Below are 55,798 nucleotides of genomic sequence, written 5' to 3'. Positions count from 1 at the left end.
CATCGGTCAGAACGCCGTCATCCAGCACCTGCAGCAGCACGTTGAACACATCCGGATGCGCCTTTTCGACCTCATCGAACAGCACCACCTGATAGGGGCGGCGGCGCACGGCCTCGGTCAGCACCCCGCCCTCGTCATAGCCGACATAGCCCGGAGGCGCGCCGATCAGTCGGGCCACCGAATGCTTCTCCATGAACTCCGACATGTCGATCCGAACCATCGCGTGCTCATCGTCGAACAGGAAGCCCGCCACCGCCTTGGTCAGCTCCGTCTTGCCGACACCGGTGGGCCCAAGGAACAGGAAAGAGCCCAGCGGCCGGTTCTCGTCATTCAGACCTGCCCGCGCCCGGCGCACCGCATTGGCCACCGCGGTTACAGCCGCGTTCTGCCCAATCACCCGGCGGTGGAGCTCATCTTCCATGCGCAACAGTTTCTCGCGCTCACCCTCCAGCATCTTGGAGGTCGGGATACCGGTCCAGCGTTCGACAACAGCGGCGATCTGCTCGGGCCGCACGGCCTCCTCGACCATCAGCCCCTGCTCTTCCTTCCTCTCGGCATCCGCCAGCTGCTTCTCCAGCCCCGGAATGACGCCATAAGACAGCTCCCCCGCCTTGGCGAGGTTGCCTTCCCGCTTGGCAATGTCCAGTTCCGCGCGGGCCCGGTCCAGCTGCTCCTTCAGGTCACGGGCAGAAGCCAGCTTGTCCCGCTCAGACTGCCACTGGGCGGTCATCTCGGCGGACTGCTCCTGCAGCTCGGCCAGTTCCTTCTGCAGTTTTTCCAGCCGGTCTCTGGAGGCGGCATCGTCTTCCAGCTTCAGCGCCTCTTCCTCGATCTGCATCTGCAGGATCTGCCGGTCCAGCGCATCCAGCTCCTCCGGCTTCGAATCCACCTGCATCCGCAGGCGGCTGGCCGCCTCGTCCATCAGGTCGATTGCCTTGTCCGGCAGGAAGCGGTCGGTGATATAACGGTTCGACAGCGTTGCCGCCGCCACCAGCGCCGCATCGGCAATGCGCACACCGTGGTGCAGCTCATACTTTTCCTTGATGCCACGCAGGATCGAGACGGTGTCCTCCACCGTCGGCTCCGTCACCATCACCGGCTGGAACCGGCGGGCCAGCGCCGCGTCCTTCTCCACATACTTGCGGTATTCATTCAACGTGGTCGCACCAACGCAATGCAACTCCCCGCGCGCCAAAGCCGGCTTGATCAGGTTGGCCGCATCCATCGCACCGTCAGATTTACCGGCACCGACCAGCGTGTGCATCTCGTCGATGAACAGGATGATCTCGCCCGCAGCCTCAGTGACCTCGGTCAGCACCGCCTTCAGCCGCTCCTCGAATTCGCCGCGGTATTTCGCACCGGCAATCAGCGCCCCCATGTCCAGCGACAGCAGTTTCTTGTCGCGCAAGCTCTCCGGCACATCGCCGTTGATGATGCGCAGCGCCATGCCCTCGGCAATTGCGGTCTTACCCACGCCCGGCTCACCGATCAGGACGGGATTGTTCTTGGTCCGGCGAGACAGCACCTGCATCGAGCGGCGGATTTCCTCGTCGCGTCCGATGATCGGGTCGATCTTGCCCTCGCGCGCCGCCTCAGTCAGGTCGCGGGCGTATTTCTTCAGCGCGTCATAGCCTTCCTCAGCTGTTGCCGAGTCAGCCGTGCGCCCCTTGCGGATATCGTTGATGGCTTCATTCAGCTTTTGCGCGGAGACCGCACCAGCCTCCAGCGCGTCCTTCGCCTTGGACTTCACCATGCACAGCGCCATCAGAAGACGCTCGACCGGCACAAAACTGTCGCCCGCCTTCTCGGCAATCTTTGCGGCCTCATCCAGCACCTTGGCGGTCTGCCCGTCCAGATAGATCTGGGCCGCGTCACCGCTCACCTTGGGCAGCTTGGCAACGGCGGCCTCCACCGCCTCCACGACACGGGCAGGCGCACCGCCCGCGCGGGAAATCAGGTTGCTCGCCAACCCCTGGTCATCATCCATCAAAGCTTTCAGAATATGCTCCGGCACCAGCCGCTGGTGCCCCTCGCGCATTGCAATGGTCTGCGCTGCCTGCACGAATCCCCGTGCACGCTCCGTGAACTTGTTCAAGTCCATCTTGCTCTCCTTTTTCAAGCGCCCTGTCTTTGGCAGCGCCCGCTAGGCGGCACGCCCCGGTCCGGGCCTCAAGGTTCAATTTGGGAAGCGATCCTGCCGCTTCAACCCATACTCGCCGGAAAAGGTGAGCAAATCCCTGACCTGCGTCAACTTTATACCCGGACGCCCCCCCAGGCGCAGCCGCGCCGCGCACCAGCGCGGCGCCATGCCCAAAACTGTAATCTGTCCCGCCGGGACAGCTTCAGTTGCGGGAGCACCCCGCTGCGCCTTGCCGAACCGCCGCCCCTTGCGTATGAAACGCCAGTTTCACGCCGAACCGCCACCAAAGGACCCCGCCATGACCCAAGCCCCGCGCGCCGACGACCGCCTGATTGTTGCCATGGATGTCCCCAATGCGCTGGACGGTCTGAAACTCGCCGAACAGCTCGGCGATGCGGTCTCCTTCTACAAAATCGGCCTTGGCATGCTCACCGGCGGCGGCCTGGCGCTGGCCAATGAGCTCAAGCAGGAGCACGGCAAGCGCATCTTCCTCGACATGAAACTGTTCGACATCGGCGCCACCGTGGAAAGCGCAGTGCGGGGCTTGGCGCAGTTCGACCTCGACTTCCTCACCGTGCATGGCGACCCCTATGTGGTGCGCGCGGCCAAGGAAGGCGCGGCCGGCAAGGACCTCAAGATCCTCGCCGTCACCATCCTGACCTCGCTCGACCGTCAGGACCTGGACGGGGCGCTGATCAAGGACGGCGCAGTGCAGGACCTGGTGCTGGAACGCGCAGGCAATGCCTTTGCCGCGGGCGCCGACGGCGTCATCGCCAGCCCGCAGGAGGCCGCCCTGATCCGCGCCCTGCCCGAGGCTGAAGGCAAGCTGATCGTCACCCCAGGCGTGCGCCCGGCCGGTGCGGACCTGGGCGACCAGAAGCGCGTCGCCACCCCGGCCAGCGCCATTGCAGACGGCGCTGACCATATCGTGGTGGGCCGTCCGATCTGGAAAGCGGACAGCCCGCGCGCCGCAGCCGAAGCCATCCTGGCGGAGCTGGCACGCGTAAAAGCGTAACAAGCCATACCGCTTCCGGCACAGACAGCAACGGGTGTATCGCCTTGCTGCAAGCTCTCCTCCCATCAGATTGCCTAAAAATTAGGCAGAAAGAAAAATGTGCGGCAGGTGCACCATTTCCCGGCCAGGCGCCTTACCGCCCGCCGGTGACGTAACGTCAAGTTGCTCTTTTCGCTGACGAAACCCGCAGTCAGGTCTATTTCTGCGCCAAATCGTCCTGTGCCTCAAAAAGCACACCCGCCAAACCCGCAGCCAATGCTCAGGCCCGCAAACTTTGCGAAACAGCGCCATGTAGGAGATTCTCATATTGAGACACTCCCCAGACGGGCTTTTCTTCCTGAGACCCGTCACCTTTCCCCCCGCACACCAGCGGGGGATCTTTCTTTTCAGCCGCAGTCACACTGGCCGCACCGCAAGATATTCCCGCAGCCGGTCCGCAAAATGCGGTACTGCCATCGGGTGTGCGCAATAGGTCTCTGGCGCCATCAGCGCCCAGCCCTGCCCCTCATCCCCGAACCGAACCGCGCTGACTGTCTCAGCAGGCAGATGCGCAGCAAAGAACCAGACCCGCCCGTGCGGCCGCTGGTACGCTCTGGACCAGATCAGCAGATCAGGCTTCAGCACCAACCCCACCTCTTCATAGGTCTCGCGCAGCGCGCAGGCTGCCGGGCTTTCACCCGACTCACGCCCCCCGCCCGGCAGATCCCAATGCCCGGGATAGGGAATATCCGGCTTGTCATCGCGCTGGATGACCAGCAGATCCTGCCCCAGAAACACCGCCAGCTTTGCGCCGGCAAAATCTTCGCCTGCTGTTGTCATGATCTGTCACTTGGCAACCGGCCGCGCTAAAGACAAGCCTTCCGCCGCAAGTTAAACTTGCCCATCCAAGACCACAGCCCGCCATACCCATGCACGCCCTTTGCCGAGACTGCCTCAGCCAGATCGCCCCTGCCCGGCGCTGCCCCCATTGCGGCAGCCCGCGGATCAAGGCGCATGCGGAGCTGTTTGCCCTCACCATCGCCCACATGGATTGCGACGCCTTCTATGCCAGCGTCGAAAAACGCGACAATCCGGAGCTCGCCACCAAGCCGGTGATCATCGGCGGCGGCAAGCGCGGCGTGGTTTCCACCGCCTGCTATGTCGCCCGTATCCGAGGCGTGCGCTCTGCCATGCCGATGTTCCAGGCGCTGAAGCTCTGCCCTGACGCCGTGGTGATCAAGCCGCGGATGAGCGTCTACGTCGAGGTCAGCCGCGAGATTCGCAAGATGATGAACGAACTGACCCCGGACGTGGAGCCGCTGTCGCTGGACGAGGCCTTCATGGACCTCACCGGCACCGAAAAGCTGCACGGCGCGCCGCCCGCAGTGATGCTGGCCCGGCTGGTCAAGCGCATGAAGGATGAGCTGGGTGTCACCGGCTCCATCGGCCTTTCCCACAACAAGTTCCTGGCCAAGGTTGCCTCCGACCTCGACAAGCCGCGCGGCTTTTCGGTGATCGGCAAGGCCGAGACGGGTGATTTCCTGCGTGAAAAACCGGTGCGGCTGATCTGGGGCATCGGCCCTGCCGCCCAGGAAAGCCTGGACAAGGCCGGCATCCGCACCTTCTCCGACCTCTTGCGCTGGGACCGCGAGGCCCTGCACGTCCGCTTCGGTTCCATGGGCGACCGGCTCTGGCATCTGGCCCGCGGCCAGGACCGGCGCCGGGTCTCGGCGCATGAGCCGATCAAGTCGATCTCCAATGAGACCACCTTCTTTGAGGATACCGCCAGTCTGGAGGTGCTCGACGGCCACCTGTGGCGGCTGGCTGAGAAAGTGTCGGACCGGGCCAAGGCGCGGGAGCTGGCGGGCCGGGTGGTGACGCTCAAGCTGAAACGCGCCAACCATTCGGCACTGACCCGGCGCGTGACCCTGCGCAGCCCGACCCAGATTGCAGACCGCATCTACCGCACCGCCCGCGGCCTGCTGGATCAGGTCGGCGACGAAGGCCCCTACCGGCTACTGGGCTGCGGGATATCAGACCTGGTTCCCGAATCGCACGCTGATGAAACCGGCGACCTCTTGGACCCGAATGCGGGCAAACGGGCAGAGGCCGAACGCGCCACGGATGCCATCCGCAAGAGATTCGGCGACAGCGCCATCCTGAAAGGCCGTGCCCTGCGCTGAAGGCGGCGACGCTATTCCGCCGCCAGCGGCAGCTCCTCCCGCCCGATTGCCGCAATTTCGGCCACCACCTGTCGCAGCAGTTGCTGCAGCGCATCGAAATTTGCATTGGGCCGGATATTGGCCTCATCCATATAAAGCGCCCGGTCGATCTCGATCTGCACCGCGTGCTGGCGCCGCGAAGGGCGGCCATAGGTCTGGGCAATATAAGCCCCGGCAAAGGGCGTGTTGCGCGCCACCTTCAGCCCGGCTGCGGCAAAAGCCGCCTCAATCCGGTCAACAACTCTGCTGTCCGCGGCTGCCCCGAACCGGTCGCCCAGCACGATCTCCGGCCTGCCCGTTCCTTGCGGCGCCATCGCCTCCACCGCTTCATGCGGCATCGAATGGCAATCCACCAGAATCGCCTGCCCGAACTGCCGGTGCGACTGATCCAGCAGCCCCTTCAGCGCCTTGTGGTATGGATGCCAGCAGTCCTTGATCCGCCGCTCCGCCTCCGCCCGCGGCAGCTTGCCGCTGTAGATCGCCCGGCCATTGGCCACCACCCGCGGAATCACCCCAAGTCCAGAGGCCACCCGCGGATTCTGGCCGCGCCGCTGCACCCCTTCGATCACCGCCGGGTCCAGCTCATCCGGCGCGCGGTTCAGATCCAGATAGGCCCTTGGCTTCAGGGCCCGCAGCAGCGGCGCCCCAAACTCCGGCGCTGCCCGGAACAGCTGGTCCACAAAGGCATCTTCTGAGCTGCGGATCTCTTTCCGCCCCAGAATCGACTGTGACAGAAAGGAATCGGAATAGTCCGCGCCGCTGTGTGGAGAGGCAAAAACCACTGCCGAGGCCAGTTTCTGCGGGGAAATCACGGAAAACGCTGTATCAGGCATCCTTGCTCCGGTGCTTCTTGTGCAAGAAACAGCATATCGCGGAAATTTCTGCGGTCAAAAGCTCTTGCGCACGCCGGCGACTCTATTTATAGACCCCCTCACCGGCGCGGCACCCCGCGCCCCTTTCACTTCTAAGGGGCAGGAACGCAGCGCAGGCCAGAGTGGGCGATTAGCTCAGCGGTAGAGCACTTCGTTGACATCGAAGGGGTCACAAGTTCGATCCTTGTATCGCCCACCATTCAATTCACTGCTTCGGCTCCGGCCCAAGCACCCGCTAACCCAGGCGCTGGTTCGCGCCGCAGACAAGGAGAGAGACCATGAAGGTCAAGAACTCGCTCCGTTCGCTGAAGAACCGGCACCGCGATTGCCGGGTTGTGCGCCGTAAAGGCCGCGTGTATGTGATCAACAAGACCCAGCGCAAGTTCAAAGCGCGCCAGGGCTAAGATCCACCACAGCGACATGCAGAAAACCGCATCATCCGATGCGGTTTTTTTGCGTTTGGGGGTCAGTCTGGACAAGTGCTGTAAAGACAGAGCGCGTTCCAGGCCGGGCAAGGCAACAGCTGATTGCGACTTTCTGACTGTTTCAGTCGGAAATTCATTGCATCTGCCGTCAGATGCTTTAATCGACTGTTTCAGTCGGAAAACTGATCTAACCAAGAACGGGACATCCAATGCTGAAAGCCACAACCGTACTGGCCGGGGCGCTGAGCGCCGCCATTGCCACCGCCGCTGCTGCCGAGGGCGAGCTGAACATCTACTCCTCGCGCCACTATGACACCGACGAGCAGCTCTATTCGGATTTCGAACAGGCCACCGGCATCACCATCAACCGCATCGAAGGCAACGCCGATGAGCTGATTGCCCGGATGAATGCCGAAGGCGAAAACTCCCCTGCTGACATCCTGATAACCGTCGACACCTCGCGCCTGACCCGCGCCAAGGAGGCGGGTGTCCTGCAAAGCATCGACAGCGACGTGCTGGAAGCCCGCGTCCCCGCCTACCTGCAGGATCAGGACAACCAATGGTTCGGCTTCAGCCAGCGCGCGCGCATCATTTTCTACGACAAGAATGAGGTGGCAAACCCGCCGCAGACCTATTTGGATCTGGCCGACCCTGCCTACAAAGGCAAGGTTTGCATCCGGTCGTCCAAGAACACCTACAACCAGACCCTGCTGGCCTCGATCGTGACCCACCACGGCGCTGAAAAAGCCCGCGGCTGGGCCGAGGGCGTGGTCGCCAACATGGCCCGCGATCCGCAGGGCGGCGACACAGACCAGATGCGCGGCATCATCTCCGGCGAATGCGATATTGCCGTTGCAAACAGCTATTACTTTGCCCGCTCGATCCGCAAAGACGTCAAGGGCATCTCCGAAAACCGCGATCAGATCGGCTGGCTGTTCCCCTCCCAGAACGCGGAAGGCGCACATATGAACCTGTCGGGCGGTGGCGTGGCCGTACATGCTCCGAACAAGGAGAACGCCATCAAGTTCCTGGAATACCTTTCCAGCGATTCCGCCCAGGCGTATTTCTCGGCCGGCAATGACGAATACCCGGCGGTGTCCGGTGTCGGCCTGGCCCCGTCGATCGCGGCCCTTGGCCATTTCAAACCGGATGACGTGAACCTATCCGAGGTCGCCAAGAACCTGCCCGAGGCACAGAAGATCTTCAACGACGTCGGCTGGAAGTAACGCCAGCCTTCAAAGAAACTGGAAAAGCGCGGCTCTGGCCGCGCTTTTTTTGCCTGTACGTTTCCCAAATGGCACAGCAGCCGCCAGTTTGGCGAAAGTTCGAAGCAATCCCAGCTTTTCCTAGACCCGCCACCACCACATGCCTATAGGTTCGCGCATCTTGAAATTAGGGGGGAAACATGCAGTCGGGAGCACGCCGCGCTCTGGAGGAACAGAGCCTATGAACCGGTTGCCAGTAACGATTATCAGCGGCTATCTGGGCGCGGGCAAGACAACGCTGATCAACCGCCTCCTGGCAGAGGATCACGGGTTGAAACTGGCCGTGATCGTCAATGACTTCGGCGCGGTCAACATTGATGACGCCCTGATCCAGGACACTGAAGGCGGCAAGATCGCCCTGACCGACGGCTGCGTCTGCTGCACCATGGGGGATGACCTGTCTCTGGCGCTGCGCACCGTACTAAACCGCCCGGAACAGCCCGACCACCTGGTGATCGAGGCCAGCGGTATCTCCGATCCCGTTGCCATCGCCAATTCCGTCCTGAATGAATCCGGCCTCAGCTACGGCGGCATCGTCTCCCTGGTGGATGCGGAAAACGCCGCGACCCTGCTGAACGATCCGCTGGTAGCCCCGCAGGCAGAACAGCAGATCCGCACGGCCGATCTGGTGATCGCTACCAAATGCGATGACCTGAATGCAGAGCTTTCAGCACTTCTGGCCAAGGCCGGCGCCCGCACCCCCACCGTGCTCAACACCTCTCCGGTGGCAGAACTTCTGTTTGACGTGGTGCCGCTGCCCAAGGGCCGCGCGGTCGCGGCGCACCCCTCCTATACCACCTGGCAGCACCGCAGCAGCACCGTTCTGGACCGCCGCACGCTGGGGGACAAACTGGCAGAGCGGCCAGCCGGGCTTTACCGGATGAAAGGTTTCGTGCTGACCACCGGCGGCGCCTATGAGCTGCACGTCGTGGGCCGCCATGTGGAGGCCAAACGCTGCGAGGCGGAGGAGACGCTGCTGGTCGGCCTCGGCCCGGCAGACCGGATTACCCGCGACGAAATCGAGGCCTGGTGGGCGGCATAAGCCGTCCCCTTTGCAGAGACGCGCCAGGAAAATTCGAATTTTCCTGGCAAGAATTTTCCAAAATTCTTGCGCCTACCGCCGCCGTCCAACCTGGCGGCAGATCAGGATCACCGGCAGCAGCCCCACCGCCATGATCACCAGCGACGGCACTGCCGCACCTTCCAGCCGCTCATCCGCGGCCAGCCGGTGCGCCTGCACCGCCAGCGTGTCGAAATTGAACGGCCGCATGATCAGCGTTGCCGGCAGCTCCTTCATCACATCGACAAAGACAATCAGCAGCGCCGTTAGCAGGCTGGGTGTCAGGATCGGCAGATGCACCCGCCGCAGCATCCCCATCGGCCCCTGCCCCAGCGACCGCGCCGCGGCATCCATGTTCGAATGCATCGTCGCCTGGCCGCCCTCATAGGCGCCAAGCGCCGCCGCCATGAACCGTACCCCATAAGCCGCCACCAGCAGCCAGATTGAACCTGTCACCAAAAGCCCGGTACGGATCCCGAAGGCTTCGCGCATCCAGGCGTCCAGCGCGTTGTCAAAGGCGGCGAAAGGCACGATCAGCCCCACCGCAATCACCCCGCCCGGCACCGCATATCCCAGCCGAGCGAAATAGGCCGCGGTCGCGGACAGCCGCCCGGGCCGCAGCCGCTGGTAAAAGCCCAGGCACACCGCCGCCGCCACGGTCAGCACCGCCGCCGCCGTGGCCAGGGTGATCGAATTGGTTGTGAAATCGATGTAACGGCGGCTGAACAGGTTTTGTTCGGAGTCAAAACTCATCGCGAACAGCACCGCCACCGGCAGCAGGAAGCCCAGCACCACCGGCACGGCGCAAAAGAACACGGCAATCGCCGCCTTGATGCCGCCCAGCTCGGCTGGCGCCATCTGGCTGTGATGCTTGCCCGCGTGATGGTATTTCGCCCGCCCGCGCGTCGCCCGCTCCACCACCGCCAGCGTCAGCGCAAACCCCAGCAGGCACAGTGCCAGCTGCGCCGCGCCGCCGCGGTCGCCCAGCGAGAACCAGCTGGTGTAGATGCCGGTGGCAAAGGTCTGCACCCCGAAATAACTGACCGTGCCAAAGTCCGCGATGGTCTCCATCACCGCCAGCAAAACGCCCGAGGCAATGGCCGGCCGCGCCATCGGCAGGCTGACCAGCCAGAACGCTTGCCAGGAATTCTTGCCAAGCGCCCGCGCCGCCAGAAAGGCGCCTGCGCTCTGCTGCATGAAGGCCGCCCGCGCCAGCAAGTAGACATAGGGGTAAAGCACCAGCACCAGCATCGCCGCCGCCCCGCCGGTGGAACGGATCTCCGGGAACCAGTAGTCCCGCGGCCCCCAGCCGGTCACCTCGCGCAACGTGGACTGCACAATGCCGGGATGATCCAGGATATGGGTATAGGCATAGGCCAGAACATAGGCCGGAAAGGCCAGCGGCAGCACCAGCGCGACTTCCAGCAGCCGGGCACCGGGGAACCGGGTCATCGTCACCAGCCAGGCGGCGCCTGTGCCGATTGCAAAGGTGCCAAGCGCCACCAGCGCCACCAGCGCCAGCGTCGTCAGCGAATAGCCCGGCAGCACAGTCCCGGCCAGGTGGCTGATCGTCTCCGTGCCGCCAAAGGCCGCCGCCAGCGCCACTGCCACCATCGGCAGCAGGCAGGACAGCGCCACCGCCCAGGCCAGCACAGCAAAGACACTGCCCCCGGTTCTGCCGCCGCGGCGGCGCCCGTGCGGCGCGTATTCTATGGGATCATTGGCAGCGGTCATGTGCGGCAGTCTGGGTCCAGCTGATAGGTCTCACCGCCCTATTTCGACTATTCCAGTCAGAAATTCCAGCCGAAAGCGCGGCACGGACCGGCCCTTCCAAAACAGCAAACGGGCGCCGGATAACGGCGCCCGCATCAACTGCTTCCATGACGGTCTCAGTCGTAGGTCCGCTGATCCTCAATCACCAGACCGTCCTTGGGCAGAGCATCCGGCGCCACCACTTCGACCTTGCCCTTGAGCTTCAGAACCTCGATCACCGACCGGGCAAAGACCGCCTCGTCGCCGCCCTTGGCTTCGATCTGCACAGTCATCGCATCCATCTCGCCGTCGCGGCTGGCAATCACCCGCGCCTTGACGATCTCGTCATGCTTCTCAACCAGCGCAGCCACCTGCTCCGGGCGCACGAACATGCCCTTGATCTTGGTGGTCTGATCTGCCCGGCCCATCCAGCCCTTGATCCGCATGTTGGTGCGGCCGCAGGGCGAGACACCCGGCATCACCGCCGACAGATCACCAGTGGCAAAGCGGATCAGCGGGTAATCGGGATTAAGCGTTGTCACCACAACCTCGCCGACCTCACCCGCCGCCACCGGGTTGCCGGTGCCGGGGGTGACGATCTCGACGATCACATGCTCGTCGACAATCATCCCCTCCATTGCCGGGCTTTCATAGGCGATATTGCCCAGATCGGCAGTGGCATAGCACTGCAGGCAGGAAATCCCGCGGTCGAGGTACTCCTGGCGCAAGCTGGGGAACAGCGCACCGCCCCCCACTGCGGCCTTGGAGAACATCAGCTCCACGCCCATGGCATCGGCCTTGTCCAGGATCACCTTCAGGTAATCCGGCGTCCCTGCATAGGCGGTGGCACCTACATCATGCGCCGCCGTCACCTGCAGCTCGGTCTGGCCGGTTCCGGCCGGCAGCACCGCGGCGCCAACCGCCCGCGCACCGTTTTCAAAGATCATGCCGGCAGGCGTCAGATGATAGCCGAAACAGTTCTGCACCACATCGCCCTGGCCGATGCCAGCTGCATGCAGGAACCGTCCCATGCGCCACCAGTCGCCATCCACGCCGCCCGGCTCATAGATCGGGCCCGGACTCTGGAAGATATGGGCAAAGCCGGTTGCGGGCTTGACGGTGAAGCCGCCAAAGGGCGGATGCGCCGCCTGTGCGCGGCTCAGTTCGGATTTGCGCAGCACCGGCAGCGCGGCCAGCGCCTCCACCGAGGTCACGGCTGCGGGGTCCACCCCGTCCAGCAGGCTGGCGTAGCCGGGGGCGGATTTGGCGCGGGCGATCTGCTCCGGCAGCGCCTGGGCCAGGCCGGCGGCGCGTTCATCTGCGCTGCGGGTTTCAAGCGTGTCAAAAAAGCTCATCACATCATCTCCCCGCATCAGCTCAGCCACCTCTTGCGGCGGCGGTAGGACCGCACGTCGCGGAAGCTCTTGCGCCCTTCGTCCGACATGCCGAGGTAGAATTCCTTCACGTCCGGGTTCTCCCGCAGCTCTGCTGCAGGCCCGTCCATCACCACCCGGCCGGATTCCAGGATGTATCCGTAATGGGCATAACGCAGAGCGACGTTGGTGTTCTGCTCCGCCAGCAGGAAGGTCACGCCTTCCTGTTCGTTGATCGACTTCACGATCTCAAAAATCTGCTCCACCAGCTGCGGCGCCAGCCCCATCGAGGGTTCGTCCAGCAGGATTGTCTCCGGCCGCGACATCAGCGCGCGGCCCATCGCCACCATCTGCTGCTCGCCGCCCGAGGTATACCCAGCTTGCGACTTGCGGCGCTCCTTCAGGCGCGGGAAATAGTGATAGACCATCTCCAGGTCTTTCTGAATGTCGGCACCGCTGTCACGGCGGGTATAGGCGCCGGTCAGCAGGTTTTCCTCCACCGTCAGGTGCTCAAAGCAGTGGCGGCCTTCCATTACCTGAATGACGCCCTTTTTCACCAGTTCCGCCGGGTCCTGCTCATGCACATGCGCACCGCGGTACTTGATCGACCCCTTGGTCACTTCCCCGCGTTCCGAATGCAGCAGGTTTGAGATTGCCTTCAGCGTCGTGGTCTTGCCGGCCCCGTTGCCGCCCAGCAGCGCCGTGATGCCGCCCTTGGGCACATTCAGGCTCACGCCCTTCAGGACGAGGATCACGTGATTGTAGATCACCTCGATATTGTTGACCTCCAGCAGGGTCTCGGCCTGCACATCGGAAGTATCGGCGGCGGTGTTCGCTGCATCCAGCATCAAAGCGTGTCCTCATACCTGTCCCGGTTCTTCTCCGGGACCCTGTTTGCGTGGCGCGGCGGCTCCCCGCCGCACCGTTTCTTCCCGGCCCCGCCAAGGCAGGGCCGGACAGAGCCCTTAGCTGCAGCCGGGCTCGATGTTGTTCTCAGACGCGTAGGCGGCGGAGTCTTCTTCGATCAGCTTGCCGATCACTTCGGTGTCGGACGGTTTGAAGTCCGAGATCAGCGACCAGGTCTTGCTCTCCGCATCCCACTGGGTCACGCCCACCAGGCCCGGGCCGCCGTGGTTCTCGCAGGAGACGTTGAAGGTCGGGCCGAAGTTCGGCATCCCCAGCGCTTCCATCTTGGCCTCATCGATCACGAGCGCTTCCATGCCGTCGCGCATCATCGCCGCGGTGATGTCCGCAGTGCCGTGAATCTCCTGCGCGGTCTTGGCGGCCTCTGCTGCCAGCATCGCCGCGTACATGCCGCGGTTATAGAGCACGTTGCCCACCTGATCGCCGGCGCCCGCGGCCTTGCCCGCATCAACAACGTACTTCTGGATGTCGTCAAACACCGGGAAGTCACGGCCCACGTTGTGGAAGGTCACCGCCTTGTAGCCGTCGGCCTTGGCGCCTGCCGGCATCACGTCATGCTCGGCACCGGACCACCACACGCCGATGAAGTTCTCCATCGGAAAGCGGATGTTGGCGGCTTCCTGGATCGCCACCTGGTTCATCACGCCCCAGCCCCACATCACGACGTTGTCGGGACGGTCACGGCGGATCTGCAGCCACTGCGATTTCTGCTCCTGGCCGGGATGGTCGACCGGCAGAGCAATCAGCTCAAAGCCGTGCTTCTTGGACAGCTCTTCCAGGGTGCGGATCGGCTCCTTGCCATAGGCGGAATTGTGGTAGATCAGCGCAATCTTCTTGCCGCTGATGTCGCCGCCATTGGATTCCAGCAGGTAGTTCACCACGCCCGAGGCGCCGTTCCAGTAGTTGGCCGGGTAGTTGAACACGTGGCTGAACACTTCACCGTTGGCAGCCGAGGTCCGGCCATAGCCCATGGTGTGCAGCGGGATGTTGTCCGCGGTCACTTTGGGGATCAGCTGATAGGTGATGCCGGTGGACAGCGGCTGATAGATCAGCGCGCCCTGGCCCTTGGTGGACTCGTAGCATTCCACACCCTTTTCGGTGTTATAGCCGGTCTCGCATTCGATCACCTTGGCCTTGACGCCGCCGATGCCGCCATCGCGCTCATTCAGCAGGGTGAAATAGTCGTTGTAGCCGTCCGAGAACGGGATGCCGCCCGCCGCATAAGGCCCGGTCCGGTAGCTGAGGTCCGGGAACACCAGGTCCGCCATTGCCGGACCGGCTGCCATCGCGGCGCCCAGCGCCAGTGTGGTCAGTGTCTTTTTCATCGGCTTAAATCCTCCCTTTGGTCTTATCCGATGGTTTCCAAAAACGGGGGTGGTCTTGCTTTTCTCCCCGCCAGCTCTCGAGGCCGCCCGCATCAGTGCGGGAAAGGCCACAGTCTCAGTTTCTCCTTGGCAACGCGCCACAGCTGCGCCATGCCGTGCGGTTCCGCGATCAGGAAGACGATGATCAGCGCCCCCACAATCACCAGCTGGAAATGCGCCACGATATCGGTGGGCCAATTCAGAAGATCGACGCCAACCACCTTGAGGATCACCGGCAGCAGCACCAGGAAGGCCGCACCTGCAAAGGATCCGAAGATCGACCCCAGCCCGCCCAGGATGACCATGAACAGCACCAGGAACGATTTCTGGATGCCGAAGGCTTCGCCAACCTCGACCGCGCCCAGGTACACCGCAAAGAACAGCGCGCCGGAGATGCCGATGAAGAAGCCGGAGACCGCAAAGGCCGTCAGTTTCGCTTTCAGCGGGTTCACCCCGATGATTTCGGCAGCGATATCCATGTCGCGGATCGCCATCCAGGTCCGGCCCACGGTGCCGCGGGTCAGGTTGCGGGCAATCAGCGCGCAAACGGCCAGGAAGATCAGGCAGAACAGATAGGTGGCCCAGGCCGGCGCGTTGGGGCCGGTGATGATGATGCCGAAGGTATCACGCTCCGGCGCGTTGATCTGGCCCGAGGCGGAATAGTTGTAGAACCACGGCACCCGGTTGAACAGCCACACCAGGAAGAACTGCGCCGCCAGCGTTGCCACCGCCAGGTAGAACCCCTTGATGCGCAGGGACGGCAGGCCGAACAGCACACAGACCAATGCGGTGATGCCGCCCGCCAGGATCACATGGATGAACATGCTGACTTCCGGGAAGGCGGTCATCAGCTTGTAGCAGGCATAGGCGCCCACCGCCATGAACCCGCCAGTGCCAAGGCTGACCTGCCCGCAGTAGCCGACCAGGATGTTCAGCCCGATGGCCGCGATCGAATAGATCAGGAAGGGCAGCAGGATCGCATTGGCCCAGTAGTCATTGATCAGGAAGGGGATAAGGCCAAAGGCCACCGCCAGCACCACATAGTACCGGTAACGGTCGAACTTGATCGGAAACGTCTGGCTGTCATCGGCATAGGAGACTTTGAAATCCCCGGCTTCACGGTAGAACATGTCTCAGATGCTCCCTTTCTGTTGCGCGTTGGCACTCTTGCCTGCGCGGATACTGTTGCTGGTTGCTGCGGCGCTCATTCGATTTGCCCCCACTGGGCCTGCGCCGCGTCGCGCTGATCGCGCGTCATCCGGTTCGAAGGTTTGGCATAGCCGCTGCGCTCGCTTCCGCGCACCAGCCGCAAATAGGCGATGATGCCGGTAATCAGCCCGGCCGAGGCCAAGAGCGCCGCAGTCACCATCTGGGTTTCGCTGTAGCTTTCCGCCGTCAGCGCCAGGTAGCCGAAGGCCCAGAAACCGGCCCAGGCAATCACGTTGATGACGGCGATCAGCTTGGTCATACCGCACCCCCGGCGTTAACCACTTTGTCAGATTTCCCGGCTTGGACACATTTTGCCCACTTCTTTGTGGAACCCTGTTCGCGGGTAGAGTGAGTGGAACAAATGACCGTGATTTTCGAGGAAATCCGGCGGCTGGAGGCCGCGCGGAAGAAGGGTGACATATCCGAGGCCGAATTTGCCAAGGCCAAGGGCCGGCTGCTGGAAACGGTGGAGGATGCAACCGTGCTGCCGCCCTTTGAGTTCGAACCGCCGCGGCGGCAGGCTGCCAATACCGGGCCTGGCCCCTGGGGGACGGTGCTGATCGGGCTCTTGATGGCCGCCCTGCTGACCTTTGTGGCCGGGCAGCTGATCGGCAACATCACCATCGCCTTCACTCTGGTCGCCACGGTCTGCGCCGCCATCGTTGTCGCCGCCTTCCGCCGGCTCGAGGGCTGAGTGTTCCCGGAGCAGATCATATGAGCCTCAGACCCGTTCAATGATCTTCTCCCCGAACAGACCCTGCGGACGGAACACCAGGAACAAGAGCGCCAGCACATAGGCAAACCAGTTCTCAGTCGCGCCGCCCACCAGCGGGCCAACCGCGAATTCGAACAGTTTCTCGCCCACACCGATGATCAGGCCGCCAACGATGGCGCCGGGGATCGAGGTGAAGCCGCCCAGCATCAGAACCGGCAGCGCCTTCAGCGCGATCAGCGACAGCGAGAACTGCACGCCGGACTTGGTGCCCCAGACGATGCCCGCAACCAGCGCCACGAACCCTGCAACCGACCACACCAGAACCCAGATGAAGTTCAGCGAGATACCGACCGACAGCGCCGCCTGGTGGTCATCCGCAACCGCGCGCATCGCCCGGCCCTGCTTGGTGTACTGGCTGAAGGCCACCAGCCCCGCCACCAAGAGCGCCGCAATCACCGTCGCAACGATATCCAGATTGTCGATAAAGAAGCCGTAGCCGAAGATGTTGAAGGTGGTCTCGTCGATCCACAGGTTGATGCCCTGCGGCAGACCGACGTCCAGCGTCTTGATCTCGGAGCCCCACATCAGGTCGGCAACGCCTTCCAGGAAGTAGGCCAGCCCGATGGTAGCCATGAACAGTATGATCGGCTCCTGCCCGACCAGATGCTTCATCACCAGCACTTGCACCAGCCAGGCCAGCAGCACCATCACCGCGACCGTCAGGGCAATCGCAACGACGCCGGGAACATTCCATCCGAAGTGGGTGACATGGCCGCCAAAGACCGCATTGATCAGATGCGAAAACGGCACCTGCCCCTGCATGATGCCCACCAGCGTCATCGCCGCAAACAGCGCCAGAACGCCTTGGGCATAGTTGAAGATGCCGGAAGCCTTGTAGATCAGGACAAACCCCAGCGCGACCAGCGCATAGAGAACGCCCGCCATCAGGCCATTGAGCGTCACTTCCATCGCAAAGACGAGTTGTTCGGGCATTAGAGGCTCTCCTCGGAATTCTGCGCTGCGGCGGTGCACAGGAGGTGCACAGGGGGTGTACGGGTGTCACCCTGCCGGAGCCGGGTGTTGCTGCGGTGCAACTCAGTCATGGCTGACCCCCAGATAGGCGTCGATCACATCCTGATTGTTGCGCACCTCATCCGGGGTGCCGTCGCCGATTTTCTTGCCGTAATCCATCACCACGACCCGGTCGCTGAGGTCCATCACAACGCCCATGTCGTGCTCGATCAGCGCGATGGTGGTGCCGAACTCATCGTTCACATCCAGGATGAAGCGGGACATGTCCTCCTTCTCCTCGACGTTCATGCCGGCCATCGGTTCGTCCAGCAGCAAAAGCTTCGGTTCCGCCGCCAGCGCCCGCGCCAGTTCGACCCGTTTCTTCAGGCCATAGGGCAGCCGCGCAACAGGGGTCTTGCGGATGTGCTGGATCTCCAGAAAGTCGATGATCCGCTCCACCACTTCGCGGTTCTCGGTCTCTTCGGCCTCGGCCTTCCCCTTCCACAGGGCCTGCGAAAACAGGCCTGTTTTCATATAGTTAAGGCGGCCCGTCATAACGTTGTCCAGAACGCTCATACCTTCGAACAACGCGATGTTCTGGAAGGTGCGGGCGATGCCCTGGCGCGCCACCTCATAGGGGCGCATCGGCGGGCGTTTCTTGCCGTGGAACAGCACTTCGCCTTCCTGCGGCACATAGAAGCCGGAGATCACATTAAGCATCGACGACTTGCCAGCGCCGTTGGGCCCGATGATTGCGCGGATCTCGCCCTCGCGGATGTCAAAGGAGATGTCCTGGATCGCCACCACACCGCCAAAGCGCAGGGTGATGTTCTTCATCTCCATCACCACACCGCCGATGGTGCGGCCGTCGTCAGTCACATAGCTTAAGGAATTGTCAAGCATAACAACGGCCTCCATATTTCTGCCGCATAGAAATTTTAAGATTTCCATGCGATACTTGTTCAAAACGAGCAGCAAGGAGATCGACGTTATGTTCGGCGAACTTGAGCATTCCTGCCTTCTGAAGATGGCACTTGAATGCAAGCAGATGGGCCTCAGCCAATCCGAAAGCCTGGCCTCCATCATGGAGCAGACTCACGGGTTCAGCTCCCCCTTCAAGATCCAGCAGGTGGTCAACACGGCCTACAATCCCGGCCTCAACCCCGACCTGATCTGAGGGTGACCCGGCCTGCCCGGCACGGGGCGGGAAATTATCCGGTGAAACGTGCATCATTCCGCGGCCACCTTGTGAACCGCCCCAGGCTTCACGTCCGCATCGACAATTGTCAGCGTCGCCTTGATGGAGCCCTTGCGGCCGTCCTCATAGGTCACTTCCGTCACTGTCGAGACCTTTTCCGAGCCGTCGTACAGCGCGGTAATGATGTCGTCGAACTTCTCTTCCACGATGCGGCGGCGCACCTTGCGGGTACGGGTCATTTCACCGTCATCGGCATCCAGTTCCTTGTGCAGCACCACAAAGCGGTGCACTTGGCAGCCCGACAGCATCGGGTCCTCCGCCACTGACTTATTCACCGCCGTGACATGCGACCGGATGGTCTCCAGCACCTTCGGATGACCTGCCAGCTCCTGATAGGAGGCATAGGCGATATTGTTGCGTTCCGCCCAGTTACCCACGGCCGTCAGGTCGATGTTGATGAAAGCCACACAGCGGTCGCGGCCATTGCCAAACAGCACCGCTTCCAGAATGTCCGGATAGAACTTCAGCTTGTTTTCCACATACTTGGGCGCAAACATGCTGCCGTCGGCCATCTTGCCCACGTCCTTGGCGCGGTCGATGATCCGCAGATGGCCGGAGCCTTCCTCGAAGAAGCCCGCATCGCCGGTGGCAACCCAGCCCTCAGCATCCTTGGTTGAGGCGGTGGAGTCCGGGTTGTTGAAGTATTCAACAAAGGTGCCGGGCGAGCGGTAGTGGATCTCGCCGCTGTCGTCGATCTTGATCTCGACCTCCGGCGCCGGCACGCCAACGGTGTCGGCCCGCACCTCGCCATCCGGCTGGACGGTGATGAACACGGTGGCCTCGGTCTGGCCGTAAAGCTGTTTCAGGTTGATGCCCAGCGAGCGGTAGAAATCAAAGATCTCCGGCCCGATCGCCTCGCCGGCGGTGTAGCCCACACGGATGCGGCCATAGCCCAGCGTGTCCTTCAGCGGGCCATAGACCAGCACATTGCCCAGCGCGTATTTCAGCCGGTCCATCAGGCCCACAGGGCGGCCATCCAGAATGTCGCCGCCGACTTTCTTGGCGTGCGCCAGGAAGTGGTGGAACATCTTGCGCTTCAGGGCGCCTGCGTCCTCCATCCGGATCATCACATTGGTCAGCTGGCCTTCGAACACCCGCGGCGGCGCAAAGAAATAGGTCGGCCCGATCTCGCGCAGGTCGGTCATCATAGTGTCCTGGCTTTCCGGGCAGTTCACGCAGAAGCCGCACCAGTAGGCCTGGCCGATCGAGAAGATGAAGTCGCCCACCCAGGCCATCGGAAGGTAGGAGAGAATGTTTTCGCCTTGGGTCAGATGATCGAACTCTGAAGAGTTCTTGGCGCTTTGGATCACGTTGCGGTTCGACAGCACCACGCCCTTGGGCTTGCCGGTGGTGCCGGAGGTATAGAGCATCACGCAAGTGCTGTCATAATCCAGCTTGGCCTGGCGCGACTGCAGCTCACCGATCAGCTCATCATGGGCGGCGCGGCCCTGATCCTGAATGTGGCTGAACTGGTGCAGCTGGGTGTGGTCGTATTTCCGCATGCCGCGCGGATCGAGATAGATCATATGCTCGAACTGGTGCAGCTGATCCTGGATCTCGATCACCTTGTCGGCCTGCTCCTGATCGCCAACGATCACGAAGCGCGCGCCGCAGTGACCCAGCACATAGGCCATCTCCTCGGCTACCGCGTCCTGATAGAGCGGCACCGGCACGGCACCCACCGCCTGCGCAGCAACCATCGACCAGTAGAGATAGGGACGGTTGCGGCCGATGATGGCGACGAAATCGCCCTCCCTCACGCCAAGGTTGATAAGGCCCAGCGCCAGCGCCTCGATTTCCTTTGCCGTTTCGGACCAGGTCCAGCATTGCCAAATGCCGAATTCCTTTTCCCGGTAGGCCGGCGCATCCCCGAATTGCGCCGCATTGCGTTGAAGCAGCGCCGGCAGGGATTGCATACCCTGGGCGCCCGTCTGCATCTGAGCCAACTTTCTCTCCTCCCTTTCCGGCGTTACTGCCGGACTGGCCGCTGCCCGCGGCTCTGGCCCCGATTAGGGACAGCGGTAGAGTAGCCCGTCAACTTTTTCCTGATGTTTTCCCAAATCTTACGAATTGTAACAGCCCGTTTCGCCTTATTTTAAAGGCTGTTACGCTAGCCTTCGTAAGGTTGCATGAGCGAAACCTTGCAGCGCAAGGTAACAGTCCGCCCGCATTCGCGCGGGATACGAACGAATGGACAGTGTTTCGAATCAAGCTTTACTGGTGGATTTATGAAACTTTTGATCAGCCTGCCTACCGCTGAGAAACGGCACCCACAGACTTTCAACAACCATAAGGGGATCATTGTCTTAACGCCGCGGCACCGGGACACCCCGCGGCCGAATGGCAATTTGCCCTGAACCTGCCCCGGTGCTAGCCATGATCCGGGGAGAGCCATGAACCGGACAAGCAAACAACACGCCGCAATGACCACCGCCGGGCTGAACCTGATCGCCCAGGCGCTGTCGATCTATGATAACGACCTGCGGCTGTCGGTCAGCAACCGGCGCTTTCAGGAAATGTTCAACCTGCCGGACCACCTGGTGCAGCCCGGTGCCTCCTTTGCCGAGACAATCCGTTTTCTCGCTGAAGCCGGGGAATATGCGCCGGAAAGTGACATTGAGGAGATCGTTCAAAGCCGGGTTGAGCAGGCGCTGGATTTCGTGCCGCATTACCTGGAACGCGAGCGGCCCAACGGGCAGATGATCTCGATCGAAGGCTCGCCGCTGCCGCAGGGCGGCTGGGTTACGGTCTATACGGATATCACCCGCGCCAAGCGCGCCGAGCAGCTGCTGCGCTCCCGCTCCGAAGAACTGTCGGAGAAACTGATTACCCATACTGAGGAACTGTCCGCCGCCAACCGGCAGCTTGAGGCCGCCAACACCGCACTGGAAGAGACCAAGCGCCAGCTGACGGAAATTGAGGGCCGCACCCGCCTGACAACGGAAATGATGCCTGCCCATATCGCCCATGTGGATGCGGACGGTTATTACACCTATACCAACCGCCGCCTCAGTGCAGTGTTTCCGGGGCGCCCGTCGGATATCCTGGGCATGCATATTTCGGATGCATTGGGGGAGGCCGCATTCGAGCGGATCGAGCCGCATCTGCTGGCTGCCTACAAGGGCGGCAGCCCGGTTTTCGAGTTCACCGAAAGCCACGGCAGCCGCCGCATCAGGGTCGCTTTCACCCCTGACCAGCAGGGCGGCGTCTATATCCTGTCGATGGATGTGACCGAGGAAACCCAGGCCCGCGTGGCGCTGCAGCAGGCACGGCGCCGCGAGATGGCGGCGCAGATGACCAGCGGTCTGGCACATGATTTCTCCAACCTTCTAACCATCATTCTGGGCATGCAGGGCAAGCTGGAGAAGATGGGGCTGGGCGGTGAAGCCAGCGATCTGGTGCAAGGCACCCTATCTGCAGCGCGGCGTGGCGGGCGGCTTTTGAACCGGATTGCCGAGATGACCAGCCAGCGCACCCTGCGCCCGCAAGCGACGGATATGCACGCACTGCTGGACGAACTGAAAGTGCTGGCATCACCTTCGCTGCCGCAAGGACTGGGGCTCAGCATTCTCGACAACCTGCCGGATCAGGCGCTGCTGTTGGACGCGGGCAAGCTGCAGGACGCGCTGTTGAACCTTATCCTGAACGCCCGGGACGCTTGCGGCACTTCCGGCCAAATCACGGTCAGCGCCCACTCGGTCGGCCAGACGTGGGTTGAAATCACCGTCACCGATACTGGCCCTGGTTTTTCGCCGGAAGCACTGGAAAAAGCTCTGAACCCGTTCTTCACCACCAAGGGCAGCGAGGGCTCCGGCCTAGGCCTGCCGATGGTCTATGACATGGCAAAACTCGCGGGCGGCGACATGCGGATTGGCAACGGCATCAGCGGTGCCGCGATCACCTTGCGCCTGCCCTACCGCCCGGCCCCGGATGCCGGCGGCGGCATGGCGCTGCTGGTTGAGGACAGCGAGGAACTGCGGGCCGCCTTCCGCGATATGCTGATCGACCTCGGCTATTCGGTGATTGAGGCTGCCAGCGTGGACGAGGCCTGCGCACTGACCGCCGACCTGCCGGACATCGCGCTGGTGCTATCGGATATCATGCTGGAGGGCAGCGCAACCGGCGTTGATTTGGCCGTCCGGCTCGACGGCTCCGGCCTGCCCTGCATCCTGATGACGTCCTTGCCCGTCAGCGATCCGCTGTTCCGCAAGGCATTGAAATGCGGTCCGGTTTTGCGCAAACCTTTCACCATCCACCAGCTCTCTGAGCTGATCCAACCGGAGCCCGCCGTATGACATCGCCCCTGGTCACCATATTGGATGATGAGCCGGAAATCCGGCAGATCCTGACCGACACGCTGGAGGATGCAGGCTTCCGCACCCAAAGCTTTGCACGCGCGCGGGAATTCGAGGCCGCGCTGAACCGGGTGACGCCGGACGTCTGCCTGGTGGACCTGTCGCTGCCTGATACCGACGGGTTGGCGCTGGTGCACCGGCTGGCGCTGGAACAGGGAGCGGCAGTCATCATCATTTCCGGCCGGGCGCAGGTGCAGGACCGGGTGACCGGCCTGGAACTGGGCGCTGACGATTATATCACCAAGCCCTTCGATCCGGCAGAGGTGGTGGCCCGCGTCCGGGCCCGCCTGCGTGCTGGCCCGCGAACCGCAGCGCCCGCCAGCAACACCGCAAGGTTTGCCGGCTGGACCGCCCATTTCGACCGCTACGTGCTGGAGGATTCCGAGGGCACCGAGACCCCGTTCTCCCATGCCGAAGGTGAGGTGCTGCGGCTGTTCCTGGACAGCCCCAAACGGCTGATCTCCCGCGCACAGATGCAGGAGATGCTGGGCGGCGCGGCCGGTGACAGCTTTGACCGGGCGATGGACGTGCGCATTTCGCGCCTGCGCACCAAGCTGCGCGAAGATCCTAAGAACCCGCGGCTGATCAAGACGATTTACGGCGCAGGCTATATCTTTTTGGGCGATGTCGACTGGGCCTGACCCCGCTCAGGTAGAAAAGCACCCAGACCGCACTACGCTCCTGTTGATAGACAAAAGGAGCGAAAGATGACGCAGTTGCAGTATTTTACCGCCCTTTCGGGGCTTTGGGTGGCGCTGGCCTGGCTGCCCTATATCCTTGACCGGGTCATGGTCCGCGGGCTGATGGGAGCAATGGCCAATCCCGGCCCCAGCGACCTGCCGCAATCGCTGTGGGCGCAGCGCGCGCACCGGGCGCATATCGTTGGAGTAGAACTATTTGCCGCCTTTGCGCCGCTTTCCGTTCTGGCGATGCTGGTGCTGCCGCCAGAGGATCAGCCCGGCACCTTGGGCCTCAGCTTCTTCCTCGGCATGGCAGCGCATAATGTCGTCTACGCCATCGGCATTCCGGTGCTGCGCACGCTGGCCTTTGCGGTGGCGGCGCTGTCTTCCGCGCTGCTGGGGCTTACGCTGCTGGGCACTGCATAGAGATTCTTGCCCGGGCGAATCACTTGGCATAGAATCACCCCATGGCCACCTGTCTGCTCTACCGCCAAGCCCCCTCGCGCCCGTCGCGGTTCTACCGCATTGAGCTGGCGATGAATCTGTTCTCCGAAGTCTCCGTGCTGCGGGAATGGGGCGTGGCCGGCGGCAACGGGCAAAGCGTGATCAATATCTACGCCAACCTGCGCGAGGCTTCGCTGGCCGCTGACAGGCACCGCAACCGGATGATCAAGCGCGGCTACGGCCGGGCCTGACCCGCGCCGCTCCAGCGGCGCCCGGCCAAACTGTGACGGGCCTCTGACAGGAGGCCGGGAACAGGCGGGAGATCACCCGGCCAGGGCGCGGGCAGCGCGGTCCAGAACTTGCAGCCCCAGCACCAGGTCCTCCTCGTCCGTATCCTCGTCAAAGGCATGACTGATACCGCCAATCGACGGCACAAACAGCATCCCAGCAGGCATAACCGTTGCCAGATTGGCCGCATCATGCAGCGCGCCGGAGGGCATCTTCTGCCACTTGCCGGGTGCCAGAGCCTGCGCTGCCTCGGCCAGTTCCGCCTGAAACCGTGCATCCATCGCCGCCGGTTCTATACCCATCACCGGGCCAAGCTCAGCCTTTACACCTTGATCCGCAGCAATCTCCCGCGCGGTCTCCTTGATGATGCCCTCCATACTTGCCAGCCGACCGGCATCTGCATCCCGCCACTGCATGGAGAACTCCACCCGCCCCGGAACCACGGAGGACGCATTGGGGTGCAGCGCCACATGGCCGATGGTCCAGACCGTGGCGGGTGTCACCACATTCGAAAAACGGCTGTTTAGAGCCGCATTGAAGGAAGACAGCGCCTGGAACGCGTCCCGGCGCAGGTGCATCGGCGTAGTGCCTGCATGGTTCTGCCGACCCTCAAACGTGATCCGCATATCCCGGATGCCGACAATGTCCGTCACCACCCCGATCCCCAGGCCGGTTTCCTCCAGATAAGGGCCCTGCTCGATATGCATTTCAAGGAACCCGGTGAACCTGTCATGCGGCAGGAAATCCCCGGCCAGATCCGCCATTCTGCCGCGCATGTCCGCAAGTGTATTGCCCTGAGTGTCGGCAAACCCGTCCGCCACTTCCAGCGATAGCTTGCCGGTCCAGACATCAGAGCCGGTCAGCACCCCAAACCGTCCCTCCTCATCCTGGAAGCTGACGCAGGAAATGGATGGCCCGCCATCCTCCTTGGCTGCGCGGGCAGCCTCAAGCCCGGCAATTACGCCCAGCGCGCCGTCCAGCCAGCCGCCTTCGGGCTGGGTGTCACTATGCGACCCCAGCAGCAGGCTCTTCCCGGCCGCCAATCCGAAAAGGTTGCCGAGCGGGTCAAAATGCGGCTCTAAACCGGCGTCTTTCATACGTTCCGCCAACCATTTGCGCGCGGCGATGTCAGCGTCCGAGTAGGCCTGCCGCACCACGCCCTTGCCCGCACCTGACGCGCCAAAGCTGCGCAGCTTATGCAGGTCATCAAGAAATCTCTGAGGATCAAGGGGCATGGCAAATCTCCAATCTGGCAGATGCACACTGCGCCATGTCTTTCGCGCCTACAATGAATTTGGCAGACGCAGTTTCAAGCCGCCCTTCCCTCTGCCTGCAAGCTCCCCTAAGACTCCCCCGGTAACAACGGAGCCGCTGCCCCATGTCCCACATCACGCTGATCCGCCACGGCCAGGCCAACACCCAGGCCCGCGACGAGGCCAGCTATGACCGGCTCAGCGATCTGGGCCACCAGCAGGCGGCCTGGCTGGGCGACCACCTGCGGGCCAGCGGCAGCCATCATCCGCGTGTCTATTGCGGTACTCTGACCCGCCATATCGAGACCGCAGCCTCAATGGGCTTTGCAGAACCGGTACAGGACGCGCGGCTGAACGAAATGGAGTACTTCACCCTCGCCGAGGCAATGCGCGATCAGCACGGGTTGCCCATTCCGGAAGAGCGTGAGGGGTTTGTCGACCATCTGCCAAAGGTCTTCGCCGCCTGGGCAGCCGGCGACATTGCAGAGCCTTACGAGAGCTGGTCGCAATTCGAAACCCGCACCCGCCAAGCGCTGGAAGAGATCGCCGTAGGCGACGGCCCGGCCTTGGTGGTGACGTCTGGCGGGCTGATCTCCATGGCAATGCGGCAGGCGTTGGGGCTGGACACCGCAGGCATGGCCCGGATTGCCCTGGCGGTGATGAACACCTCCATGCACCGGCTGTTCCCCATCGGCGGCCACTGGAGCCCGGTTTTGTTCAATGCGGTGCCGCATCTGGAAGCGCCGGACCGGCATTTTGCCCAGACACATCTCTGAGACATAAACGGGAGGGACGACATGCAGCTCTACTATGCCCCCAATACCATCTCGGTGGCCGTCGCCATCGCGCTTGAAGAAGCCGGAATAGACTATGAGGCGGTCAAGATCGACTTTGCCGCCAAGGAGCAGACCGGTGCGGCCTATGCCCAGATCAACCCCAAGGGCCGGGTGCCTGCGCTGGCGGTCGAGGGCGGCATCCTGACAGAAACCGGCGCGCTGCTGGAGTACATCGCTGACATGGCTCCGGAGGCGGTCTTGCGGCCGCAGGACCCGGTTCTGCTGGCACGGATGCGCGAGGTGATGTTTTACCTCGCCTCCACCATGCATGTGAACCACGCGCACCGCTTGCGCGGCGCCCGCTGGGCCAAGGAACGGACCAGCTGGAAGGACATGCAGAAGATGGTGCCGCAGACCATGACGGCCTCCTGCGAATACCTCAGCCAGTTTGGCCTGCGCGGGCCATTTGTGCTGGGGGACGAGGTCAGCCTCGCCGATTGCTACCTTTACGTGGTTTGCACATGGCTGGAAGGTGACGGGGTGAGCGTGGCAGACTTCCCGAAAATCCAGAACTTCATGACGGCAATGGAACAGCGCGAGTCTGTACGCGCGGTCTATGCCAAGGGAATGCTTTGAAGGACATGACAATGACGCATCTGTGGGTACGGGCCGAGCAGCGCCCCAACGAAGACCGGGTGGGCCTGACGCCCGAAGGCGCCAAGGCTCTGCAGGCCGCGGGAATCAAGGTCACGGTCGAAGAAAGTTCTGTCCGGGCAATCCCGCTGCAGGGCTATGTCGATGCTGGCTGCGAAATCGTGCCAGAAAACTCCTGGCCCGGCGCGCCTGCAGACGCGATCATCTTTGGCCTGAAGGAATTGCCCGAGGACGGCACCCGGCTGCCGCACCGCCACATCATGTTCGGCCATGCCTTCAAGGGCCAGCACTCCGGCAAGGCTTTGCTGGAGCGGTTCAAGTCCGGCGGCGGCACGCTTTATGATCTGGAATACCTGGTCGACGAGACCGGCCGCCGGGTTGCCGCCTTTGGCTACTGGGCGGGCTATGCCGGCGCCGCGGTGACGCTGAAAGCCTGGGCCGCGCAGCAGCGCGGAGAACTCTGCGGCCCGGTTGGTGTCTACGGCGGCAAGGATGCCTTGCTGGCAGACTTGGGCGCGGAGCTTGACGCCCTGAACATGGACCGCCCCACCGCGATCGTGATCGGCGCGCTTGGCCGGGTCGGCACCGGTGCGGCCGACCTCTGCGAGGCGATGGGAGTCGCTGTCACCAAATGGGACATGGCGGAAACCGCCAGCGGCGGCCCGTTCCCGGAGATCCTGGCCCATGACCTGTTCCTGAACTGTATCTTCGCACGTCCGGGCACCCCGGTCTTTGTCCCGCGAGAGGCCCTGACGGCGGACCGCAAGCTGACCGCCATCGGCGATGTCGCCTGTGACCCGGACAGCGATTACAACCCGGTGCCGGTCTATGACCGCGCAACCACCTGGGAAGCCCCCGCCTTACGTGTCGCCGAAAACCCGGTTCTGGACGTGATGGCAATCGACAATCTGCCGTCGATGCTGCCGGTGGAGAGCTCCGAGGATTACGCAGCTCAGCTGCTGCCCTCGCTACTGACGCTAACCGATCTGGATAGCGGCGTGTGGGGCCGGGCCAAGGCCACATTCCTGGAGCACTTGCCCCAATGAACGCGACATACATCGGATTTCTGGCGGCCCTCCTCGGAACCATCTGCTGGCTGCCGCAGGCCTGGAAAGCCTGGGCAACCCGGGACACCGCCGGTCTATCGCTGCCCGCAAACATGATGTTTCTCGGAACCGTCAGCCTGTGGTTGATCTATGGGCTTTTGGTGGGCGATGCGCCCATCATTCTTGCCAATGCCTGCACCATCGTCATTGTTCTGGCGATCATCGCAGCGATCCTGAAATACAAGAAAGGGACTGACACATGACTATTCACTGGTGCGGCACCGGCCTGTCGGCAATCCCCGGCTTGCGCCGTCTGCTGGAAGCGGGCCATGACGTGGCGGTCTGGAACCGGACCACCGACAAGGCGCGCGAGGCCGTGGGCGACCTGACCACCAACATTCACGCCTTCAGCATCGCCAACCTGGGCCAGATGCTGAGCCCCAAGGACGTCATCGTCTCGATGCTGCCCGGCGACTGGCATGTGCCGCTGGCGGAGCTGGCCATCGAGCACGGCGCGCATTTCGTCTCCTCCTCCTACATCGCGCCGAAAATGCGGGCGCTGGACCAGAAGGCCAAGGATGCGGGCGTCTGCCTGATCAACGAGGTTGGCCTGGATCCGGGTATCGACCATCTGATGGCCCATGCGCTGGTCGCGGATTACAAGGCCTCCGATGCCTTCGACCCGGCTAACGAGATCAGCTTCATCTCCTACTGCGGCGGCATCCCCAAGACCCCGAACCCATTCCGTTACAAATTCAGCTGGTCGCCGCTTGGCGTGCTGAAGGCGCTGCGCTCGCCGTCGAAGTCGATCCGCGATTTCAAGGAACTGGATGTCGCCCGCCCGTGGGATGCGATCTCCTCCTATGAGGCACCGCTGCCCGCCCCCGAAAGCTTCGAGGTCTACCCGAACCGCGACTCGATCCCCTTCATGGGCCAGTACGAATTCGGCGAAGACTGGAAGGTGAAGGAATTTGTCCGCGGCACCCTGCGCCTCAACGGCTGGGCAGATGCCTGGGCGGATGTATTCAAGGAAGTCGAGACCCTCTCCGGTACCGAAGGCGACGCCCGGCTCAAGGAAATGTCGGACCAGTTCTGGGCCGAGAACGCCTATGACGAGGGCGAACCGGACAGGGTGGTGCTGTGTGTCGGCCTGAAGGCCGAGAAAGACGGTGCTGAGGTCTGGCACAAGACCTATGTCATGGACGCCTGGGGTGACGCGCGCGGCACCGCCATGGCGCGTCTGGTGTCCTACCCGGTGTCCTTCGCCATTGAGGCCGCTATGAACGGCAAGATCGCCGCCGGCGTCCACGCCGCGCCCAGCGACCCTGCCCTGGTTGAAAAGTGGATGGCCGCGATCGGCAAGCTGGCCCAACACCTCGAAATCGTTGACAGCAAAGCCTGATAGCAGGTTGAAAGAACCAAGGGCGCCCGGTTGCGGCGCCCTTTTTCATTGCGAACCGGTGCAGCGGCTTCAGCGGCCGATCACGTCATCCTCGACATCGTTCACATCGATCCCCAGCGCCTCCAGACCGGCCTCGAGATTGTCAGCGAGATGCGGCGTGCCAAGCAGATAGTCCACGGTCGGAGTGGTCGCTTCTTGCCGGGCGGTATAGATCGCCTCTGCCAGCTCCTCCGGTTCGAAACTGCCGCGGCCGACCCACATGATGCCGACCAGTTCCGATTGCTGGTCCTCGCTCATCCGGTCGATGAAGGCACGCAGCTCGCCTTCAGCCCGGTCCAGCTCCCGGGCCATCATCGCCACCTGTGCCACCTTGCGGACTGAGATCTCCAGCATTGCTCCATTCCTTCTGTTCGCTGCCTCAGCATATCAAACCGCAGGCAAAACGCCTAAGTCTTTGATCTGAGGCAAATGGAGCGGTGGCTAACCTTGAGCCTTGCCGAAGAGCGCGAGTCCCTTGCTGCGTCCGCGCAAGACCTCCTCCGGCAGAGAAGCCCAGCCCTCTTGCGCTGGCTCTGTGCCAGCAGCTTGGAGCAAGTCCGCTGACGCAATCACGGCCATGCCCTGCGCCTTGGTCAGCTGCTCCAGCCGCGCGGCGGTGTTCACCGTGTCGCCAAATACCGAGTACTCCAACCGCTCTGGCGTTCCGGTCACCCCCGAAAACACCTCTCCCCAGTGCAGCCCGATCCCAACACCCAGGCCGGCATCCCCTGCCTGGTCCCGAGTGTGACGCCAGTCCTTCATTTGCGCCAATAGCCCCTCGGAGCACTCCAGCGCCCGGGCCGCAGCGCGCTCGCCTTCGAACAGGATCATCGCCGCATCGCCGATGTATTTGTCGATCAAACCTCCAGTCAGGGCCGACACCTCTTCCACCCGGGTCCTGAACTCCGTAATCAGGCGGCTTACCTCCTGCGGCTCTCGCCCCTCGCACCAGGTGGTGAACCCGCGGATGTCAATGAACAGTATCGCCATTTTTTGCTGCCGGCCTGCCTGCATCTCCGCCAGCCCGCCGCCCGCAAGGCGGTCTGCCAGCTGCGCCGGCAGGTAGCGGGTCAGGTTTGCTTTCTGACGGGCTTCGTCGAGTGAGCGATGCAAAAGCCCGCGCATCCGCAGCGCAGCCACCACCAGAACACCGCCTGCCAGGCACAGCATGACCAGGCGCATGAAGTTGGGCGGCGAGTCCAAGGTGAGCCTGATCCTTTCTATCAGGTCCGGTGCAGCTTCCGGCGGCTGCCACAGGATCATCCAGCCAAACCCGGCCGCAATCAGCAGCAGCATCACGGCCAGCCGCAATGGGTTCAGCCTGAGGACGCCAAAGGCCAGCACGACAGGGGCCATCCAGACGGCAGGCATGGCAAAGAGGGCACCGCCGGGCACTCCGGTATTCACCAGCGACAGAAATGTGTTCAGCAGCAGAAAGGCGCAATCGGCAAATACCGCCAACCAGATCATCCAGGGCTTGAACAACTGTTTGCTGATCGCCCAATAGATCAGCACGCCCACCGCCAGGTAAGATAACATGGTGGCTGTTGCCAGCCCGACCTGACGCCGCAAATGCGGTTCCTCAATCACCCGAACGGCCTCAATGGCCAGCACCATCGCCAGCATAAGGCCCAGCGCCACAGCAATCCGCAAAAGCGCAACGATGCGTTCCGCTTCAACTTCCGCTGCGCGCAACAGGGCTGTTTCCTGCGGCTTCAGAGCCTTCAGCGCCGGCAGCAGCTGCATCTACTCTTCCGCCAGAAGCGCCACCTGGCGCGGCTCGACCTCCACCTGGCCGGGATCCTCCAGTTCAGCCCCGTTGGCGACGACGCCCATCGCCTCGAACCGGCGGGCCGAGGGCAGCACCCGGGCTTCCAGCGAGCCAACCGCCTTGTTGTAGTTGTTGACCGAGGACGACAGCGAGCGCCCGACCGAGGCCAGGTTCTTGGAGAAAGTCGCCAGCCGGTCGTAAAGCTCCTTGGCGGTCTTCTGCACTTCAACAGCGTTCTCCGCCATCTTCTCCTGCTGCCAGCCGTAAGCAATCGATTTGACCAAAGCCATCAGCGTGGTCGGAGTGGCGATCAGAACTTTGTTTTCGAAAGCATATTCGATCAGCCCTGGGTCCGCTTCCGCCGCAGCCGAGACAAAGGTTTCGCCGGGGATGAACATCACCACGAAATCCGGCGTCTCGCCCAGTGCGCTTTGATAGGACTTGGAGGCCAGCTGCCGCACATGGGTCTTCACATGGTTTGCGTGGCGGGCAAGTGCCGCCTGCTGAGCGTCGGGCGTCTCCGCCTCCAGCGCATCCAGATAGGCCTCCAGTGGGGTCTTCGCGTCCACCACGATGCTCTTGCCGCCGGGAATGCGCACCACCGCATCAGGCCGGCGCAGGCCCTCGTCGGTGCCGACGCTTTTTTCCAGCTCGTAATCCACATGCTCAGCCATACCGGCCATCTCGAACACCTGCCGCAGCTGCATCTCGCCCCAGCGGCCGCGGGTCTTGGGCGCGCGCAAGGCCTGCACCAGCTTGCGGGTCTCGCCACCCAGCGCAGCCTGGCCTTCGGCCAGATGCTTCACCTGAGTCTGGATCGCGCCATAGGCCTCATTGCGGGCCTGTTCGATCTCCTTGATCCGTTCACCGAACTGGCCCAGCTTCTGGTCCAGCGGCTTCACCAGATTTTCGATCGCGGTGTGGCGCTTGGCCAGATCCTCATCCGCTGTCTTGCTGTGGGCCTGAAACCGTTCGCTGACCAGGCTCAGGAAGCTTTCGGAGTTCTGCTTCAAAACGCCCGAAGCCAGCGAGGCAAACTTGTGCTCCATCTGCTGGTTCATGTGCTTCAGCTCTTCCAGCCGCGCCGCGTGCTCTGCTTTCAGCGCTTGAACCTGTGCCTCCGCCTGATAGCGGCCGGCACGCTCGTTCTCATGCACGCGACGCAGGGTGGCCAGCTCGTCCGTCAGTTCCGGCAGCCGGGCCGCTTCCGCCTTCAGCCCGGCAATATGGCTGCGCTGATCTGCGTTCGCCTGCTCCAGCTGCCGCGCCGTGCTGCGCAGCCGCAGCCCCGCCAGCGCCAGAAGCGCGGCCAATCCGGCCAGCGCGTAGATCGCCCATTGGGCCTGTTCCAGTGTCACTGCTCGTCCTCCCTTAAACGGGGGTTCTTGTTCATGTGCGCCCGAACAGGCGCTCGATATCTGCCAGTTTCAATTCCACATAGGTCGGGCGGCCATGGTTGCACTGGCCGGAATGGGGCGTTGCCTCCATTTCCCGCAGCAGCGCATTCATCTCCTCCCCCCGCATCCGGCGGCCGGAGCGGATCGAGCCATGGCAGGCCACCCGGCTCAGGATCGCCTCGACGCGCGCCTGCACCAGCTGGCTTTCGCCCTGGTCCGACAGCTCATCCAGGATGTCCTTGATCATCGCCTCGGCATTCACTTCGCCGAGGATCGCCGGGGTTTCCCGCACCGCTATGGCATTGCCACCGAAGGCCTCAATGCCAAGGCCAAATTTCGCCAGCTCATCCGCCACACCCAAAAGGCAGGCGCAATCATTGTCGCTCAGCTCAACGATCTCCGGGATCAGCAGCGCCTGTGCGGCGACGCCATTCTCCGCCATTTGCCGTTTCAGCTTCTCATAGACCAGCCGCTCGTGCGCGGCATGCTGGTCGACAATCACCATGCCGTCGGCGGTCTGGGCGATGATGTAGTTCTCGTGCACCTGGCCGCGCGCCGCACCCAGCGGCAGGGCCTCGGCCCCGGGCGCGGTGGCCTCGGGCGCATCCGCAGGCTGAACCGGGGCCATCGGGACCTCCGGGGTTTCAGTCACTTGGCCGCTGTAGGCGCCAGCCAGCTCTGCAAAGCCCGGAGACGCCAGCGGCTGGTAGGCGGGTGCGGGCGCAAAGCTCTCCGGCTGCTGCGCCGCATAGGATGCCGTCCGCGCACCGTAAGAGGGCCGGTCCATCTGATAGATCCTTGGCGCACCGTTCGCCGTGGGCTGCTCCGCCTTCATCGCGCCCAGCGTGGCGCCTGCCACAGTGGTTGAAGCCCGGTGACCGGCTTCTGCCAGTGCATGGCGCAGGGAGGAGACGATCAGCCCACGCGCAAGGCCGGGGTCGCGGAACCGGACTTCGGATTTCGCAGGATGCACGTTCACGTCCACCAGCTGCGGGTCGCAATCAATGAACAGCGCCGCCGCCGGATGCCGGTCACGGCTGAGGAAATCGAAATAGGCTGCCCTGAGCGCCCCGGTTAGCATCTTGTCCTTCACCGGCCGAGTGTTCACAAACAGGAACTGCGCCACCGCCGCGCCGCGGGAATAGGTCGGCAGCGCCGCATAGCCATAAAGCCGGATACCCTCGCGGGTGGCGTCGATCTTCAGCGCGTTTTCCGCAAACTCCCGTCCCAGCACCGAGGCCAGCCGCCCGTGCAGCGCATCGAAAAGGTCGCCTGACAACGGATCGGCGCGGAAGGTGACCCGCCCCTCGCCGCCGCCGGATACATCGCGCAGGGTGAAGCCCACCGAGGGCTCCGCCATCGCAAGCCGCTTCACCGTGTCCCCGATCGCCTGCGCCTCGGCCCGGTCGGTGCGCATGAATTTGAGCCTTGCCGGCGTCGCAAAGAACAGGTCGCGCAGCTCAACAATGGTGCCCGCCCGCAAGGCTGCCGGCTTCACCGGCTCCTGCTTGCCGCCCGACACCCGGATCTGCGCCGCCTCATGGCCCTCGGCCCGGCTGGTGATGGTCAGCCGCCCAACCGCGCCCAAGCTTGGCAGAGCTTCACCCCGGAAGCCGAAGGTGTGGATGTTCAGCAGGTCAGAGCCGTCGATCTTGGATGTCGCATGGCGGCTCAGCGCCAGCGGCAGGTCCTCCGGTGTCATGCCGCAGCCGTCATCCGTTACCCGGATCAGCGTCTTGCCGCCATCTGCAATCTCCACCGTGATGCGGGTGGCACCCGCGTCAATGGCGTTTTCTACCAGTTCTTTCACGGCGGAGGCGGGGCGTTCCACCACCTCGCCCGCGGCAATCCGGTTGATGGCGCTATCGTCCAGCTGACGGATGATTGGCCGGACGTTTGAGGCGGTATTTTCGCCGATATGGGGTTTTGCACTGCTCATACCCCTAAATTTAGCATGTATGACCGATTCTGCCACCGGAATGCACTGCAGCCCCGCAGCAGTAGCGCAAAAGAGGATTACTGCCGCCACCCGGCACTGGCCAAGCAGCATTCCGCGCGGCCACTGGCCCTGCCCCTTGCATTTTTTGTCCATTTAGTCAAAAAACATGCCCGTCTGCGAGGCCGCTCGCTTGCCAATATGCCGCACCCGTGCGATTTTCGCACGGAACTCTTCCGAGGAATTCCAATGGATAGCCAAACCGCTGAACGAAGCGCGCAGCTGCCGCAGCTGGCAGAGCCGCGCAATCCGGGCATGGAGCTGGACCTGGACTGGGTCGCAGCCGTGCAGGCCAACACGTCGGCCATCGAACGCCGCTGCGTCACCCTGCCGGGCCGCCGCAGTGTCAAGAAGGACCACCAGGCCGCCTGGCTCTTGAAGGCGATCAGCCTGATCGACCTCACCACCCTGTCCGGTGATGACACCGAGGGCCGGGTGCGCCGTCTGTGCGCCAAGGCGCGCCAACCGGTCAGCGCGGGACTTTTGCGCACGCTGGGAATGGAGGGCCTCACCACTGGCGCAGTCTGCGTCTACCACGACATGATCCCGACCGCGGTCAAGGCGCTGGAAGGCACCGGCATCCCGGTTGCCGCGGTTTCCACCGGCTTCCCGGCCGGCCTGTCGCCGTTCCATCTGCGGGTCGCGGAGATCGAGGAAAGCGTCAAGGACGGCGCCGAGGAGATCGACATCGTGATCACCCGCCGTCATGTGCTGCAGGGCAACTGGCAGGCGCTGTACGACGAGATGAAAGCCTTCCGCCAGGCCTGCGGCGACGCCCATGTGAAAGCGATCCTGGCTACCGGCGAGCTGGGCAGCTTGCGCAACGTGGCGCGTGCCTCGCTGGTCTGCATGATGGCGGGCGCCGATTTCATCAAGACCTCCACCGGCAAGGAAAGCGTAAACGCCACCCTGCCCGTGTCGCTGGTGATGATACGCGCCATCCGCGACTATTACGACCGCACCGGCTACCGCGTCGGCTACAAGCCGGCAGGCGGTATTTCCAAGGCCAAGGATTCCCTGGTCTATCTGGCGCTGATGAAAGATGAGCTGGGCGACCGCTGGCTGCAGCCCGACCTTTTCCGCTTTGGCGCCTCCTCGCTGCTGGGCGATATCGAGCGCCAGCTGGAACACCATGTCACCGGGGCATACTCCGCCGGCTACCGCCACTCCATGGGCTGAAGGCTGAACAGATGACCATCAAAGAGATTTTCGACACCATGGAATACGGTCCCGCCCCCGAAAGCGCTGCCGAGGCACTGGCCTGGCTGGTTGATCAGGGCAGCCGGTTCGGCCATTTCATCAACGGTGAGTTCACCGCCCCCGGCGACGGCTTTGACAGTAAGAATCCAGCCACCGGCGAAGTGCTGGCGACACTGACGCAAGCAACGCAAGCGGATGTGGATGCGGCGGTTGCGGCCGCACGCAAGGCGCAGGGCGGCTGGGCCGGTCTGGGTGGCGCAGGCCGCGCCAAGTATCTTTATGCCATCGCGCGCCTGCTGCAAAAGCACGCCCGCCTGTTTGCGGTCCTGGAAACCCTGGACAACGGCAAGCCGATCCGTGAGAGCCGCGACATCGACATCCCGCTGGCGCAGCGGCATTTCTACTACCACGCCGGCATGGCCCAGCTGATGGACAGCGAACTGCCGGACGCCGAGGCCCTGGGTGTCTGCGGCCAGATCATCCCCTGGAACTTCCCTCTGCTGATGCTGGCCTGGAAGATTGCCCCGGCCATTGCCATGGGCAACACCGTGGTGCTGAAACCCGCGGAATACACCTCGCTCACCGCACTACTGTTCGCCGACATCTGCCGCCAGGCAGGCCTGCCCAGGGGGGTGGTGAATATCGTGACCGGCGACGGAGCTGTGGGCGAGATGATCACCGCAGCCGAAGTGGACAAAATCGCCTTTACCGGTTCCACCTCCGTTGGCCGCAGGATCCGCGAAGCCACTGCAGGCAGCGGCAAGGCGCTGACGCTGGAGCTGGGCGGCAAGTCGCCCTACATCGTGTTTGACGACGCGGATATCGACTCCGCGATCGAAGGTCTGGTGGATGCAATCTGGTTCAACCAGGGCCAGGTCTGCTGCGCAGGCTCGCGCCTGCTGGTCCAGGAAGGCATCGCCGAGCGTTTCCACACCAAGCTGAAGGCCCGCATGGACGGGCTGCGTGTCGGCAATCCGCTGGATAAATGCATCGACGTGGGCGCCGTGGTGGACCCGGTGCAGCTCGACACCATCAGCAGCATGGTTGCGGCCAATACAGCCGGCAGCATGCACCAGGCGCAGGTCGAGATGCCCGCAGGCGGCTGCTTCTACCCGCCGACCCTGATCGAAGGGCTGTCCCCCGCCGATCCGCTGATGCAGGAGGAGATCTTTGGCCCCGTACTCGTCTCCTGCACCTTCCGCACCCCGGCGGAAGCGGTGGAGCTGGCCAACAACACCCGTTACGGCCTCGCAGCAACCGTCTGGACCGAGAACGTGAACCTGGCGCTCGACATGGCGCCGAAGCTGACGGCCGGCGTGGTCTGGATCAACGGTACCAACATGTTCGACGCCGCTGCCGGTTTCGGTGGCGTGCGCGAAAGCGGCTTCGGACGCGAAGGCGGCTGGGAGGGGCTTGCCGCCTACACTCGCCCGAGAACCAAGGCCAAGCAATTGACCAAAGTCGAGGCGTTTGCTGGCAATGGCGCCCCCGTGGACCCGCTGGACCGCACTGCCAAGCTGTATGTTGGCGGCAAGCAGGCGCGCCCGGATGGCGGCTACAGCCAGGCCGTCCACGGCAAGTCCGGCGCACTGCTGGGCCACGTTGGCCTTGCCAACCGCAAGGACGTGCGCAACGCGGTTGAGGCTGCGGCGGGCGCCGGCAAGTGGTCCAAGACCACCGGTCACTTGCGGGCGCAGATCCTCTATTACATCGGCGAAAACCTCTCGGCCCGCGCAGAAGAGTTCGCGGCCCGCATCGACGCGATGACCGGCAAGAAGGGCGGCACGGCAGAGGTCGAAGCCTCGATCCAGCGCCTGTTCTCCGCTGCGGCCTGGGCCGACAAATACGACGGCCAGGTGCATGGCGTGCCGATCCGCGGCGTGGCGCTGGCAATGAAAGAGCCGGTGGGCGTGATCGGCGCGCTCTGCGCGGATGAGGCGCCGCTGCTGGGTCTGGTCTCGGTGATGGCGCCAGCCATTGCCATGGGCAACCGGGTGGTGCTGGCGGCCTCCGAGCCGTTCCCGCTGGCGGCAACCGATTTCTACCAGGTTCTGGACACCTCGGACGTGCCCGGGGGTGTGGTCAACATCCTGACCGGCAGCCATGCGGAGCTGGCGAAACCGATGGCGTCGCATCTGAATGTCGACGCGGTCTGGAGTTTCTCGTCTTCCGACCTGTCTGCTGGGATCGAGGCCGCGTCTGCGGGCAACCTCAAACGCACCTGGGTCAACAACGGCACTGCAACCGACTGGACACAGGACCAGACGAAGCGGTTCCTGCAGGAAGCCACTGAGGTGAAGAACATCTGGGTTCCTTACGGCGAGTAAGCCCCTTCGGCATCCTGCAAAACAATACGCCGCTCCAACCGGGGCGGCGTTTCTTTTCATGCCCTCCCTGGTCTGCAAGTATCTGCCTTGCGGCGGACCGCACCCGCCCGTGCGCAGCACGGGCCACGCCCATGGCCAAAGGCTGCCCGGCGCCGCCGGGGAGCCAGCGGACGCGGGAGCACCTCGCGGCTTGACGCCTCTAGAAGAAAAGAAAACGCCCGCTCCTTTCGGAACGGGCGCAGAAAATCCGGATAAGCGCGGATTAGCGGCGGATGCCCAGACGCTTGATCAGGTCCTGGTAACGGGCCTCATCCTTGCCTTTGGTGTAGTCCAGCAGCTTGCGGCGCTGAGCAACCATTTTCAGGAGGCCACGGCGGCCGTGGTTGTCCTTCTTGTGGGTTTTGAAGTGCTCAGTCAGGGTGTTGATGCGCGAGGTCAGGATTGCAACCTGGACTTCCGGGGAACCGGTGTCGCCTTCTTTGGTTGCGAATTCTTTCATCAGGCGCGCTTTTTCTTCCGCAGTGATCGACATCGGGGTCTCCTTCATAAGGTTAGAGTGGATGGCTCAGGCCGGGATGTCGTCCAGCACAGGCCCGTGGAGAAATCCGCCGCAGAATCGCGGCAGATGCGGGCGTATATGATGTTTCCGCTGCAAAGGCAAAGATTATGTGCCTGGTGCAGGGATGCAGGCATCTGGCTATTGCGGCAGCATCCCCACAGCCGCCGCTGAATCCGTGTCAATCAGCACCAGATCCGCCGCGGTCAGCGCCCCGGCGCCAGACACCCGCAGGGCCGGTTCCCCATCCACCAGTATCAGCTGCTCATCTTCCGCGCCCGGATTTTGCTGCACCTCGACCGAGGGTTCCGCGCCGCTCTCAATATCCCAGACCAGAACCAGCTGATCCTCTGCAGCATCATAATCCATCAGTTGAACGGCCTCTGCCGTGCCGGTCCAGCTGCCTGCAGTAAACTGGTCCGCGCCTGCGCCGCCGGTCAGCACGTCGCCAGCCCCGGCAATCAGCGTGTCGTCGCCGCCGCCGCCGTTTACAAAGTCCTGCTCAGTGCCATCCCTGGCGCCGGATACCACGTCATCGCCAGCACCGCCAAACAGCACGTCTTCGCCGCCACCGCCCGTCAGGCTATCATCACCATCATTGCCATGCAGCGAATCCGCCCCTTCGCCGCCCTCCAGCCAGTCGCTGTCCTGACCGCCGTGCAGCACATCATTGCCGCTGCCGCCAAACAGGCTGTCTGCTCCAAAATGCCCGTTCAGGCTGTCAGCCCCCTCGCCGCCGTCCAGAGCATCGGCGCCGTCCTCGCCATGCAGCAGGTCGTTCCCGGAGCCGCCATACAGGCTGTCGTCTCCGGCGTCGCCATGCAGCACATCATTACCCGTGCCGCCATCCAGCCAGTCGTCGCCGCCATAGCCTGCGATCTGATCTTCTCCGCTGCCGCCGCTGATGCTGTCAGGCAAGCCGCTGCCCGCCAGCACGTCTCCGCCATCCGTGCCGGTCACAGTTTCGCTGCTACTGGCGCCGGACACTGTATCCCCGCCGCCGCTGTCTGCCGCCGCTTCGCCGCTGGGCTCGATGTAGCCGCCGTCCAAACCGTCATCTTCGGCTTCCGGACCAGAGGAAGCACCGCTGCCCTCTTCCTCCTCTGCGGAGGTGTCCGCCAGAACCGCTCCGCCCACTGCCATCAGCCCCAACATGCTCGCCAGCCACAACATCACCACTCAACCCCAACACGCAAACCAAATTGCGCCCACACTCTCACATTGCCGCGGCGCATTCAAAACAAAAGGAGAACACCGGTTAACGGAGTTCAGCTGATTGCGCCTATCAGCCAGGGCTGCGGTTGCTGGCTGTAGGCAATGTAGAGCGGGTGCTTGGGGTGGCCGGCCTTACTGAGACCAAGATGATGAAGCGGCTTGCCGGATGCCCGCAATGCAGCCTCCACCCGCACACCCTGGCCGCGATGTGCGCCGTGGGTGCCCCAGGCGCAGATCACCATATCCGCCCATGCCAAGCCCTCCAGAATGGCGGCCATGTTATCCGGCCCCTCCGGCGCCTCCAGCCTGCGCATCTCCCGCGGGTCGGTCACCCGGCAGGCAAAGATGTTGGTGGCCCGGAACCCGCCGAATCCCAGCGCCCGGGCGCGGCGCTCGCAGCGCTCGATGGTGGGATCGTTCTGCACCTCGGTTGCGGTCGACGGGTTCAGCATCACAAACATCACCCGCTGCCCTGCCGGGTCCCAGACCCGGGTTAGGCTGTAGCGGTAGTTTTCGCAATCGGAATAGACGGCGGTGGAGGGCGCGTCGCCCTTGGTGTGGCTGCGGGTGATCATGGCGGCGGTTTTAGAACGGCACAGGTTGCATTCCAAGGGCGTTTCCTGCAGCCTCTGGCAGAACCGCGGACGTACTTTTTCCCGCGATGGCTTTATTCGATTTTAATGATCCGGGCGACATGGAACTTCTGATTTTTCTTGCACTTGCAGGCTCTGCCATTGCTATTGGCTTCGACGGGGCCGAAAACTCCGGTGAAGAAACGGCTGAACCGGAAACACCAACTGAACCGGAAAGACCTGTTGAGCCGGAAACACCTGTTGAACCTGACCCGCAGCCCCAGGCCGCCAATTTGTCCGGCTCCGCTGGAACGGATGACACGCTTAACGGCGGAGATGGAAACGACACGCTGACGGGCAATGCCGGTGATCAGGATCTGCTGACGGGCGGCAGCGGTGATGATGAACTGCATCTAGGTGCAGGCAATACTGCCACCGGCGGCGAAGGCGCGGACCGCTTCATCCTGGACGATGAGGGCAGCCGTGAAACAGTGATCGAGGATTTTGAACTGGGTACCGACCAACTGGCACTGACACCGTATCATTCGGGTAACGTAAGGCTGATCGAGACCGAAGACGGCAACGGCCTGCGCTTTATCGACACTCTCAACAACCAAACGATCCTGACCCTGCCAGGCGTTTCGCTCGCAGAGGGGGAGGTTCTTGAAGTGGATTTTCTGCGTGGAAATGGAGACATTGAACGGACTGAACAGTTTGAAAATCCCGGCTTCAGCGCCCCCTTTGCCCTGGATGCGATCCGCGGCACTTCGGACAGTGACACACTGGACGGCACCGCAGGCGATGATGTGATCTTTGGCGAAGGCGGTGCCGACACGCTTACCGGCGGCGAAGGCGACGATACGCTCTACAGCGGCAGCGGCTCGGTCCACTATGAAGGGTTCTACAATCACTACCCCGGCGATCTGACCCGTGCGGGTGACGACGGTGATGTGCTTGACGGCGGAACTGGAGATGACCGCTTGTGGGTCGGTCCCGGGACAACGGCCACCGGCGGCGCAGGGGCGGACACCTTCCACGCCTTTGCAAATGTGTATGAGGCCGGAACTCCGGCGGCGGAAATCACCGATTTCGATCCGGCGGAAGATCAATTGCGGATCGATTTCCCGGTTATTGCCGGCTTCGGGTCCATTCCCAGCTACAGCTTCGAAGATGCCATCGACGGGCTGAGCGTCAGTTACGACGCGGATCAGGACAGCACTCAGATCGCCATGGACGGTATTGCCATCGCATCATTGCCCGGGGATCAGTCAGGGGTCAGCATTGCTTTCCATGACGACTACTCCACCAGCGAGGACCGTTGGCGTGATGCGTCGGGTAACCAGATCAGCGCCGAAGAGGGCGGTCAGGCCAGTATCATCCTGACCGCACAAGAGTATTACTCCGTATTCGGAGACAACGGAACAGCCAGGCCAGCCTAGGCAAGACCGCAGAATACCCCAAGGATATTAGGTCAGCCTTGCTGCCCAAATGTTTCGCGCGCGAAACATCCGGTCAACGCTGCTGACCCAAAAAGATACGCTTTGTTAACCGGCGCTGCCGTCCTGGTTGAAGACCCGGGAGGGATGCAGGCTGCCGGATTTGTAGACGCCGACCGCAACCGCCTGGCCATTGAGTGAAGCCCAGGCCTCATCGCCATATTCAACCTCATCATTGGGCATCACCATGCCCGGGTTGCCGTTGCGCAGCTTCACCGCGCCCTCTGGTGTGCATTTGACCTCCGGCAGATCGGCCAGGCCTTCTTCCAGCGGGCGCAGATACGTGTCCAGCTCCGGAGTGCGGGCCAAGCGGTCGATCTCTTCCAGCGAAATCCCGTCCTCTGCCGCATCAAAGGGGCCGGACCAGATCCGGCGCAGTTCCTTGACGTGGCCGTGGCAACCCAGCGCCGCGCCCAGGTCCCGGGCGATGGAACGCACATAACCGCCCTTGCCGCAGGTCATTTCCAGCACCACGTGGTCCGCATCGGGGCGATCCAGCATGATCAGCTCCTCGACCCACAGCGGGCGGGCCTCGATCTCCACATCCTCACCATCGCGGGCGAGCTTGTAGGCGCGCTGGCCGTCGATCTTGACCGCGGAGAACTTGGGTGGCACCTGCATGATCTCGCCCAGGAAGGGCAACAGCGCCTCCTTGATCTGCGCGTCGCTGGGACGTTCGGCGCTTTCGGCAATCACCTCGCCCTCGGCATCATCCGTGTTGGTCGCCTGACCCAGCCGCACGGTGAAGGTATAGGCCTTCAAGGCATCGGTGATATAGGGAACGGTCTTGGTCGCCTCGCCCAGCGCAACGGCCAGAACACCGGTTGCTTCCGGGTCCAATGTGCCCGCATGGCCGGCCTTCTTGGCCTCCAGCGCCCAGCGCACCTTGTTCACAACCGCCGTCGAGGTCAGCCCCGCGGGCTTGTCCACCACCAGCCAGCCGGAAATATCGCGCCCTTTGCGTTTGCGTGCCATGCATCGTCCCCATGTGTCAGTGAGGCGCGCCGGTTACCGGATCGCCGGGACAGTGTCAATTTAACAAAGGTGCTGCAGGCGGGAAAGCGGCGCGGCGCCGCTTGCCCTTGGCCGGCTTCCGCAGTAGGCAAACGCCCATGGCCGTATCAAGCGAATACACACCGCCGCAGGACCCGCTGGAGATCCTGCACCATGACGCCGAAATTCTGGCGGTGAACAAGCCTGCAGGCCTGTTGTCTGTGCCGGGGCGCGGCGAGCATCTGTCCGACTGCCTGATCACCCGGATCCAGGCAGCCTTCCCTGAGGCCCTGCTGGTGCACCGGCTGGACAGGGATACCTCCGGCGTGATGGTCTTCGGCCTGACCCCCCATGCGCAGCGGCACCTGTCGATGCAGTTTGAAAAGCGCACCGCGAAGAAGGCCTATGTAGCACGGATTGCGGGCAAGCTGGAGCCGCGCAGCGGCACCGTGGACCTGCCGCTGATCGTCGACTGGCCGAACCGGCCCAAACAAATGGTCTGCCACGAGACCGGCAAGCCTGCCGTCACCGACTGGCGGGTGATGAAATATGAGGACGCTGCCACGCGGGTGCGGCTGACCCCCAAAACCGGGCGTTCGCATCAGCTGCGGGTGCATATGCTGTCACTTGGGCACCCGATCCTAGGCGATCCGCTCTATGCCACTGGCGCCGCGTTGGAGCATCCGCGCCTGATGCTGCATTCAGAGGAGCTGCGGATCAAGCATCCTGACAGCGGCGAGTCGCTGAAATTCCGGGTAAAACCCCTGTTTTAGAGCCTGATCACGGCGCTTCCATCACCATCAGGAACACGGTGTCCGCTTGCTGCGCCTCGTAGGTATGGTGGTGATCCCCCGGATAGGTAAAGTAATCGCCCGGCCACAGCTGCTCCTCCTGCCCTTCCGGCCCAGCCCGCATCTGCCCGGAACAAATCAGCATATGCTCCACCGTGCCGCGCGGATGCGGCTGGGCGCGGCGGATCTCTCCCGGCTGCATCACCACGCGGTAGACATCCCGGCGCACATTCGGCGGGCTGCGCGACAGCAGGACCGCGGCAAAGTCCGACTGTTCTGACTCCAGCACCTCTCCTTCGCTTGCGCGGATCAGCTTTGTGGCCGGCGCCTCGGTTTCAAACAGCAGGCTTAGCGGGATATCCAGCGCTGCCGCCAACGCCCAAAGCGTCTCTACACTGGGGTTTCCATTGCCTGCCTCCAGCTGAGACAGGGTCGATTTTGCAATTCCCGCCTCGGCCGCGAGTGCCGACAGCGACTTTCCCGCGCGGCTGCGTTCGCGCTGGATGGCCGCGGCTATCATCTTGTGGGGCGCTGATGTGTTCATTATTTCATCCCATCGTTCACCTTGACGAACAATTCGTTCGTTCGGTAAAGAAGCCTCACGTTCGACTTAAATGAACATCCCGCCTTTTTCCAGAGGAGCCTTGCAATGACCGTTCAGGACATAACTGCTCAGCCCCCTGCCCGCGGCCAGCTGCTGGCCGGGTTGCGGGACATCCTGCCGCTGGCAGTCGGCGTCGCTGTCTATGGCGTGGCCTTTGGCCTTTTGGCCGCTCAGGCGCAGATGAGCGGGCTGCAGACAGGTGTGATGGGCACCATCGTCTTTGCCGGGTCCTCGCAGATCATCGCGGTAGAGCGGCTGGTGGCAGGCGCCGGTGCGGGTGCTGCCCTGCTGGCGGGGCTTGCGCTGAACCTTCGGCTATTGCTGATCACGGCCTCATTGCGGGATGAACTGGCCGGGCGCCCCTGGTGGCAGGTGCTGCTTGGTGTGCATCTGGCCACGGATGAGAACTGGGCGCTGATGCACGCGACGCGCGCCCGCGGCAGCATAGCGGGCTACTGGTATCTGGTGGGCGGCGGATTGGCGCTGGTCGCGGTCTGGGTTCTGGCCACGGTTGCAGGTGCGGGGTTCGCGGCGGCCGTACCGGAACCTCGCGCCTTGGGCATGGACTTTGCCTTCACTGCCGCCTTTATCGCCATCTTGCGCTCCTTATGGAGCGGCAACGCCATGCTGCTGCCATGGGCCGGATCCGTTGCCATCGTGTTGCTTGCAGGTTTGCTGTCTCCGCTGGATCCCACCTGGACACTGATCCTGGGCGGCGTCAGCGGTGCGGCCATCGCAGGAGCATTTGGCCATGACTGAGACGTGGACCCTGATCCTTGGCTTGGCAACGGCAACCTTTGCGGTGCGTCTGTCGGGCTATCTGCTGGGCCGGAGGCTGCCGGATCACGGCCCCTGGGCACGCGGGCTGCAAGCACTGCCGGGTTGCCTGATCCTTTCGCTGGTCACCTATCTGCTGATGCAGGGCGGACCGGATGAATGGATCGCTGGCACAGCCGCCTTTATGGTGGCGCTGATCACCCGCAGCCTGCCGCTGACAATGGGCACCGGAATTGCAGTAATCTGCCTGCTTAGAGCCTTTTTCTGACCAGAACTCTCAGCACCCATTGAGGGTTAAGCACCGCTCAGCAGCCCCCTGCCCATGCGCAGCACGAGCCACGCCCGAGCCTGAATGCGGTCCGGCGCAGCCGGGCGGCCTGAAGGCGCGGGAGCACCGCCCCGTCGCGCACAATGGCGCAAAAAGAAAGCCGCCTCGGAAGGCGGCTCTCCATTGCTTCGAACGTATTAAGCTTACTCGGCAGCCCAGCCGCCGACGGCTTTCACTTCCAGGAAGTCCTCAATGCCCCATTTGCCGCCTTCGCGGCCCTTGCCGGACTGTTTCATGCCGCCAAAGGGCGAGCCTGCCGAGCGGGACTTGCCGTTCATCTCCACCATGCCGGACCGCAGCGCACGGGCCATGCGGTTGGCGCGGGCGCCATCCTGGGTCTGCACGTAGTTTGTCAGGCCATAAGGCGTGTCGTTGGAGATCTCGATCGCTTCCTCTTCGGTCTCGAAAGGAATGATCGACAGCACCGGGCCGAAGATCTCCTCCCGCGCGATGGTCATCTGGTTGTTCACATCGGCAAAAACCGTCGGCTTCACGTAGAAGCCCTTGTTCAGCCCGTCCGGACGGCCGGTGCCGCCGGCCACCAGTTTGGCGCCTTCGTCGATACCCGCCTGGATCAGGTCCTGGATCTTGTTCCACTGCAGTTCATTGACCACCGGGCCAATGTGGCGGCCTTCCTGATCGGCCGGGCCGACCTCCACCTTGGCTGCCACTTCCGCAGCCTCGGCAACCACGCGGTCATAAATGCTGTTCTGAACCAGCATCCGGCTGGGCGCGTTGCAGCTCTGGCCGGTGTTCTGCATCATGTGCAGCACGCCGCGCTTCACGGCCTTTTCATCGGCATCTTCAAAGATCACGTTGGCGCCTTTGCCGCCCAGCTCCAGATCCACCTTCTTGAGGGTCGGTGCGGCGGCCTGGGTAATGGCGACGCCTGCGCGTGTAGAGCCGGTGAAGGAAATCATGTCCACATCCGGATGGGTGGTCAGCTGCGAACCGACACCCGGGCCGTCGCCATTCACCAGGTTGAAGACGCCCGCAGGGAAACCGGCTTCATCCATCAGCTCTGCAAAGATCATCGCGTTGAGCGGGCTTTGCTCCGACGGTTTCAGCACCATGGTGCAGCCAGCGACTGCGGCGGCGCCGACCTTGAGGGTCACCTGATTCATCGGCCAGTTCCAAGGCGTGATCAGGGCGCAGACGCCCACAGCCTCGTGAATGATGCGGTCGTTGGGGCTCCGGTCATTAAGCGGTGCGTCAAAGGAAAACTCCTTGGCCGCGGCGATGAAGTTGCGCAGATGCCAGCTGCCCGCGCCCACTTGCGAGGTGCGCGACATATCGATCGGCGCGCCCATTTCCAGCGACATTGCCTGGGCAAGGTCCTCGGCACGGGCCTCATAGACGTCGATCAGCTTCTCGACCAGCGCGATGCGCTCTTCCACCGGCGTCGCCATCCAGCCTGGCAGCGCCGCCTTGGCAGCGGCCACCGCGGCGTTGGTGTCGGCTTCAGAACCCAGCGAAATCACTGCACAGGGTTCTTCGGTCGAGGGGTTGATCACCTCGAAATCATTTGCGGCGGCGGGGGCGACCCACTGGCCGTTGATGTAAAAGTCACGTTTTTCGATCATCTGGGAACTCCCAATTCAGACGTATTCCTGGCACCGGCTTGCCGGTTTTGCGGCCACTCTGTCACTGCACCCAGAAGGGAGCAAGGGTCTTTGCTGCATAATTTGATCAAATTACTGCAAGCCCTGTCAAGACCCGTGCCAGGCAGCTGCCGGCCCGGGGAGCCGAGATATTTTGCGGTTTCCTTGCACGGCTACTTTATCGTTGCGTTAGAGTACTTAGGTAGCAGTCAAGACGACTCAATATTTAACTGACAAGGAGATACCGCCATGGGTTTGCGCATTAACGACACGGTCCCGGATTTTACCGCGGAAACGGATCAGGGCAGCATTACATTCCATGACTGGATCGGCGACAGCTGGGCGATTCTGTTCTCCCACCCCAAGGACTTCACCCCTGTCTGCACCACCGAATTCTCAGCGGTTGCGCAATTGGGCGACGAATGGGCCAAGCGTAACACCAAGGTGATCGGCGTTTCGGTTGATGGTGTCGAGGACCACAAGAAGTGGAAAAAGGACATCGAGGAATACGGCAAGGCTGCGCCGGGCTTCCCGATCATTGCCGACGACGGACTAGCGGTGTCCAAGGCGTTCGACATGCTGCCTGCCGAAGCCTATCTGCCCGATGGCCGCACCCCTGCCGACAGCGCCACCGTGCGCTCGGTTTTCATTATCGGCCCGGACAAGCAGCTGAAGCTTTCGATGACTTACCCAATGACCGTGGGCCGCAACTTTGCCGAGATCCTGCGGGCACTGGACGGGCTGCAGATGACGGCCAAGGGCGTCGCCACCCCGGCGAACTGGGTGCCCGGCGAGGACGTGATTATCCCGCCTGCGGTTTCGAATGAGGATGCCAAGGCGAAGTTCGGCGACTTCGAGACCATCTTCCCCTACCTGCGCAAGGTGAAAGCGCCGGAATAAAGCTACCAGGATGCGGCCTTGTCAGCACGCTGGCGCGGCCGCATCAATCAGGCTCAAAAGCCCTTGTGCCGCCTGATATCTTCGATTTCCTTCAAGATCACCCTGCCTTCAGGTCCATCAAGCGTCTTGGCAAAATCGTAAACCCTGTCGGAGTTTTCCTGGTCTGCTGATACCAAAGATTTCTTGAGGAACGCAAAGCCATGCTTCTTGTGAAGCAGGCTTGGCAGAACATAACTGACCCCGATACGCGCCGCGATTGTCAGCATGAGCTTTATAAGTTTTTCCCGCTCCTCTTTCGATCTTTCCGCGTCCAATCCAGGAACAGAACGCGTAAGAAACTCCTGGCTGACCGCGTCATCGAGATAGGTCAACGAGCGGGCCAGCTTGTTGATTTCGGCATTTGAGCAGCTCTGCAAAACCTCTGGCAAACTGCGAATGTCATAGGTTGCCCCGTGCGAGAATCCGTTTTTCAAAGCAAAGCGGGTCATACCAATTTCTCCCCGGCGAACCACCTTGTTCTTTTTCTTGGTCAGGGGATACTTTTGCCAATATTGCTTGTAGCGCTTGCTTCGCAGCAGTTTGGGACCAACGGACAACGCATAAGATCCGTAGTGAAAGTGACGCAATCCAGGATCAAATTCCCACTGTATCTGTTCATATTGATCCGGCGTCACCCGAGATATTCCAAAACTGGTCGCAGCTGCTGCGTAGTCCACACCCAGATCCTCGGCATCCTGCAACCAATTGCGGGACCCCGGCAACGGAAACCAGCTGGAATCGTTAAGAAGCACCAAGCGATCCAGAGTTTCCAGGCTGCCTTGAAGCGACAGAACACCGTCCCGGTAGCCGCCAAAGTCATAACCGACATTCGGTCGCTCCAGCAGGCGCCAGCAGTTTGCCTTCAGGTACTCCGCATCCTCGCCCGTAACAGGCAGATTTGAAACAACCAGAGGCGCATAGTTGTTTTCGCGGAGGTACCGGAGTGCCAGCTTATGGCTTTCGAGCAGCCCGCCTTGCGGGAAGATCAGGTAAATCGCAACACGCGATCCCGCTGGAACACCACCATCTGTCTGCCTGATCCGGCCAGCGAGAAACATGTCATAAAATCTGGCCCCGAACAAAAAGGAGCCGACATGACCAGGCAGACTGGGCAGCTGTTGAAACGGGCGCTTCAATTCCCGGGTAATTTTCCAAAGCGGGGGCAGTTTCATCGTCTCTGGCCTCTTTAATTATTAAAGACCCTGGTACTCGCGCACTGGCTGTTAGGCCCAAGGCGGAAGCTGGTCAGCCTTTTCCCGTCCGGGGCTGCTGAGTATAGCGCGGAAGTAATACCAGGCCTTGGCCCGTTTGCGGGCCGACAGGAGGTTAACCGGCGAGATCAGCTGCAGTACAGCCTCTCCCAGAGCACGCAGAAAGCCGAAAGGCTGGCCATGCTTGCGGGCGGCATAAACCCGCGACTGCCCCATGTACCAGGCCTTGAGCGCTGCAGTTTTAGCGGAACGCTCGGTGGAATGGCCCAGCAGGTGACGGACTTGCGCGCCGTAGACATACCGAAGCGGGCCGCATTCTGCCTTCAGCCGCAGGCTAAGATCATCGTCCTCGTGAAACAGAAAAATCTTGGGGTCAAAGCCGCCGACCTTGTTAAATGCCGCCTTGCGCACCAGCAAAGCACCGCCGGACAGAACGGGCACCTCTCCATCCTGTTTCGCGGCATCGCGGCTTAGCCAAAGCGATTTCGCAATCAGCTTGCTGCGGCGTTTGAAGAACAGCGAACCGTCGCCTTTGACGATCCGGGTGTTAAAGGCTGAAGCTTCAGGATGGGCATCAGCAGAAGCCAGCAGGTGCTCCAGCGTGTCCGGGAAAAGCTCAGCATCCGGGTTCACAAAGAACAGAAATTCGGTATCTGCCAGCTCCGCACCCTGGTTGCAGGCGCGGCCAAATCCGGCGTTTTCAGAGTTGGCAATGAAGCGGGCGCCATGGTCTGTGGCCAGGATCCGGGTTGCCTCCGCGTCGCGTGAAGCGTTGTCGACGAGAACCACGGGAATCCCGGACGGGATGGAGCGCAGCAGATTCTCGACAATCACCGAGGAGTTATAGGTGACCGTGATGATGGAAATTCGGGAATTCAAAGGCTGGTCCATGAGCGTCCCGGCAGAAATTGAATAGCCCGGGGCACGGCTTATGCGCGCCCCGGGCTGTTTATGTGTGGTCAGAGAGGGATTAGTCCTGCTCTGCCTTTTCTTTCTTCTCCGGCGCGATTTCTTCGCCGGTTTCCTGATCCACGATCTTCATCGACAGGCGGACCTTGCCGCGGTCGTCGAAGCCCAGCAGCTTAACCTTCACTTCCTGGCCTTCCTTCAGAACGTCTGACGGATGGTTCAGGCGGCGGTTTTCGATCTGGGAGACATGCACCAGGCCGTCGCGCTTGCCGAAGAAGTTCACGAAGGCGCCGAAGTCGACGATCTTCACGACCTTGCCGGTGTAGATCTGTCCTTCTTCCGGCTCTGCCACGATCGAGTAGATCATGTCGTAAGCCTTCTTGATGGCCTCGCCGTTCGGGCTGGCGATCTTGATCACGCCATCGTCGTTGATGTCGACCTTGGCGCCGGACACTTCGACGATCTCGCGGATCACCTTGCCGCCGGAACCGATCACTTCGCGGATCTTGTCGGTCGGGATCTGCATGGTTTCGATGCGCGGTGCGTGGACCGAGAACTCGGACGCTTCGGTCAGAGCTTTCGCCATCTCGCCCAGGATGTGGATACGGCCGTCTTTGGCTTGTGCCAGGGCTTTCTCCATGATCTCGGGCGTGATGCCGGCAACCTTGATATCCATCTGCAGCGAGGTGATGCCGTTTTCGGTGCCTGCCACTTTGAAGTCCATGTCGCCCAGGTGGTCTTCGTCACCCAGAATGTCGGACAGGATCGCGTAGGAACCGTCGTCTTCCAGGATCAGGCCCATCGCAACGCCGGCAACCGGTGCTTTCAACGGCACGCCTGCGTCCATCATCGACAGCGAACCGCCGCAGACCGATGCCATCGAGGACGAACCGTTCGATTCGGTGATCTCGGACACAACGCGGATGGTGTAGGGGAAGTCGGTTGCCGCCGGCAGAACCGCCTGCAGCGCACGCCAAGCCAGCTTGCCGTGGCCGATTTCGCGGCGGCCCGGGGAACCGACACGGCCCACTTCGCCAACCGAGTACGGCGGGAAGTTGTAGTGCAGCAGGAAGTTGGATTTGAAGTTGCCGTGCAGCGCGTCGATGAACTGCTCGTCGTCGCCGGTGCCCAGAGTGGTCACGACCAGACCCTGGGTTTCACCGCGGGTGAACAGGGCAGAACCATGGGTCCGCGGCAGCAGGCCGGTTTCGGACACGATGTCCCGGATCTCGTCGGTCTTGCGGCCGTCGATCCGTTTGCCGGTTTTGACAACGTCGCCGCGCAGGATGCCGGCTTCCAGCTTTTTCAGCGCGGAACCCAGATTGGCATCTTCCAGCTGCTCTTCGGTCAGAGCACCCTTGATGGTCTCGCGGGCAGCGGCGACAGCGGCGGTGCGCTCCTGTTTGTCGCTGATCGCAAATGCGGCGCGCATCTCGGTTTCACCGGCGGCCTTAACGGCTTCATACAGCTCGGAGTAATCCGGCGGGGTGAAGTCGAACGGCTCGTTTGCGGCTTCTTCGGCCAGCGAGATGATCAGGTCGATGACCGGCTGGATCTGCTCGTGGGCAAATTTCACTGCACCCAGCATTTCTGCTTCGGACAGTTCGTAAGCTTCCGATTCCACCATCATCACGGCGTCTTTGGTGCCGGCAACAACCAGGTCCAGACGCTGTTCCGGGTTCAGGCGCAGATCCTGCATGTCGTCGACGGTCGGGTTCAGGACGTATTCGCCATCCTCGAAGCCAACGCGGCAGCCTGCGATCGGGCCCATGAACGGCGCGCCCGACAGGGTCAGTGCCGCCGAAGCCGCGATCATTGCAACCATGTCGGGGTCGTTGACCAGGTCGTGCGACAGCACGGTGCACATCACCAGCACTTCGTTCTTGAAGCCGGGGACGAACAGCGGGCGGATCGGACGGTCGATCAGGCGCGCGGTCAGGGTTTCTTTTTCGGTCGGGCGCGCTTCGCGCTTGAAGAAGCCGCCGGGCACCTTGCCCGCAGCATAGTATTTTTCCTGGTAGTGCACGGTCAGCGGGAAGAAGTCCTGGCCGGGCTTCTGCTGACGGGCAAAGGTCACGTTGGCCATGACCGAGGTTTCGCCCAGGGTGGCAATCACGGAGCCATCAGCCTGGCGGGCAACCTTGCCGGTTTCCAGTGTGAGCGTCTCTTCGCCCCACTGCATCGATTTTTTGGTGACGTTAAACATCTAGCGTATCCTAATTGGGAGCACTCCCGGCCCTCCGGGTCTCCCGTTTGCGTGGCGGCCCCATTGCCGCCGGCCCCATCTATCTTTCTTTCGCGTGCCGGGGCCCTGGCACATCGTCTCAGACAGGCCCGCCCATACAGGAGTTTCAGGCAAAATGAAAGAGAAAGCGGCAGCACCCCGCCGCCATGGGCGGCAGCGCGCTGTGTCAGGCTACAGGCGCTGCAGTTGCTTGCGCCAGGTCCGGGTCAGTTGGTGGTTTCCAGTCCTTCCGGGCGGCCCGCGATGGTGAAGTGCAGCCCGTCCGGATCCAGAAATTCCGCCGCAAAGCGCTTCACATCTTCAAGAGTGACAGCATTGATGCGGTCATTTCGGGTTTCCACATAGCTGATGGGCAGATCATCCATCTGCATTCCCGCTAGAATGGAGGCGATGCGGCTGTTGCCGTCGAACCGCAGCGGGTAGGCGCCAGTCAGGTAAGTCTGAGCGTCCTTCAGCTCCTTCTCCGTAACGCCTTCCTCTGCCATACGGCGCCATTCATTGCGGATCACCTCCACCGCCTCGGCCATCTTGCCGTTGGCAGAGGCCACCGAGCCCATGTAGACGGCCGCAAGATCGCGCGGCACCAGATAGGAATAAACCCCGTAGGTCAGCCCGCGTTTTTCCCGGACTTCGGTCATCAGCCGGGTTTCAAAAGAGCCGCCGCCCAGGATCTGGTTCATCACATAGGCGGTGAAAAAGTCCGGATGTTCGCGCTCGATACCCTTTTGACCGAACAACGCCACCGATTGCGGGGTATCGAAATCAACTACAGTCACCCCGCCCTCAATCGTCACGTCGGCAGGGCCGGGAATCGGCGCACCCTTATCCGGCAGCGTCCCCAAGAGGTCGTCCAGCAATGTCCCAAGCTCTTCGGCAGTGATATCACCGACTGCACTGACATAGAGCCTGTCGCGGGCAAAAACAGCTTCATAGGCATCGAAAATGTCCTGCCGGCTGAGCGCGGCAACCGAGTCCAGCGTTCCCTTGCCGTCGCTGCCATACGGGTGATCGCCATAAGCCATTTTGGCGAAGGCCAGGCCAGCAATATTGTTGGGGTTCTTGGCATCAGAGCGCAACCCGGCCAGCACCTGCGCCCGCACCCTGTCCAGCGCGTCCTGGTCAAACCGCGGCTCAAACAGCGTTTGGCGCAACAGCTCCATCGCATCATCCCGGTTTTCAGTCAGGAAGCGGGCAGAGATGGAGACGGAATCCTTGTCCGCGTCATAGCTGAATTCGGCGGCCAGGGATTCCAGCGCCCGCGCATAGTCTTGCGCGCGCAAATCGCCTGAACCCTCTTCCAGCAATCCAGTCATCAGGTAGACCCCGCCGCGCTTGCCCGGCGCATCCAGGGAGGTACCGCCGCGGAACCGCAGTTCGAGCGCTGAGAAGGGAATCGTATGATCCTCTACCAGCCACGCGGTGATGCCACCGGGCGACGTCACATCCTGGATCTTGATTTCAGCCCAGGCGGGCAGCGCCAGGAACCAGGCGAACAGCGCAGCGGCGGCAAGCTTCAGCAGGTTCATTGGGTCACCTCCTGGCTGCGTGTCATCCAGCCTGTCACCGATGTTTCCGGCCGCAGAACTTCGATTGCAGCAGCGATGATCTCATCTGCGGTGACCGATTGCAGAATCTTCGGCCAGTCCTGCACGTCCTGCACCGTCAGACCGATGCTCAGCGCCTGACCATAGCGGTTGGCAATGCCGTTCACATTGTCCCGGTCATAAATTTCAGCGGCGCGCAGCTGCAGCTTGATCCGCTCCAGTTGGGCTTCGTCCACGCCTTCCTCCAGGAACCGCGCAATGGTGGCGTCCAGAGCCGCCTCAGCTGCCTCCATGCCCGTGCCCTCTGCAGGCACGATCAGCAGGGTGAAAGACGTATCATCCAGCGTGCTGCCGGAATAGAAAGCACCGGTGTAGACCGCGACCTGCTGGTCGAATTGCAGCGCATTTGCCAGGTAGGATGTGTTACCGCCGCCCAGAAGTTCCGCCAGCAAGTAAAGCGCCGCAGCCTTCTGCTGATCGCCGCTATCACGTTCGGGGGCCAGGTACGAACGCTGCACATATGGCTGCGCCACGCGCGGGTCCTCGAAGGTCAGACGACGGGCAGCGGTTTGCGGCGGTTCCTGGCTGCGGAAGCGTTCAGGCAAATCCGGATTGGCCGGAATCACGCCATAATATTTCTCTGCCAGCGCCTTCACCGCGTCCGGCTGCACATCCCCGGACACTACAAGGATGGCGTTATTGGGCGCATAGTAGGTCCGGTAGAAGGACAGCGCGTCCTCCATGTCGAGACTTTCCATCTCGTGCCGCCAGCCGATCACCGGCTGGCCGTAGCGGTGATTGAGATACTGGACCGCCTGCAGCTGTTCGCGGAACAGCGCAACCGGGTCGTTGTCGGTGCGCTGGTTGCGCTCCTCCAGAATGACCTCTCGTTCGGTGACGATATCCTCCTCGTTGAGGCGGAGGTTGGTCATCCGGTCGCTCTCCATCTGCATCATCAGCTCCAGCCGGTCGGCGGCGACACGCTGGAAATAGGCGGTGTAGTCATAACTGGTGAAGGCATTGTCCTGGCCGCCGTTGGCGCGCACCGTTGAAGACAGCTCGCCCGGTGCCAGCTTGTCAGTGCCTTTAAACAGTAGGTGTTCCAGGAAATGGGCGACACCGGACTGGCCTGGCGGTTCATCCGCGGAACCGGCCCGGTACCAGACCATCTGCTGCACCACTGGGGCGCGGTGATCCTCGATCACCACCACATCCATGCCATTGTCCAAGGTAAACGCGGTTACCGCCTCATCCTCAGCCTGTGCCGGGGCGGATAAGGCAGCACTCAGCGCTGCGGCGGCCAATGTGATCCTCGGGATCATCTGGCATCCTCCAATTTTTGCACGTTTGCCCTTGCCCGGCAGGGTGCGGTTACTGCTCTTTTGCTCATTTTGGTCAATGCAGCCACAAATCGGCGCCCATTGCCAGCAGAAAGACTGCTGTCAACCTACGCCGCCGCTGGCGTCATGCAAGATTGGCTGGCGGAAAAGTGAGCGTTCAGGACTCTTCTTCAGGCGGAGAAGAGGGCGTAGCCGCACCTGCCTTGCGGAATTGTTCGCTGACTGCGAAGGGATCAATGCTCTGCTTGCGGTACAGCTGCTCGTAGCGGTCCACCGGGACAATCTTGATCCGGCCCAGGTTACGGTTGCGGTGGCGGAATTTTGCATCTTCCGAGGCCAATGTCTCCCGCACGCCTGCCTCTACTCCGTACCGGCTGGAAGCGGTGACCAATGCGGCATCACCGGATGGCACACCGGCCGCAGGCACCAGCGCGCCAGGCTTGCCGCCCAGCGCGGCAACTGCGT

52 protein-coding genes and 1 tRNA gene (2 of these 53 cut by a window edge) are annotated in these 55,798 nt (G+C 62.5%); 24 read left to right on the top strand and 29 right to left on the bottom strand.

The features are described from left to right. Nucleotides 1-2,101, bottom strand: the 5' portion of a protein-coding gene (clpB, locus tag RA25_RS11495; RefSeq protein WP_039172293.1) for an ATP-dependent chaperone ClpB. It extends 518 nt beyond the left edge of the window; only the first 2,101 of its 2,619 coding nucleotides appear in the window; its start codon is at nt 2,099-2,101; its stop codon lies off the left edge, out of view. A gap of 337 nt (nt 2,102-2,438) precedes the next feature. Here clpB and pyrF point away from each other — a divergent pair, with 337 nt between their 5' ends. Then, entirely contained in the window at nt 2,439-3,155 is a 717-nt protein-coding gene (gene pyrF / locus RA25_RS11490; protein WP_039172386.1) for an orotidine-5'-phosphate decarboxylase, read from the top strand. A gap of 396 nt (nt 3,156-3,551) precedes the next feature. On the opposite strand, the gene RA25_RS11485 is transcribed toward pyrF, so the two are convergent. Continuing rightward, entirely contained in the window at nt 3,552-3,974 is a 423-nt protein-coding gene (locus tag RA25_RS11485; RefSeq protein WP_019295084.1) for an NUDIX hydrolase, read from the bottom strand. 89 nt (nt 3,975-4,063) lie between these two features. On the opposite strand from RA25_RS11485, the gene RA25_RS11480 reads away from it, so the two are divergent. After that, nucleotides 4,064-5,317 carry a DNA polymerase IV gene (locus RA25_RS11480; protein WP_039172290.1) on the top strand — a complete coding sequence of 418 codons (1,254 nt, stop codon included), beginning with the start codon at nt 4,064-4,066 and terminating at the stop codon, nt 5,315-5,317. 11 nt (nt 5,318-5,328) lie between these two features. Here the strand turns inward: RA25_RS11480 and RA25_RS11475 are convergent, their stop codons facing one another. Then, a complete protein-coding gene (locus tag RA25_RS11475; protein WP_039172286.1) occupies nt 5,329-6,189 on the bottom strand; it encodes an N-formylglutamate amidohydrolase in 861 nt (286 codons plus the stop codon). 163 nt (nt 6,190-6,352) lie between these two features. Here RA25_RS11475 and RA25_RS11470 point away from each other — a divergent pair. From RA25_RS11470 to RA25_RS11455, 4 genes are all read left to right on the top strand, one after another. Beyond that, nucleotides 6,353-6,427: transfer RNA gene (locus RA25_RS11470), tRNA-Val, on the top strand. A 79-nt stretch (nt 6,428-6,506) separates the two neighbouring features. After that, on the top strand, nt 6,507-6,632 hold the full coding sequence (gene ykgO, locus RA25_RS11465) for a type B 50S ribosomal protein L36 (RefSeq protein WP_005648635.1): 126 nt from the start codon (nt 6,507-6,509) through the stop codon (nt 6,630-6,632). A gap of 230 nt (nt 6,633-6,862) precedes the next feature. Further along, on the top strand, nt 6,863-7,879 hold the full coding sequence (locus RA25_RS11460; RefSeq protein ID WP_039172284.1) for a Fe(3+) ABC transporter substrate-binding protein: 1,017 nt from the start codon (nt 6,863-6,865) through the stop codon (nt 7,877-7,879). Nucleotides 7,880-8,099: 220 nt separating this feature from the next. Continuing rightward, complete coding sequence (locus RA25_RS11455; protein WP_019295088.1) at nt 8,100-8,960, top strand: CobW family GTP-binding protein; 861 nt, start codon at nt 8,100-8,102, stop codon at nt 8,958-8,960. A gap of 72 nt (nt 8,961-9,032) precedes the next feature. Here RA25_RS11455 and RA25_RS11450 read toward each other — a convergent pair whose 3' ends face one another. From RA25_RS11450 to RA25_RS11425, 6 genes are all read right to left on the bottom strand, one after another. Next, nucleotides 9,033-10,712: an ABC transporter permease gene (locus RA25_RS11450; protein WP_039172282.1), complete on the bottom strand. Its 1,680-nt coding sequence runs from the start codon at nt 10,710-10,712 to the stop codon at nt 9,033-9,035. 155 nt (nt 10,713-10,867) lie between these two features. After that, nucleotides 10,868-12,085, bottom strand: coding sequence for a phenylacetate--CoA ligase family protein (locus RA25_RS11445; protein WP_039147835.1), 1,218 nt, complete (start codon nt 12,083-12,085; stop codon nt 10,868-10,870). Nucleotides 12,086-12,102: 17 nt separating this feature from the next. Next, on the bottom strand, nt 12,103-12,951 hold the full coding sequence (locus RA25_RS11440; RefSeq protein ID WP_019295091.1) for an ABC transporter ATP-binding protein: 849 nt from the start codon (nt 12,949-12,951) through the stop codon (nt 12,103-12,105). 117 nt (nt 12,952-13,068) lie between these two features. Further along, entirely contained in the window at nt 13,069-14,352 is a 1,284-nt protein-coding gene (locus RA25_RS11435) for an ABC transporter substrate-binding protein (protein WP_019295092.1), read from the bottom strand. A gap of 92 nt (nt 14,353-14,444) precedes the next feature. After that, a complete protein-coding gene (locus RA25_RS11430; protein WP_039172280.1) occupies nt 14,445-15,521 on the bottom strand; it encodes a branched-chain amino acid ABC transporter permease in 1,077 nt (358 codons plus the stop codon). A gap of 74 nt (nt 15,522-15,595) precedes the next feature. Further along, on the bottom strand, nt 15,596-15,859 hold the full coding sequence (locus RA25_RS11425; protein WP_019295094.1) for a hypothetical protein: 264 nt from the start codon (nt 15,857-15,859) through the stop codon (nt 15,596-15,598). Nucleotides 15,860-15,961: 102 nt separating this feature from the next. On the opposite strand from RA25_RS11425, the gene RA25_RS11420 reads away from it, so the two are divergent. Next, entirely contained in the window at nt 15,962-16,294 is a 333-nt protein-coding gene (locus tag RA25_RS11420) for an SHOCT domain-containing protein (protein ID WP_019295095.1), read from the top strand. Nucleotides 16,295-16,321: 27 nt separating this feature from the next. Here RA25_RS11420 and RA25_RS11415 read toward each other — a convergent pair whose 3' ends face one another. Continuing rightward, on the bottom strand, nt 16,322-17,308 hold the full coding sequence (locus RA25_RS11415; protein WP_019295096.1) for a branched-chain amino acid ABC transporter permease: 987 nt from the start codon (nt 17,306-17,308) through the stop codon (nt 16,322-16,324). Between the two features lie 102 nt (nt 17,309-17,410). After that, on the bottom strand, nt 17,411-18,229 hold the full coding sequence (locus tag RA25_RS11410; RefSeq protein ID WP_029204703.1) for an ABC transporter ATP-binding protein: 819 nt from the start codon (nt 18,227-18,229) through the stop codon (nt 17,411-17,413). Nucleotides 18,230-18,317: 88 nt separating this feature from the next. Between RA25_RS11410 and RA25_RS11405 the strand changes: the two genes are divergently transcribed. After that, a complete protein-coding gene (locus tag RA25_RS11405) occupies nt 18,318-18,503 on the top strand; it encodes a hypothetical protein (protein WP_019295098.1) in 186 nt (61 codons plus the stop codon). 53 nt (nt 18,504-18,556) lie between these two features. Here the strand turns inward: RA25_RS11405 and RA25_RS11400 are convergent, their stop codons facing one another. Beyond that, a complete protein-coding gene (locus RA25_RS11400) occupies nt 18,557-20,521 on the bottom strand; it encodes an AMP-binding protein (RefSeq protein ID WP_019295099.1) in 1,965 nt (654 codons plus the stop codon). A gap of 456 nt (nt 20,522-20,977) precedes the next feature. Between RA25_RS11400 and RA25_RS11395 the strand changes: the two genes are divergently transcribed. From RA25_RS11395 to RA25_RS11380, 4 genes are all read left to right on the top strand, one after another. Further along, nucleotides 20,978-22,879: a hybrid sensor histidine kinase/response regulator gene (locus RA25_RS11395; RefSeq protein WP_039172278.1), complete on the top strand. Its 1,902-nt coding sequence runs from the start codon at nt 20,978-20,980 to the stop codon at nt 22,877-22,879. Then, on the top strand, nt 22,876-23,580 hold the full coding sequence (locus RA25_RS11390; RefSeq protein WP_039147750.1) for a response regulator transcription factor: 705 nt from the start codon (nt 22,876-22,878) through the stop codon (nt 23,578-23,580). The genes RA25_RS11395 and RA25_RS11390 overlap by 4 nt, the downstream gene beginning before the upstream one ends. Before the next feature lie 66 nt (nt 23,581-23,646). Next, nucleotides 23,647-24,045 carry an MAPEG family protein gene (locus tag RA25_RS11385; protein ID WP_039172276.1) on the top strand — a complete coding sequence of 133 codons (399 nt, stop codon included), beginning with the start codon at nt 23,647-23,649 and terminating at the stop codon, nt 24,043-24,045. A 41-nt stretch (nt 24,046-24,086) separates the two neighbouring features. After that, complete coding sequence (locus RA25_RS11380; protein ID WP_019295103.1) at nt 24,087-24,314, top strand: WGR domain-containing protein; 228 nt, start codon at nt 24,087-24,089, stop codon at nt 24,312-24,314. A gap of 72 nt (nt 24,315-24,386) precedes the next feature. Here the strand turns inward: RA25_RS11380 and RA25_RS11375 are convergent, their stop codons facing one another. Further along, nucleotides 24,387-25,586: a hydantoinase/carbamoylase family amidase gene (locus RA25_RS11375; protein ID WP_039172274.1), complete on the bottom strand. Its 1,200-nt coding sequence runs from the start codon at nt 25,584-25,586 to the stop codon at nt 24,387-24,389. A 143-nt stretch (nt 25,587-25,729) separates the two neighbouring features. Between RA25_RS11375 and RA25_RS11370 the strand changes: the two genes are divergently transcribed. The 5 genes from RA25_RS11370 to RA25_RS11350 are packed head-to-tail and all read left to right on the top strand — an operon-like array spanning nt 25,730 to nt 29,482. Continuing rightward, nucleotides 25,730-26,380, top strand: coding sequence for a histidine phosphatase family protein (locus RA25_RS11370; protein WP_039147746.1), 651 nt, complete (start codon nt 25,730-25,732; stop codon nt 26,378-26,380). Between the two features lie 21 nt (nt 26,381-26,401). Further along, nucleotides 26,402-27,016 (top strand): glutathione S-transferase family protein, encoded by a 615-nt coding sequence (locus RA25_RS11365; RefSeq protein ID WP_039172271.1) that lies wholly within the window; start codon nt 26,402-26,404, stop codon nt 27,014-27,016. An 11-nt stretch (nt 27,017-27,027) separates the two neighbouring features. Further along, nucleotides 27,028-28,080: a saccharopine dehydrogenase gene (locus tag RA25_RS11360; RefSeq protein ID WP_039172269.1), complete on the top strand. Its 1,053-nt coding sequence runs from the start codon at nt 27,028-27,030 to the stop codon at nt 28,078-28,080. Beyond that, nucleotides 28,077-28,343 (top strand): SemiSWEET family sugar transporter, encoded by a 267-nt coding sequence (locus RA25_RS11355; protein WP_039147740.1) that lies wholly within the window; start codon nt 28,077-28,079, stop codon nt 28,341-28,343. The genes RA25_RS11360 and RA25_RS11355 overlap by 4 nt, the downstream gene beginning before the upstream one ends. Continuing rightward, complete coding sequence (locus RA25_RS11350) at nt 28,340-29,482, top strand: saccharopine dehydrogenase family protein (protein ID WP_039172267.1); 1,143 nt, start codon at nt 28,340-28,342, stop codon at nt 29,480-29,482. Before RA25_RS11355 ends, RA25_RS11350 begins: the two co-directional genes overlap by 4 nt. Before the next feature lie 69 nt (nt 29,483-29,551). Here the strand turns inward: RA25_RS11350 and RA25_RS11345 are convergent, their stop codons facing one another. From RA25_RS11345 to mutL, 4 genes are all read right to left on the bottom strand, one after another. Then, a complete protein-coding gene (locus tag RA25_RS11345) occupies nt 29,552-29,875 on the bottom strand; it encodes a DUF3775 domain-containing protein (RefSeq protein ID WP_039147737.1) in 324 nt (107 codons plus the stop codon). An 87-nt stretch (nt 29,876-29,962) separates the two neighbouring features. Beyond that, complete coding sequence (locus RA25_RS11340; RefSeq protein WP_052254217.1) at nt 29,963-31,267, bottom strand: adenylate/guanylate cyclase domain-containing protein; 1,305 nt, start codon at nt 31,265-31,267, stop codon at nt 29,963-29,965. Next, nucleotides 31,268-32,650 carry a DNA recombination protein RmuC gene (gene rmuC, locus RA25_RS11335; protein ID WP_039172264.1) on the bottom strand — a complete coding sequence of 461 codons (1,383 nt, stop codon included), beginning with the start codon at nt 32,648-32,650 and terminating at the stop codon, nt 31,268-31,270. 31 nt (nt 32,651-32,681) lie between these two features. Continuing rightward, nucleotides 32,682-34,628, bottom strand: coding sequence for a DNA mismatch repair endonuclease MutL (gene mutL, locus RA25_RS11330; RefSeq protein WP_019295113.1), 1,947 nt, complete (start codon nt 34,626-34,628; stop codon nt 32,682-32,684). A gap of 246 nt (nt 34,629-34,874) precedes the next feature. On the opposite strand from mutL, the gene deoC reads away from it, so the two are divergent. Beyond that, nucleotides 34,875-35,864, top strand: coding sequence for a deoxyribose-phosphate aldolase (gene deoC / locus RA25_RS11325; protein ID WP_039172261.1), 990 nt, complete (start codon nt 34,875-34,877; stop codon nt 35,862-35,864). 11 nt (nt 35,865-35,875) lie between these two features. After that, nucleotides 35,876-38,212: an aldehyde dehydrogenase family protein gene (locus tag RA25_RS11320; RefSeq protein WP_039172259.1), complete on the top strand. Its 2,337-nt coding sequence runs from the start codon at nt 35,876-35,878 to the stop codon at nt 38,210-38,212. Nucleotides 38,213-38,474: 262 nt separating this feature from the next. On the opposite strand, the gene rpsO is transcribed toward RA25_RS11320, so the two are convergent. From rpsO to RA25_RS11305, 3 genes are all read right to left on the bottom strand, one after another. Then, complete coding sequence (gene rpsO / locus RA25_RS11315) at nt 38,475-38,744, bottom strand: 30S ribosomal protein S15 (RefSeq protein WP_019295116.1); 270 nt, start codon at nt 38,742-38,744, stop codon at nt 38,475-38,477. A gap of 165 nt (nt 38,745-38,909) precedes the next feature. Next, nucleotides 38,910-39,911, bottom strand: coding sequence for a calcium-binding protein (locus RA25_RS23430; protein WP_275041667.1), 1,002 nt, complete (start codon nt 39,909-39,911; stop codon nt 38,910-38,912). Nucleotides 39,912-40,036: 125 nt separating this feature from the next. Continuing rightward, nucleotides 40,037-40,558, bottom strand: coding sequence for a DUF1643 domain-containing protein (locus RA25_RS11305; RefSeq protein WP_039172379.1), 522 nt, complete (start codon nt 40,556-40,558; stop codon nt 40,037-40,039). Between the two features lie 119 nt (nt 40,559-40,677). On the opposite strand from RA25_RS11305, the gene RA25_RS23425 reads away from it, so the two are divergent. After that, nucleotides 40,678-41,994 carry a hypothetical protein gene (locus RA25_RS23425; protein WP_275041666.1) on the top strand — a complete coding sequence of 439 codons (1,317 nt, stop codon included), beginning with the start codon at nt 40,678-40,680 and terminating at the stop codon, nt 41,992-41,994. Nucleotides 41,995-42,099: 105 nt separating this feature from the next. Here the strand turns inward: RA25_RS23425 and truB are convergent, their stop codons facing one another. Continuing rightward, entirely contained in the window at nt 42,100-43,026 is a 927-nt protein-coding gene (truB, locus tag RA25_RS11295; protein ID WP_039172249.1) for a tRNA pseudouridine(55) synthase TruB, read from the bottom strand. Between the two features lie 137 nt (nt 43,027-43,163). On the opposite strand from truB, the gene RA25_RS11290 reads away from it, so the two are divergent. Then, nucleotides 43,164-43,817 carry an RluA family pseudouridine synthase gene (locus RA25_RS11290; RefSeq protein WP_039172246.1) on the top strand — a complete coding sequence of 218 codons (654 nt, stop codon included), beginning with the start codon at nt 43,164-43,166 and terminating at the stop codon, nt 43,815-43,817. Nucleotides 43,818-43,824: 7 nt separating this feature from the next. Here RA25_RS11290 and RA25_RS11285 read toward each other — a convergent pair whose 3' ends face one another. Next, on the bottom strand, nt 43,825-44,379 hold the full coding sequence (locus RA25_RS11285) for a helix-turn-helix domain-containing protein (RefSeq protein ID WP_039172243.1): 555 nt from the start codon (nt 44,377-44,379) through the stop codon (nt 43,825-43,827). Between the two features lie 105 nt (nt 44,380-44,484). Here RA25_RS11285 and RA25_RS11280 point away from each other — a divergent pair, with 105 nt between their 5' ends. After that, entirely contained in the window at nt 44,485-45,198 is a 714-nt protein-coding gene (locus RA25_RS11280) for an AzlC family ABC transporter permease (RefSeq protein ID WP_019295123.1), read from the top strand. Continuing rightward, nucleotides 45,191-45,484, top strand: a complete 294-nt coding sequence (locus RA25_RS11275) for an AzlD family protein (protein ID WP_039172240.1) — start codon at nt 45,191-45,193, stop codon at nt 45,482-45,484. Before RA25_RS11280 ends, RA25_RS11275 begins: the two co-directional genes overlap by 8 nt. Nucleotides 45,485-45,687: 203 nt before the next feature. On the opposite strand, the gene RA25_RS11270 is transcribed toward RA25_RS11275, so the two are convergent. Beyond that, nucleotides 45,688-47,127: an aldehyde dehydrogenase family protein gene (locus RA25_RS11270; RefSeq protein ID WP_039172237.1), complete on the bottom strand. Its 1,440-nt coding sequence runs from the start codon at nt 47,125-47,127 to the stop codon at nt 45,688-45,690. Between the two features lie 267 nt (nt 47,128-47,394). Between RA25_RS11270 and RA25_RS11265 the strand changes: the two genes are divergently transcribed. Next, nucleotides 47,395-48,045, top strand: a complete 651-nt coding sequence (locus RA25_RS11265; protein WP_019295126.1) for a peroxiredoxin — start codon at nt 47,395-47,397, stop codon at nt 48,043-48,045. 53 nt (nt 48,046-48,098) lie between these two features. Here RA25_RS11265 and RA25_RS11260 read toward each other — a convergent pair whose 3' ends face one another. From RA25_RS11260 to RA25_RS11235, 6 genes are all read right to left on the bottom strand, one after another. Beyond that, nucleotides 48,099-49,256 (bottom strand): rhamnan synthesis F family protein, encoded by a 1,158-nt coding sequence (locus RA25_RS11260; protein ID WP_019295127.1) that lies wholly within the window; start codon nt 49,254-49,256, stop codon nt 48,099-48,101. A gap of 51 nt (nt 49,257-49,307) precedes the next feature. Then, nucleotides 49,308-50,186, bottom strand: a complete 879-nt coding sequence (locus RA25_RS11255) for a glycosyltransferase family 2 protein (protein ID WP_039147716.1) — start codon at nt 50,184-50,186, stop codon at nt 49,308-49,310. A 79-nt stretch (nt 50,187-50,265) separates the two neighbouring features. After that, nucleotides 50,266-52,410 (bottom strand): polyribonucleotide nucleotidyltransferase, encoded by a 2,145-nt coding sequence (gene pnp, locus RA25_RS11250; RefSeq protein ID WP_039172234.1) that lies wholly within the window; start codon nt 52,408-52,410, stop codon nt 50,266-50,268. A 245-nt stretch (nt 52,411-52,655) separates the two neighbouring features. Continuing rightward, a complete protein-coding gene (locus tag RA25_RS11245; protein ID WP_039172231.1) occupies nt 52,656-53,975 on the bottom strand; it encodes a M16 family metallopeptidase in 1,320 nt (439 codons plus the stop codon). Further along, nucleotides 53,972-55,315, bottom strand: coding sequence for a M16 family metallopeptidase (locus RA25_RS11240; protein ID WP_039172228.1), 1,344 nt, complete (start codon nt 55,313-55,315; stop codon nt 53,972-53,974). The genes RA25_RS11245 and RA25_RS11240 overlap by 4 nt, the downstream gene beginning before the upstream one ends. A gap of 175 nt (nt 55,316-55,490) precedes the next feature. Further along, nucleotides 55,491-55,798 carry the 3' portion of a DUF3035 domain-containing protein gene (locus RA25_RS11235; protein ID WP_019295132.1) on the bottom strand. Its footprint extends 214 nt past the window's final position, so only the last 308 of its 522 coding nucleotides appear in the window; its start codon lies beyond the right edge, outside the window — the gene reads right to left on this strand; it ends in the stop codon at nt 55,491-55,493.

It is taken from the genome of Leisingera sp. ANG-S5, from assembly GCF_000813925.1.
GTDB lineage: Bacteria > Pseudomonadota > Alphaproteobacteria > Rhodobacterales > Rhodobacteraceae > Leisingera.
Note: the sequence above shows the minus strand (reverse complement) of the source record. Positions and strands in the feature narration are given on the sequence as shown.

Excerpts from the sequence above, each read along its gene's own strand:
- RA25_RS11290 (WP_039172246.1), top strand. The coding sequence starts at position 43,164 with ATGGCCGTATCAAGCGAATACACACCGCCGCAGGACCCGCTGGAGATC.
- RA25_RS11400 (WP_019295099.1), bottom strand. The coding sequence starts at position 20,521 with ATGCAGACGGGCGCCCAGGGTATGCAATCCCTGCCGGCGCTGCTTCAA.
- RA25_RS11395 (WP_039172278.1), top strand. The coding sequence starts at position 20,978 with ATGAACCGGACAAGCAAACAACACGCCGCAATGACCACCGCCGGGCTG.
- RA25_RS11435 (WP_019295092.1), bottom strand. The coding sequence starts at position 14,352 with ATGAAAAAGACACTGACCACACTGGCGCTGGGCGCCGCGATGGCAGCC.
- RA25_RS11455 (WP_019295088.1), top strand. The coding sequence starts at position 8,100 with ATGAACCGGTTGCCAGTAACGATTATCAGCGGCTATCTGGGCGCGGGC.
- RA25_RS11415 (WP_019295096.1), bottom strand. The coding sequence starts at position 17,308 with ATGCCCGAACAACTCGTCTTTGCGATGGAAGTGACGCTCAATGGCCTG.
- RA25_RS11365 (WP_039172271.1), top strand. The coding sequence starts at position 26,402 with ATGCAGCTCTACTATGCCCCCAATACCATCTCGGTGGCCGTCGCCATC.
- deoC (WP_039172261.1), top strand. The coding sequence starts at position 34,875 with ATGGATAGCCAAACCGCTGAACGAAGCGCGCAGCTGCCGCAGCTGGCA.
- pyrF (WP_039172386.1), top strand. The coding sequence starts at position 2,439 with ATGACCCAAGCCCCGCGCGCCGACGACCGCCTGATTGTTGCCATGGAT.
- RA25_RS11375 (WP_039172274.1), bottom strand. The coding sequence starts at position 25,586 with ATGCCCCTTGATCCTCAGAGATTTCTTGATGACCTGCATAAGCTGCGC.
- RA25_RS11475 (WP_039172286.1), bottom strand. The coding sequence starts at position 6,189 with ATGCCTGATACAGCGTTTTCCGTGATTTCCCCGCAGAAACTGGCCTCG.
- RA25_RS11255 (WP_039147716.1), bottom strand. The coding sequence starts at position 50,186 with ATGGACCAGCCTTTGAATTCCCGAATTTCCATCATCACGGTCACCTAT.
- RA25_RS11320 (WP_039172259.1), top strand. The coding sequence starts at position 35,876 with ATGACCATCAAAGAGATTTTCGACACCATGGAATACGGTCCCGCCCCC.
- RA25_RS11345 (WP_039147737.1), bottom strand. The coding sequence starts at position 29,875 with ATGCTGGAGATCTCAGTCCGCAAGGTGGCACAGGTGGCGATGATGGCC.
- RA25_RS11270 (WP_039172237.1), bottom strand. The coding sequence starts at position 47,127 with ATGATCGAAAAACGTGACTTTTACATCAACGGCCAGTGGGTCGCCCCC.
- RA25_RS11430 (WP_039172280.1), bottom strand. The coding sequence starts at position 15,521 with ATGTTCTACCGTGAAGCCGGGGATTTCAAAGTCTCCTATGCCGATGAC.
- pnp (WP_039172234.1), bottom strand. The coding sequence starts at position 52,410 with ATGTTTAACGTCACCAAAAAATCGATGCAGTGGGGCGAAGAGACGCTC.
- RA25_RS11305 (WP_039172379.1), bottom strand. The coding sequence starts at position 40,558 with ATGATCACCCGCAGCCACACCAAGGGCGACGCGCCCTCCACCGCCGTC.
- RA25_RS11445 (WP_039147835.1), bottom strand. The coding sequence starts at position 12,085 with ATGAGCTTTTTTGACACGCTTGAAACCCGCAGCGCAGATGAACGCGCC.
- RA25_RS11265 (WP_019295126.1), top strand. The coding sequence starts at position 47,395 with ATGGGTTTGCGCATTAACGACACGGTCCCGGATTTTACCGCGGAAACG.
- RA25_RS11390 (WP_039147750.1), top strand. The coding sequence starts at position 22,876 with ATGACATCGCCCCTGGTCACCATATTGGATGATGAGCCGGAAATCCGG.
- RA25_RS11450 (WP_039172282.1), bottom strand. The coding sequence starts at position 10,712 with ATGACCGCTGCCAATGATCCCATAGAATACGCGCCGCACGGGCGCCGC.
- RA25_RS11350 (WP_039172267.1), top strand. The coding sequence starts at position 28,340 with ATGACTATTCACTGGTGCGGCACCGGCCTGTCGGCAATCCCCGGCTTG.
- RA25_RS11340 (WP_052254217.1), bottom strand. The coding sequence starts at position 31,267 with ATGCAGCTGCTGCCGGCGCTGAAGGCTCTGAAGCCGCAGGAAACAGCC.
- RA25_RS11410 (WP_029204703.1), bottom strand. The coding sequence starts at position 18,229 with ATGCTTGACAATTCCTTAAGCTATGTGACTGACGACGGCCGCACCATC.
- RA25_RS11245 (WP_039172231.1), bottom strand. The coding sequence starts at position 53,975 with ATGAACCTGCTGAAGCTTGCCGCCGCTGCGCTGTTCGCCTGGTTCCTG.
- RA25_RS11280 (WP_019295123.1), top strand. The coding sequence starts at position 44,485 with ATGACCGTTCAGGACATAACTGCTCAGCCCCCTGCCCGCGGCCAGCTG.
- RA25_RS11355 (WP_039147740.1), top strand. The coding sequence starts at position 28,077 with ATGAACGCGACATACATCGGATTTCTGGCGGCCCTCCTCGGAACCATC.
- truB (WP_039172249.1), bottom strand. The coding sequence starts at position 43,026 with ATGGCACGCAAACGCAAAGGGCGCGATATTTCCGGCTGGCTGGTGGTG.
- mutL (WP_019295113.1), bottom strand. The coding sequence starts at position 34,628 with ATGAGCAGTGCAAAACCCCATATCGGCGAAAATACCGCCTCAAACGTC.
- RA25_RS11285 (WP_039172243.1), bottom strand. The coding sequence starts at position 44,379 with ATGAACACATCAGCGCCCCACAAGATGATAGCCGCGGCCATCCAGCGC.
- RA25_RS11370 (WP_039147746.1), top strand. The coding sequence starts at position 25,730 with ATGTCCCACATCACGCTGATCCGCCACGGCCAGGCCAACACCCAGGCC.
- RA25_RS11380 (WP_019295103.1), top strand. The coding sequence starts at position 24,087 with ATGGCCACCTGTCTGCTCTACCGCCAAGCCCCCTCGCGCCCGTCGCGG.
- rpsO (WP_019295116.1), bottom strand. The coding sequence starts at position 38,744 with ATGTCGATCACTGCGGAAGAAAAAGCGCGCCTGATGAAAGAATTCGCA.
- RA25_RS11385 (WP_039172276.1), top strand. The coding sequence starts at position 23,647 with ATGACGCAGTTGCAGTATTTTACCGCCCTTTCGGGGCTTTGGGTGGCG.
- RA25_RS11480 (WP_039172290.1), top strand. The coding sequence starts at position 4,064 with ATGCACGCCCTTTGCCGAGACTGCCTCAGCCAGATCGCCCCTGCCCGG.
- RA25_RS23430 (WP_275041667.1), bottom strand. The coding sequence starts at position 39,911 with ATGGCAGTGGGCGGAGCGGTTCTGGCGGACACCTCCGCAGAGGAGGAA.
- RA25_RS11275 (WP_039172240.1), top strand. The coding sequence starts at position 45,191 with ATGACTGAGACGTGGACCCTGATCCTTGGCTTGGCAACGGCAACCTTT.
- RA25_RS11240 (WP_039172228.1), bottom strand. The coding sequence starts at position 55,315 with ATGATCCCGAGGATCACATTGGCCGCCGCAGCGCTGAGTGCTGCCTTA.
- RA25_RS11460 (WP_039172284.1), top strand. The coding sequence starts at position 6,863 with ATGCTGAAAGCCACAACCGTACTGGCCGGGGCGCTGAGCGCCGCCATT.
- RA25_RS11485 (WP_019295084.1), bottom strand. The coding sequence starts at position 3,974 with ATGACAACAGCAGGCGAAGATTTTGCCGGCGCAAAGCTGGCGGTGTTT.
- ykgO (WP_005648635.1), top strand. The coding sequence starts at position 6,507 with ATGAAGGTCAAGAACTCGCTCCGTTCGCTGAAGAACCGGCACCGCGAT.
- RA25_RS11420 (WP_019295095.1), top strand. The coding sequence starts at position 15,962 with ATGACCGTGATTTTCGAGGAAATCCGGCGGCTGGAGGCCGCGCGGAAG.
- RA25_RS11360 (WP_039172269.1), top strand. The coding sequence starts at position 27,028 with ATGACGCATCTGTGGGTACGGGCCGAGCAGCGCCCCAACGAAGACCGG.
- RA25_RS11440 (WP_019295091.1), bottom strand. The coding sequence starts at position 12,951 with ATGCTGGATGCAGCGAACACCGCCGCCGATACTTCCGATGTGCAGGCC.
- RA25_RS11260 (WP_019295127.1), bottom strand. The coding sequence starts at position 49,256 with ATGAAACTGCCCCCGCTTTGGAAAATTACCCGGGAATTGAAGCGCCCG.
- RA25_RS11425 (WP_019295094.1), bottom strand. The coding sequence starts at position 15,859 with ATGACCAAGCTGATCGCCGTCATCAACGTGATTGCCTGGGCCGGTTTC.
- RA25_RS23425 (WP_275041666.1), top strand. The coding sequence starts at position 40,678 with ATGGAACTTCTGATTTTTCTTGCACTTGCAGGCTCTGCCATTGCTATT.
- RA25_RS11405 (WP_019295098.1), top strand. The coding sequence starts at position 18,318 with ATGTTCGGCGAACTTGAGCATTCCTGCCTTCTGAAGATGGCACTTGAA.